Below are 56484 nucleotides of genomic sequence, written 5' to 3'. Positions count from 1 at the left end.
GTCAGGTCTCCCCTCCACTGCCGTCGTCAACGCCGGAGGCGGCAAGATACGCTCCTTGAAGCGTGCATCCTCATGATAGCGCGCCTTTTTGGCGCGGATCGGCGGCGCACCCGAGAGCATGACAATCTCGTCGGTGGCCGGCAGTTGCATCACTTCACCAGGCGTGAGCAGCGGGCGAGCCGTCTCGGAGCGGGAGACCATGAGATGACCGAGCCACGGCGACAGCCGGTGGCCGGCATAGTTCCTCATGGCCCTCATCTCGGTCGCTGTTCCGAGCGCATCGGACACGCGCTTGGCGGTGCGCTCATCATTGGTGGCAAAGCTTACCCGGACGTGGCAGTTATCGAGGATCGAGTTGTTGGCACCGTACGCCCTCTCGATCTGATTGAGGGATTGAGCGATCAGGAAGCTTTTGAGCCCGTAGCCGGCCATGAAGGCGAGCGCGGACTCGAAGAAGTCGAGGCGGCCAAGCGCCGGGAACTCGTCGAGCATCAGGAGCAGCCGGTGCCCTTTCGCCCTCACCTGCAGATCTTCGGTCAGGCGGCGACCAATCTGATTGAGGATCAGGCGAATGAGCGGCTTGGTCCGGTTGATGTCGGACGGCGGCACGACGAGGTAGAGCGTCGTCGGATGCTTGTCGTCGACAAGATCGGTGATGCGCCAGTCGCAGCGGCGCGTGACCTCGGCCACGACAGGATCGCGATAGAGGCCAAGGAACGACATGGCAGTGGAGAGCACGCCAGAGCGCTCGTTGTCGGATTTGTTCAAGAGCTCTCGTGCGGCGCTGGCAATGACCGGGTGCGGACCGCCCTCACCCAGATGCGCCGTTTTCATCATCGCCGACAGCGTCGATTCGATCGGACGCTTCGGATCGGAGAGGAAGCCGGCGACGCCGGCAAGCGTCTTGTCCGGCTCGGCGTAGAGGACATGCAGGATCGCGCCGACCAGAAGGGCATGGCTGGTTTTCTCCCAATGGTTTCGCCTCTCGAGCGAGCCTTCGGGATCGACCAGGATGTCGGCGATGTTTTGAACGTCGCGGACTTCCCATTCGCCGCGGCGCACCTCGAGCAGCGGATTGTAGGATGAGGATTTCGGATTGGTGGGGTCGAACAGCAGGACGCGGCCATGCCTGGCGCGGAAGCCCGCGGTGAGTTGCCAATTCTCGCCCTTGATGTCGTGAACGACGGCTGAGCTCGGCCAGGTCAGCAGCGACGGGACGACGAGGCCCACACCCTTGCCCGAACGTGTGGGCGCGAAGCACAGCACGTGCTCCGGTCCATCGTGGCGCAGATAGGCCCCGTCATATCGCCCAAGCACCACGCCATCGGAGCCGAGAAGGCCAGTTGCCTTGACCTCCTGCTTGTCGGCCCAGCGGGCGGAGCCGTAGGTCTCGACCTTCTTGGCCTCGCGAGCCCGCCAGACCGACATGCTTATGGCGACGGCGACGCAGGCGAAACCGCCGGAAGCCGCGATAAAGGCTCCTTCCACGAAGACCGACGGCGCGTAAGCGTCGAAGCCATACCACCACCAGAAGAAGGACGGCGGAAGGTAAAACGGAAAACCCAGGACATGGAACCATGGCCTGCCGAGCTCGGGCTGGAACGCCAGGCGCCAGGCCACCCACTCCGTCGCGCCCCAGGTCGTGAACAGTACGATCGCTACGACCGCGAGGATCTGGCCCCAAAGTATCTTGGTGGCGGACATAGAAGCTGCCCTTTCTTCATGAGGTTAGAGGCCGAGGCCTCGCTTGCGGCCAAAACTCCAGTCGATGCCGTCGTCATTGCGAGCGACGCCAGAGACGTGGCGGCCAAGATGTTTTTCCAGGGACGGCGTCCAGGGCACCAGTTGGAAACCGAGGCCGTCATCGATCATGGCGAAGCGGCCGGACGCGAGCGTGAAACGTCGCCGGTAGGAGCCGGTCACAAACTCGCCGCCGCGGGCGCGGTTGAAGGGCTGGCCGGTTTCGGCCGAGACCTTTTCGCCGAGCGCCTCCAACTCGCGTCGACGCAGCGTGTCGATCAGGTTGCGGGTGAAGCTGATGCGTTGGCCTTGCCGCTCGCCGAGGCCCTGTTCGACAAGATGGTCGGCACGGCGCTGCATCGCCTGCCGCACCTCGGCGCCGAAGCCGCCTTCCGACAGCGCAATCGGTTCGCGGGCGATATTTTGGCGGTCAAGCCAGGTTGCGCCGGCGGCGGTAACCTGCTGCCCAATATCGAGATCGGAACGGACAGCGAGCGCCGCGCGCCCATGTCCCTGCGCGTCATGGAACTTGCGCAGCTCGACGATCGAACCCGGAGCGCTGTCGCCGGCGGCATCGAGGTCGGACAGCTTGATGTGATGTGTGCGGCCGTCGGTGCCATCGACCACGACGTACGCACTGCCCTTCAGTTCATCGTCGAGACCGCGGTCGATCAGCCGACCCACGATCGGCGTGTCGAGGCGCTCTGCCGCCAGCACATAGCTCGCCGCGCCGCGCTCGATGCCCTGCTCTGTCAGGGCGCGATGCATCCGCTTGATGATGTCACCGCGCTCGCCAAGCTCGCGCAGCGTCGCCTCGGCCTTGTCGTCGATCATCCATTGGCCCGGGCCGACCTGTACGGCAAGTCCAAGGGTTTCGAGCTTGCGCACCCGCCCGACCTTCAGCACGTGATATTCGTCGGGCTGGGGGCTCGCGGTGGAAGCAAGGTCGATGATGCCTGTCTCGCGGCCGTCGCGAACAAGCTGGCGGTCAAGCTGGGTCCAGCGCTCGGCTTCGACCTGGCGCTGCAGATTGCGACGTATGTCGAGATCGGTGCGCGGGCCGAGTTCCTGGGTAACAAGATCGGCCGCGCGCGCGCGCATCCCCTCCTTGATGTAGTCGCGGGAGATGACGAGATCCTGACCGTCATCGGTACGACCGCGCAGGATGATGTGGAGGTGTGGATTGTCGGTGTTCCAGTGATCGACTCCGGCCCAATCGAGCTTCGTGCCGAGGTCCTTTTCCATCTGCCCCATCAGATCACGGGCGAAGGATTTGAGGTCCGCCATGTCGATGGCATCTTCCGGCGACACGATGAAGCGGAAGTGGTGCCGATCATCGCCGCACAGCCCGGCGAAAGCACCGCCATCCACCTCCCCGCCTTCCGGCCCGAACAGCCTTGCCTTCTCCCCGTCCCGGGAGACGCCCTCGCGGCGAAGATAGGTGAGATGGGCGGCAAGCGGCGCTGCTCGCGCGTGATGGCGCACGAGCCGCGTCTTGATGATCACGGCTCGTGAGCGGCCGGTGAGGAGACGATTGGCGCGCACGCTCGCCGTGCGGCCACGCCCGAAGGCCGAGCGATTGCCCGGACTGATCCGGCCGGTTAGAGAAATACGAGCGCCGGCCTTCTGGGCGGCGGCAAGCGCCTGCGCGATGAAGGGCCTGGCGCGCTGGGCGCTGGGCGAGCGGATGCGGCCGGGCCGGATTCGGAAACCATCCTCACCGTTCATGGCGAAGATCCGCACATCGTATCAAGGCATGGAAATCACAGCGAAAACACTGTTCCGGCGCGGTGCGCCAAATCTTCGCACCTCGCGCAAATCTTGCATAACCTATTGAAACAACACAACCGATCGACGCCGCACCTCGCGGCCTTTTATCTCGCCATCTTCCGGTTGTTCTGCCCACCTTCCGCCTCCATCCAGGCCACGGTGCGCTGGAGCTTGCGGTTGCGCGAAGACGCCCATACGCGCTCATGGCTGGATCCCCTCGGCTGATCGCGCCACGAAGAGGCCCTCGGACAGCGGCACGATGGCGGAGACATCGCGCACGCTGGGTGCAGAGTTCGCGTCATTTGGTGGTCGCTCGGTCGGCACGAGAGCGACAGCTTGGGTGCGCTCCGGCTGACCTACGAAGAGCGAGCCGTGCCTCCAGGGAATGGCTTCGACAGACGGGACTGCGAAAGGGCGCATACCCTCGCTTTCACCGATCAGCGGGGCAAGTGCTGCAACATAGGCGCGGGTCTCGGCCGGTAACGGACGCCCAGTGAGGTAGGCTTCGTAGCGTGCAGGTCCCGCGTTGTAGGCGGCCAGAAACCCCGGCGAGCCGAAGCGATCGCGCAGTTCGCGCAGGTACGCTGTTCCTGCCAGGATGTTGTCCCGGGGATCGAACGGATCGCGGCCAAGCGACCACCGGGCGCGCAGATCATCCCATGTGCCGGGCATGATCTGCATCAAGCCGCGGGCACCTGCGCTGGAGACGGCGCGCACATCGCTCGCACTTTCCTTCCGCATGACGGCGCGTATCCACGCGGTCGGAACGCCGAAGCGATGCGAGGCTTCTGCGATGTGCGCGCCGAACGGATCGCGCTGCGACGATCGCGCGACGGCCAAGTCCTGCGCCAATGTCGCCATCGGCATAATGGTCGCGACGGACAGGCCGCAAAGGAGGAGAAGAGCCATGCGCCGGGCAGCGCGAAGCGGCCCGGGCGCACCGGAATGGCTCGTCGAGGGACGGCGAGCGCGCATCGTTCACTCCTTCTCGGTGCGGTCGCGCGGGCGCGCCCAGTGCAGCGACCAGGACGTCTTGTCGTCGCCATTGCGAAAGAGGTTCGCGCGTATCGGCTGCGCGAGCGTCGGGTCGTCGAGCTGGATCGAGACATAGTCTCCGGCCTTTTCGCTGGAGCGCTTCCAGCCGGCGCCGATCTCTGGGCCGTCCTCGCTTCCGGCGTGAACGCGGTAGTCAGGCGCATTCTCCGTTTCGCTCGCCTCTGCCGCCACGATAGCGATATCCAGGTTGAGGATGAGCGTGTGGATGCGCCCGCTATACCCAGTCTTCTGGCGCGTGAATTCCCCGATCTGTTGCATGTCAGGCTCCTGTTTTCAGTGGTGCGGTGATGAAGGCTGGCGGCACGACGCGCGCCGCCGGTCGCGCGCTCACCGCGTTGGCGCGCGCCATTCGAAGCGGCCGTTGCCGCCCTCGTCCGTCCACAGCGGGACGGCGCGGCCGATGATCCGGTCGGTGGAGAGAAGGCCGAAGTAGCGTCCGTCGAGACTGTCGCGGACCTGCCGGTTCATCAGGAAGACTTCGCCGGTCGCGATGCGGCGGCAGCCCTGCCAGACAGGCAGGTCACGGCCGGCCCGATCACGCTCGAGCGCCACGCCCGCCTCGACGCCATCGACAGTGATGGTGAGGTTCGAGCGACAGACACGCTGCCCGGCAACGCCAAGGATGCGCTTCAAGAGTGGCACGCCCCTCGGCAGATAGCCGCGATCAGCGAGGAACGCGGCGAGTGGCTCAGGCGCGGCGACGGCCACAAGATCGGTGACCTCGAACGGTCCATAGAAGTCGATCGTGTAGAGACCGATCGGTGCGCTGGCCGACGCATTCCAGATGAGCTTCGTGGGCATCGAAGTGAGGCCGGGATAGCCGACGCCCATGGTTGCGAGAACGCTAGCGAGGATGATCCCGGCGCGCGTCACGGCTCGTTCCTCTTGCGCAGCAGGAACGCGCGATGTTGGTCGAGTGTGTAGCTGCGCGGCGCGTGGCCGGCGGTAATCCGGTTGTGGATGTGCCGCCAATGATCGGGCGACACCAACTCAGGCTCGATGTCGAGGCGCTGTATAGCGTCGATCGCCTGCAGCACGCGTTCCACCTTGGGCCAGCTCTCGACCTTCAGCAGGATGTCGCCGCCGGGGCGCACGAAGGGCAGTGTCTGATAGGCTTCGCCACGTCTGACCGCACGCACGATATCGATGCGTGAGATGATCGTTCCGAAGTCGTTCGCGGCCCACCGAACGAACGCGAAGACCGTGCCGGGCCGATAGGACAGAATGCGCCGGCGACGATCGACGATCTGTTCCTGGGCGTGCGTGCCGAACCGTATCCAGTTCTCGATCCTCTTCTCCACCCAGGTCAGTTCGACATGGACGAGTTCGTCGCGAGCGTAGTGCGTGGCGGCGATCATCGGGTGGCTCCCGAGCGCGGATCAAGAGGCGGATTCGGGGCTTCGGAGACGCCGGTTGCCGTGCTGCTGCCGTCAGAAACCGATGGAGCATTCGAGGTCTTGTCGGTGTCTATGCTGAGTGCGTCGCTGGTTCGTCGGAGCCTTTGCACATCACGCGCGCGCTCTTCTTCAAGGTTAGAATCTGGGTTAGAGTCTAAGTTAAGGGCGCGATTTCGGTTTTGCTTTCCTAGGGTTAGGCCCCGTTTGGGTTCCTGATAGCACGAGCCTGCGGTTCCCGATGGCACGATAGGTCCGGTTCCCGATAGCACGAGGCCGTCCACAGGCCTTCCACAGGAGCCGATGCGCTCGAAGGCGAGCAGCGCCCGGCCCCCAATCTCCACTTCCAGCGCAAGGGTATAGCCGGGCAGCGGCTGGCGGCGGATGATGTCGCGCAGTTCGAAGGCAAAGCGCTTGTACGGCGACAGGCCGCCGGATTTTAGGTGAAGGTGACGGAAGTCGAAGCGCCAGCCGTCGCGCTGGCGCCCGCCATGCTTGCGCACCAGCCGATAGAGCCAGCGCTCCAGCCCGCCAGTCAGGTCGAAATAGGCGCGATCGATCGTCAGCACGAGCGCGTCATCGAGGACTGCCTGGTAGAACCAGTCGGGGACGATCAACTCGATCCCCGCGGGTTTACCATGGCGATCGATGCGCTCCTGCCACTCGTTGATCCATGAGAAGCGGTGACGCCTGCCCTCGGCGGCCTGACGGATGGTCGTCGAGACGGTGGTCGACTGCAGCCGGTCAAGTGCCGCCTTCAGGCGTTGATAGTCGCGCAGGCTCTTGCCGCGGCCGACGAAGGTGAGAATCTCGTAGGGCGTGGCGGCCATCAGGCGCGAGGTTCGAAGCCCGGTGTCGCGCGCCTCGACGATCTGGCTCGCGGCCCAGATCAGGATGTCAGCGTCCCAGATGGTCGCCATCCCATGATCGGGTACGGCTTCGACCCGGATCGTGACGTTGCCCGCGGCAAAGTCGATCGGGGTGACGCGATGGGTCTTGGAAAGGGAGAAGAACGGATAGGCCATGAGATCCTGCGTGTCCCGTGGGGCGAAGTCGCCAGGCAGCGCCCGGAACAGGTCGAGCTGCCCGCGCTCCGATAGGGATTGGTTTCGTGCCACCATTTGAAATCCGCGCGCGGTCAGCGTGCGTATCGTCCGCCATGCGCCGGCGGCATCGGTGTGTGACGCTTGGCCGGCAGGACCGACCCACGCGGATCGGATGTAGAGGTGACAGCGCCGCGTTCGGCCCAAGCCTGAAGATCGTCGACGGCATAGACGACGCGGCCGCCGAGCTTGCGGTAGGAAGGACCGGTACCATAGGTACGGTGCTTTTCGAGCGTGCGGGCGGACAGGCTGAGAAAATCCGCGGCTTCCTTGGTGCGCAGGAAGCGCGGCGGCAAAACGGCGATATCGGGTCGCATGGGTCGGACCTCCGTGGGGTTTGGGCAGCCGCTGGCGTTCAGCGGTGGACGGCGACCACGGTGGCGGAGAATGGGCTTCGCAAGGGATGGGGAAGTTGAGGGAGGCTAAAATCCCACCCCCTGTCCAGTGTCACAACCGCTACGATCGGCGGCGATGACGCAGGATTTGCAAATAGCCGCCGCCGATCATGGCGGTGGCGCCTTCGACGAGGCCGATCACCGCATCGCGCAACGCCGAGGTCTTCCAAGGATCGGCGGCGATGCGCTTGTGTCCGTAGAACACAACCGCAATGTCGCGGTAGCTCGCGCCGTTCGCACGGCCGTCAGCGGCCTGCATCATCAGACGAAACCGGCGGCGCTGCTGTGGGGTCATACGCGTGTCCGAAGCTGTTGGGCGCCCCTGCAAGGAACGCCAGAAACGGGTGAGTGCTTCGATCCGTCCCAACGTTTCTGCATCCAAGGGGATCAGCGCCGCCAGGTGGCCGTGCGGGTCACTGCCGGGCAGAAGGAGAAGTTGGGTGGCGACACCTGTACCGTGGACACTATGACGTCCTTCAGGACTGTCGTGGACCACCCCCAGGCCGGTCAAAGGCACCGATCGCAAGGACGACAGGAATTCCGGCGCCGGCACGAGAGAAACGACAGCTGGATCGACGTCAGGCGACCACAGAACGTCTTGCGCCAAGGCGGACAAATCCGGCCTGGCCGGGAAATCGTAACCCCCAAAGCCGCTGTGTCTCAGGGTGGAAGGGTGCTTTTTCGGCTCTTGTGGTCAGGAGCGCTTGATAGTGCCGTTGATAGGGTTCGTGACGCCGCAGACACTCCCAGGCGAGCCCTTCGATGGGCGATGTATCGAAATAATCATAGCTGGCATTGTCTCGCCAATGCGACGTATCCGGCCTCATCCAAGAGCTCCTCACGCTAGAAACGCGTAGACCCCGCCTCAAAACCATTCCGGGTTGTAGCGATTGGCGGAAGACCCTCGCCGGGCATCGGGTGATGCCGTTTCGGCATCACCCGGGAACGACAGGAGCGGCGGTGCTAGCTGCCGGGTTGACGCAAGAGATGGCGATAGCCAGCACGGGCCATCCAGCGCGCTCGCGCCAGATGGCTGTCATGGATGCGCCGGGCGCGTTTTGGCTCCTTCGTCAGATCAATGCCGAAGAGAATTTCGACCACCTCGCGCCAGTCCGCGCCGTCGTCGGCGGCGTCAAGCAGGCGCATATAGAGCTTGACGTGTTCCCGATCGTATTCGGTGAGTTCGTCACTGGTCGGCGCGGTTTCGTCAAACGGCTCGATCATCGCTTGCCTCGCCTTCACAGAGTGAAAGCCTGCATTTTATAGAAACAATAGCGCCGACGGAGGATGGTTGATCAGCATCAGGCGATGCGATTTCAGCATCGCTCTCGGCTTGAGTGAACCGAACCGGACGTCCGCGCAAGAAGGCCCCGGCCTTCCGGCCGGGGCCTGCGCGGGTCCTTAGTCACCCCGCCGCGCGTTCGGGCGGGACCAGATGAGCGAGAAACCCTCACCTTCCTCGTCGTCGAAAAGGTTGGCGTAAATCGGGGCGTTGAAGCTCGGATCGTCAAGCTTGAGACCCAGATAGTCGCGGCCTTCGTTGGAGGTCTTCGACCAGGCGGCGCCGATCTCGGCGCGACCGACCAGCACCCGGTGGCTGGGAGCGTTCTCGCCGGTGGCGCGGGTGTCTGGGACGATGCGCACGTTCTTGGCTTGGACGCTGAGAGTGACGATTTCACCGGTGAACTCGTTCGAGGCGGACTTCTTGAAGGTGCCGATGGTAGCCATTGTAAGTCTCCATTTCCTGTTCCCGAGCCCGCACCATGCGGCCTCGATGGCGATCACTTGGCCGGAGGCGAGCGACGACGCATCGCTTGCGACCGGAGCAACGCGGAGGACGGCGCAGGAACGACTTTCTTGTCTCGCGAGGAACGGCGGCGCCCGGGGTCCCCATGCGCTTGCCACATGGGGTGGGCGCCGGCAGGGGAAGAAAGTCGAGATGCGTCGTTGCGGCTTTGGCGGTCGAGGTTCAGCCGTCCTTCGGGCAGATCAGCCCATTGAAGAGGCCGTTTGGAGCGCTCTTGGGACGGATTGGCAACGGAGACGTTGGCGTCCAACGCGCCGCCAGCAGATCGCTACAAGCTTCACCGGCATCGCCCACCCATTCCAGGCTCCAGATCCCGCGCACCTCCAACGCCCTCGTCACCGGCCGCGCTGCCGTCCTGCCACCGGCTGGTCGGCCTGCCTTGCGGCGTCGACCGAACAAAGTCCAAGCCTCCAAACAAGGCCGCGCCGCCACGTGGCCGTTGCCCTATTCTTGGCCTGTAGCCCGATTGCTCCAACCACCGATGATGAGGAGGCGGCCCTGGTCGCTCTGGTCCGCCCGCCTCCCTCGCGTGGGTTTAAGCTTTACCGTGCCCCTACCGGATTGGTCGGCGGCGGCCATGCCCGCGACCCGCAGATATGCCGCGACGCCGACGGCGAACGCGCCAATGACGGAAAAGATGATCTGCCAGATTTCCGAAGGCATCATGAGCTTCGCGATGCCATGGGTGGCATGGTAGCCGGCAACGATAGCGGGAGCGAGGAAGACCATCGCGATCGCCAGCTTCGCCCACATGGAGCTGATAACGCCGAGGAGGATTTGGCCGACGCCGAGTGTCAACCCGGCTGCGAGGATGCCGACGAGGATCGCGCCAAGCCAGCCGGCGCCGGTGTTGAATGCCCACGTACCTGCGCTGACGCCGACGAACAACGGAAGCGCGAAGACCGCAAGGGTGAAGAGCAACCAGCACAAGATGCCGATGGCCGCGATACAAAGGAAAATGCCGAGGATGATCATGGTGGTGTCTCCGAGAGAATAGCTCTGGCGATTGCGCCTTCCACCACCACCTGGCGCAGCGCACAGCATAGCAAAGGAAAAGCGCGGGCGAAACCCGCCGGTGTTCTTGCTGGGCGCGATGTCCGCCCTGTTATGGGGCGAACGGGTCGATTTCGCCGATGATGGCGGTGTCTTCGCCGTCATACTCGTTCGCCGGCACGACCGAGAGAGTGCCGTCGCCGGCACGAAAGATGACGATGGTGACCATGAGGGTGGCGGCAAGGCTGAAGGCGAAGGCATGTGCGTCGGCGAAGGACATCGATCCGGCTCCTGTTTGAAGCGGAGGACCCTCCCCCGCTGACAGGCGCCCGATGTGTTCGGCCGATGGCCGCAATCACCGCGAAGGTGAAGCCGGAGCGGCGGCACGCTTCGCGTAGTCCGCCCCCTTGCGGGTTGATGGCTTTAGGCCGTCGGCTGGACCAAGGATCAGCGCAATGGATCGCGTGGTGCGGTCATCTTCAAGTCAGGAGCTGCGGGCGTGGTTGGCGCGACGCTCTTCAGGAGAGTCTGAGCAAGCTGCCGCGCGATGTGGCGGGCGTCGGCCGAGAAACCGGACGGCCATGATCGCGATGGGTCCCGTTGGAAGCCGCCACGCTGAAAATGAGGATGAAGCTGGGCGATGACGCTGTGCAATCGCGGTGGCAGGCCCAACCCAGCTCTCTCGGCGTAAAGAGCCGCCTTGCCGAGATCGTGCCCGATATGGCGGCGGTTCCAGTGATCGTCGATAGCTACTCTGAGAAGATGCGACTTCAGGAGCAATTCAATGGCGATGGCGATGGCGTGAAGGGCCGCATTGTGCCTGCCTGGATCCGCCGCCCGGTCAGCGCCATCGAGGTGGGCGGCGGCATTGCGTAAGAAGGTGTCGGCAAGCGCGATGTCCGGTGTGAAGTTTTTGGGAAAGGATACGAGCCACATGGCTTAAAGGATGCCATGCCTACCCGGCATTCGTTAGGCCGGTAGGTTCCGGCGGCGCTTACGCGCCGCCGTTGCCGAGCCGATAGACCGGGATGCCGAGCTTGCGGGCCTTGTCCGCGAGGTTCTCCTGAATGCCGGTGCCGGGAAAGATGATGACACCGATCGGCATGACCGCCAGCATCTGGTCATTGCGTCTGAAGGGAGCGGCCTTGGCGTGTTTGGTCCAGTCGGGCTTGAAGGCGACCTGCGGCACCTTGCGATGATCGGCCCAGCGGGCGGCGATCTTTTCGGCGCCTTTCGGTGATCCGCCGTGCATCAGCACCATGTCGGGGTGTTTGGCGCGGATTTGGTCTAGCTTTGCCCAGATCAGCTCGTGATCGGCGGTATCGCCGCCGGAGAAGGCGATCTTTGGGCCGGCGGGTAACATGACCTCGGTTTCCGCGCGCCGCCTGGCCGCGAGGAAGTCGCGGCTATCGATCATTGCGGCGGTGAGATGGTGATGGTTGACCATCGACCCCGTGCGCGGTCGCCAGGCCGAGCCAGTGTACTGATCGTAGTGGTCGGCGGCCTGGTCACGCATGAGCTCGAAGGCGTCGCGCCGTTCGATCATGGTCTGGCCCTGGGCGGTGAGTGTCTCGAGTTCAACCGCCTTGATCTCGCTTCCGTCCTGTTCGCGCTGCAGGCGGCGCTGGGCCTGCTCGTTGTCGTCCTGTTGCCGCTCGATCCGTTGTACAGCTCGGTGGAAGACATTGGTGACGGACCAGAGCAGATCATCGAGGTCGGGTTCGAGGCGCGTGTCGGCCAAGGTGGCGATGAGGGCGTCAAAAATGTCGGCCACGGCTCCGGCCACGTGGTCGCCACCGGGGAGCGGTCGCGGATCGGGCTCGTCCGTAAATGGGCGCCAGCCATAAAGCTGGAGTTCGGTGAGGATGTGATCGGTCGGAGAAGCGGCGTGGTGCGGTTCGGTGTCGTCGTGCTCGCTCATGGGGGTGCTCCGTCGGTTTGTCCGCGACCCTCGCGGCCTTCATGGCGACGAGAGCCCACGGGCGGGACGGTCCGACACCCGCAGCGAAGCGGAGGGCCGAAGCGTAGCGGAGGATGGCGGCGGCCGGCTATTTTGCCTCGCGATGGAAAGGCGTCGCATCCAATCGCTGGCTTTCACCAGCAATCGCGCGCCGCCGGAAAATAGTCGGCCGCCGCCATTGCCTGGCCGGCCAATTCGTGGGTCGATCGCCCTCTCGAAGGCCGGGTCGCGGTTCTCTGCCGGCGAGCCACGCATCCATGCGCCGCACCGGCACCGTGCGCCGCGAGCTTCCCCCTCACGGCTCATGCCGCCTGTGTCAGATAGCGGAGGCGGTCCTTGAACATGAGCTGGTCCGCAATCGAGGCGCGGAGGGCGGTTAGTCCGAAATGGCGGAGGTCCTCGTTGAAGTCCTCCGTCTGCGGCGACAGCACGATTGCCTCGATTCCGGCGTCCGTCGCGCGCTCGAGCAGGCTGTCTCGGGCACCGCCACCGGCCGGATCGTTGTCGCGGATGACATAGAGCCGCCGCAGGTTCGGTGGGAACAGGATGGCTGCGAGATGAGCCGCCGAGAGGGCCGCCGCCATCGCCATGTCGGGCAAGGCGCATCTGAGCGATAGCGTCGTCTCGATGCCTTCGCCTGCCGCCATGACGCTGCAGGGTGCGCCGAAGCGGACGGCGTGACCGAGAAGGTCACCCATTGCCCGACGCGGTGTGTCGACGAGTGCCTTGCCGGTGCCGTCCGGTGCGAGCCAGGTGCGGTGCGCGCCGGTCAGACGTCCATCGAGGTCGGTGACAGCGGCGATCATCGCCGGCAAGGTCTTGGTCGGTCCATGATCGTCTGGCCGGTAGTAGCAGTATGGATGGAACTGCAAGGCTGCGGTTCCGTGCAAAGTCGTAATGCAACGTCCACGCAAATACGTTTCCACGAGGGTTCCGATAATGGGCTTCGACATGGCGACCAGTCGGCGAGCCGCTTCCGGAGATCCAATGGGGACGTGCGTGATCGGCTTGGCCGGTCGGGGTGGCATGGCATCTGGCATAGCGAGAAACACGCGCGCCTGGTCGGCGACGTCCCGGAAGTTGACCAGTCCGAGGGATTCGCGGATGACATCGAGCAGGTCGCCATGCTCGCCGGTAGCGGCGTCGATCCATTTGCCTGGCGGTCCCTTCGGGGATGGCTGCAGACGTACGAACATCGAGCGGCCCGGCGCATTGCGGACGTCGCCGACGGTCCAATAGTTGCCCTGGCGACGGCCATTGGAGAGGTAGTGGCGGCACACCTCCTCGGCATGTTCGCCGAGTCGATGTGCGAGGTCGGATGCATCGTGAGGCGGCATCATGCAGCCCCCCGCTCGCTCACGCGCTCGATTGGGAAGCGGTCGAGCACGCGCTCGATCACGGGCAGGCCGTTGGCGTCGATCGGCACGAACATCCTGAGCTTCCACGAAATGATCTCGTGGAAGAGACCGTAGGCGGTGAGGCGCTCGCGCATCGTGTCGGTGAAGCCAGACAATTCGATGCGCCATGCGCCCATGACGCGGCGGCGGCGAAGCTGGAGATCCTCGGCAAGATCGAGGATGGTCCGGCCGTCCATCAGAGCCGCAAACGCCTGCTCCGGCGATAGCGCAACCATGTTCGTCGCAGAGGCGTTGGCGGCCCATGCCGGCGAGACGCGGCGGCCGATGAGGCGCTCACCGTCGTCGGTCTGAAGTCGATAAACGCGGGTCGACTCGTTGGGCAGGTGCTTCCAAATCGGCAGCAGCAGGCCGGTGACCATGTGCACGACCGAGTCCGAAAACTCCGGCACCCCAGCGATTTCGGCCGCCCAGGCATTTATGAACGCCTCGCGATCTGCCTCGACCCAGCGTGTTTCGCCCATGGCCTTGAGCGGCATGTTCTGGCCTTCCATTGGGCGGATCAGGCGAACGCGTCGCTCGACCTCGCCATCGTCGAGCATGACGCTGGGGGGCTGGATCTGCACGGCTGCGCGGCCCGATTGCTCGTTGATGAGCGGCAAGGCACGCGGATCGCGGAGATGATCGAGCGCCGCATTGAGCGTCACGGGCCGATTGCGCTTGCGTTCGGTGATCGTGAGCAGGCGGCTTTCGGCGCCGGTGCGCGGATGGGTGTAGATCACCTGCCGATCGATGACGACGAAGTTTTCGGCCTGCAGCGTCTCCAGCCCGGCATCGTAGGTGCCGGACGCGATCGCGCCCTCGATGCGCGCCGCCAGCAGTTGCTCGAAGGCACCGAACAGTACGCACTGCAGTGCAATGGTCAGTGCGAGCAGGCGATTGAGGAAGGTGGTTATCGGCGGCAACTCGTCCTTGATGCCATTGGCATCCATCAGCTTGAGACCGGTCGCCGCCTCGAAACGCTCGAGCGAGCAGCCCTCGATCTTGCCGCGTACGATCAGCAGATAGAGTTGCCGTAGCGCATCACGGGCATAGTGGCTTTCCAGATTGTCCTCTGGCCGGAACAGGCCCTGGCCGCCGGTCTGGCGCTGGCCGCGCGTGATTGCGCCGAGCGTATCGAGCCTTCGCGCGATCGTCGAGAGGAAGCGCTTTTCCGCCTTCACATTGGTCGAGATCGGCCGGAACAGCGGCGGCTGCGCCTGATTGGTGCGATGCGTGCGGCCCAGGCCCTGAATCGCGGTGTCGGCCTTCCAGCCGGCTTCGAGCAGATAATGCACACGCAGCCGCGTGTTCCGGGCCGACAGTTCGGCGTGGTAGCTCCTCCCCGTTCCGCCCGCATCCGAAAAAACCAGAACGCGCTTCTGGTCATCCATGAAGGCCTGCGTCTCGGCGAGGTTGGCTGACCCGGCACGGTTTTCAACGACAAGGCGCTCGCCCTTGCGGACAATGCGGCGCGAGCGACCGGTGACCTCGGCCACGATGTCCACCCCGAAATGCTGGACGATCTGGTCGAGGGCGCCGGGGACAGGCGTCAAGCTGGCGAGTTTGGCGATCAGCTCGTGGCGCCGGGCGACCGCCTCGCGGCTCTCGACGGGCTGGCCATCGCGGTAGACCGGGCGCGACGACAGATTGCCTTCGGAGTCGGTGAAGGGCTCATAGAGCTGCACCGGGAAGGAATGGGCGAGATAGTCGAGGACGTACTCGCGCGGCGTGATGTCGACTCGGACGTCGTTCCATTCCTCAGTCGGCAGCTCGGCCAGCCGCCGTTCCATGAGCGCCTCGCCCGTCGAGACGATCTGGACAACGGCCGCATGGCCCTCCTCCAGATCGCGGGTGATGGAGCGGATCAGGGTAGGCGTCTTCATGCTGGTCAACAAATGACCGAAGAAGCGCTGCTTGGCGCTTTCAAAGGCGCTGCGCGCGGCCGACTTGGCCTGGGCATTGAGCGTGCCGGTGCTGCCGGTGATGTTGGCCGCCTGCATCGCCGCATCGAGATTGTTATGGATGACGCCGAAGGCCCCAGCGTACGCATCATAGATGCGGACCTGTTCGGGCGTCAGCTCATGCTCGAGCAGTTCGTATTCGACGCCGTTGAAAGAGAGCGAGCGGGCCGTATAGAGGCCGAGTGCCCTGAGGTCGCGTGCCAGCACTTCCATCGCCGCGACGCCGCCGGCTTCGATCGCCTCGACGAACTCGGCACGGGTCGAGAACGGAAAATGCTCGCCGCCCCAAAGGCCGAGCCGCTGGGCATAGGCGAGATTGTGCACGGTGGTGGCGCCAGTCGCCGACACATAGACGATGCGGGCATTCGGCAGGGCGTGCTGTAGCCTCAGGCCGGCACGGCCTTGCTGGGAGGGGGCGGCGTCGCCGCGTTGGCCCTTGCCGCCACCGGCGTTTTGCATGGCGTGCGCCTCGTCGAAAATGATGGCCCCATCGAAATCCGGACCCAACCATTCGACGATTTGTTTGACCCGCGAAACCTTCTCCCCACGATCTTCGGACCGCAGCGTGGCATAGGTGGTGAATAGGATGCCTTCCGCCAGCGTGACCGGGTTGCCCTGCGGGAAGCGGGAGAGCGGGGTGATCAGCAAGCGCTCCATGCCGAGCGCGGACCAGTCGCGCTGCGCATCCTCGATGAGCTTGTCGGACTTGGAGATCCAGACCGCCTTACGACGGCCCTGCATCCAATTGTCTAGGATTACGGCGGCGGACTCGCGGCCCTTGCCTACACCGGTGCCGTCGCCGATCATGAAGCCTTGCCGGAAGCGCACGGCCCCCGCGGTGGCATCGGCTGCGGCGTTAACCACGTCAAAGGTATCGTCGAGCGTCCAGGCGCCGGCGAGATATTCGGCGTGAGCCTCGCCGGCATAGATGACGGTCTCGAGCTGCGCGTCCGAGAGCAGGTCAAGGACATTCTTCGGCAGGCGCGGCTGGTAGCTCGGCTTGGGGGGCGCTACCGAGGCCATGGCCGCCGATTGAACGAGCTGTGTGGGGTGGGCCCGAGAGCCGGGAATGCGGATCGCCTGAAGCCCGTAGACCTCATAGATGGCGTCGCTGATCTGGCCGCCCTCGGCCGCCCGCCAGTCGACAGCCTCATAGGCGAGGTCGATGGCTTCCGGTTCGGCGATCGACTTGCGTGGCGTGGTTCTCGCCGCGCGTTTGAGATAGCCGTGCACGGTGCGGGGCGCGGCGACCGCCGATGCCGCGCTCGAAACGGCGGCCATGACGACCGGCGGCCGCGCAGGAAGGCGCTCCTCAATCCAAGCGAGGAGCGTCGCCGCATCCGGAGCGATGCCGGGAGCATCCGCGAAGACGGTGGGATCGTCCGCCGGGAGCTTGTCGATGACGGTGAGGCGTGTCGGAAAGGTCGTGCCATGCTTGGCGTAGGCCGAGCCGTCGATGGCAGCGGAGAAGACGACGCGGCCACGTTCCTGCAGGCGAGTAAATGCGGCGGTCCAGGCCTGATGGTCGGGCGCGAAGTTCGCACCGGTGATCGTCACCAGCCGCCCCCCGGGCGAAAGACGCGCCAGCGCCGAGGAGATGTGCCGCAAGGCCGCGTCGCCCATGCGGCCCTCGACATTGGCCATGACCGAAAAGGGCGGGTTCATCAGTACCACGCTCGGCACGGCGCTGACTTCGAGATGGTCGTCGATCTGGGCGGCGTCGAAGCGGGTGACGGAGACGGCCGGAAAGAGGCAGGAAAGAAGTGCCGCGCGCGTCTCGGCAAGCTCGTTGAGGATGAGCGAGGCGCCGGCTATCTCGGCCAGGATGGCGAGCAGCCCGGTGCCGGCGGAAGGCTCCAGCACACGGTCGGCGGGCGTGATGACGGCGGCCGTTGCCGCGACCAGGCCGAGCGGAATCGGCGTCGAGAACTGCTGGAGGGTCTGCGCCTCTTCGGATCGGCGGGTATGCGTCGGCATGAGCCCGGCGATCTTCGACAATGAGGAAAGCCGGAGAGCCGGCGACGCGGCTTTGCGGAACAGCGCCTTTCCGTACTTGCGCAGGAAGAGAACCGTCGCGGTCTCGCAGGCATCGTAGGCCTGCTTCCAGTCCCAGGCGCCGGCGGCGTCGGAGGCGCCGAATGCGGCTTCCATCGCCGAGCGCAGCTTTGGCGCGTCGATGCACTCGCCGCGTTCGAGACGGGGAAGCAGCAGGCCGGCGGCGGCGAAGATAGCGCCGGCTGGACGGGTTTGTGCGAGCGGGAGCGGCGCGGCAGCGGGAACCGTCGCAGCGGGCGAGATCATGTACATGGTGTGAACCTCGGGAGAGCGGAGACAGGATCGAGCCGCGCGGCGCTCTCTCTGGACCGCACGGGTTCAAACCCATCCCGGCCCGCCTCTCCCTCTCAGGAACCGACCAAAGCTAAAATGATACAAGCGCCCCGCCATGAGGTGGAGCGCCCGCCGGTATCAACCAGATGTCGGTCATATTCCGCCGTCAGGCTCCGACTTCTGTAGGAAACCATTGGCGTCGTCGGGATCGGGCGGCAGGTAGGCATCATAGGGATTGCCGTCGGCAAGATGACCGAACGGCGTGAACACTAGTCCGCGCCCGACCGCGCAGATTGCATAACGCCGCTGCCCGGTCGCCGCGTCGGCGCATTTCATCAGCGCGAGGTTGCCGTCGCTGGCGGCACGAAGCAGCGTCTGGAAGTTGCTGCGGGCATGGTCGGGAATACTCATGGCAAGTCCTTCGCATCTCCGGGTTCAACTGGATGGCGGGCGCCTGCGAGGATCGTTTCGCCGCGCGAGATCGCCCACTCGGCCTTGCCAAGCCACCCCGGCGGCGTCGGTCGGCGGGACTTAGCATCGCCGACGATGAGCTTGAGCAAGCCCAACATGAGTTCGAATTGTGCGGCCTTGCGCTGCACCGCTTCCCCGAAATGTGCAGGAACCGGAGTACCGGATCAGTGAGCCGAGCGGCGCGTTGTCATAGACGATGTGGGCAGACATGGATGTCTCCTGAAACGAAAAGGCCCGACAGGGCGTCGGCGATGAGGGTGAGGTGAAGGGAAACGGGGAGGCCGGAGCCACCCCGTCGATGAGTGCTATTCGGCAGCGACCGCGTGAGCGATGACCTCATCGGCTGCCGCCGAGTTGTCTTCGTCATCGCCGGCGAGGAATTCGGGCAGGTCAGGTTCCTCGCCCTCGCCCGGCTGCGCGGGCGGTGCGTCCTGATCGATCAGACGGAGCGGTTCGGGTAGCCAGCCACTATCGGCAAGGAGGCGTTCGGCCTCCTTGGCCATGTCGCCCTTCTTGAGGTGGTCGATGAGTTGAGCGGCTTGCTCGCCGATGCCCTCACGCACGGCTTCGAGGATGCGGGACTTGGTAACGCGACCGAGATAGTTCTCTACCGTCGGACGCCAACCCGCATCCACCATGTCGAGCCCGGTGGCGTGGGAGAGCCGGTCGGCTTCGCGCAAGCGCTGCTCCAGCCCGTGCTGGGAAACGCCGCTGCCATAGGGGTTGGGCCGTTCGAACAGCGCGTTGATCCCATAGCTGACGCAATGCGCCAGCAGTGCGTTCTGACTGGCTTCATCGAGACTGTCGAGCCAGGCCCACAGAGTCTGGTCGTCACCGAGCGGGATGTCGCCCTTCCACGCCTCATGGCGTTCGTCGATCGCCTTGGCCGCGGGGCTGTCTTTCAGCTCAGCGTCTTGCGTCGGCAAGTGGACATGTCGGACGAACGCCTCGAGGCAGCCGGTCGCGGAGCGATGACCGAAGGTGTCGAGGACGAGCCGATGCAACAGCGCCGTGATCGCCACATGCTGGTTCTCGGCCACGGCATTGCGCAGCGCCAACGTGCGATGCGCGGTGAGCTCGATCACCAGGCGTTCGGGCAGCGGTTTGATGGCGTCGCCGTCATCCTGATCGGGCTCGGACGTTTGCGCGCCGATGGTGATGGTGGCCCGGCGAACCGAAGGATCGTCCCTGCCCTCCTCGCTCTCGGTCGCACCGTCGGGCTCGGCGGCGTCATCGACGACCGTCTGCATCGCTTCGTCCTCGGGGCGCACATATCCGCGATCGACGACCAGGTCACCGTCACGGTCGATGCTGATGAAGGCACCGGCGCGGCCGATATCGGCCCGATCGTAGTTCATCGGGCGGCTCTCCAAGGCCTCAAGCGCAGTTTCGATCTGGCCGAGGCGCCGATCGACCTCGTCGGGGAGTTCGTCGGATTCGCCATACTCGGCTTCCAGCCGATCGTACTCCGCGCGCAGGGCTTCGCGCTCCGCCCGCTCCGCGTCGGTCAGATCGACGGGGGTGCCGGCCAGTGCCCGCAGACCGTGATTGTGGCCATAAGGCAGATCGACATCGACCACGATCCACTTCCAGCCCTCCGCCGCGATCTCGTCGGCGATCGACTTCAGTTTGTCGCGGACCAAGCGGTCAAGCAGCACAGGGTCCTGCAGCCAGCCGCCATTGTCGGCCTCGAACAGGTCGCGCAGCACGACGCCGGCAGCAGCGACATAGGCCTCGACACCGATGAATAGCGCCCGGCGATCGCTTGCCCGAACCGTGGTTTCGGTCAGCATGCGCCGGATTTGATGCGGCTCGTTCGACCACGAATGCTCGAGCGCCTCCCAGATCTGTTCCTGACGAGCGTGATCGTCGGTCACGGTAAAGGCCATGAGTTGATCGAGCTTCATGCCGTCCTGCTCGTAAATATCGTGCAGCTTGGGCGAGACCTTCGCGAGCCGCAGGCGTTGCTGCACGAACGTTGCGGATACGAAGAAGCGTGCCGCGATCTCCTCATGGCTGGCGCCCTGGTCATGCAAGGTCTGGAAGGCGCGAAACATGTCGAGCGGATGTAAATCCTCGCGCTGAAAATTCTCGGCGAGCGAATCCTCCTCGATCGGCACCGCGCTGTGGGCGTCGGTGACGACGCACGGCACGGGCTCGGTCTTGGCCAAGCGCTTCTGCTTGACCAGCAGTTCCAGCGCGCGATAGCGGCGCCCGCCGGCGGGCACTTCAAACATCCCGGTCTCATTGCCCTCGCCGTCCAGCACCGGCCGGACGTTGAGGCTCTGGAGCAGGCCGCGCCGCCCGATCGAGGCGGCGAGGTCCTCAATCGTTTCCCCGCGCTTGATGCGCCGGACATTGGACTGGCTCAGCATCAGTTTGTTGAAGGGGATGTCGCGCGAGGCGTTGAGGGTGATCTTCTGCTTGGGCGTAGCCATGTGGACTATCTCCGCGACGGGCGGCCGAGACTCTCTCGACCTCCAAACCCGTCACAAAGAAAGGCGCAGCCCTCTCACTCTGAGGACTACGCCGCACACGTAAGATCGGGGGGGCACAGGGCCGCCGACATGACTTTGCGCATCTGCAACTTTGTGGATTTCAAGCTGAGATCTCACGCGCCATTCCGACCAGACTGGGCGGCCTGGTAGAGGACGCGTTCGGCGTCGCGAATGCTTCCAGCCCGGCGGGCGGCCTCTGCCCAGGCCGAAATCGGCAGGTCCGTGGCAAAGAGCATGTCGCGCTCGATGCCCATGCCGAAGGGCTGCCGGACCGACGTTATCTCGAGGAGTGAGAAACTGCCCAACTCGGGATAGCCGAGATCGGCGAGACCGAACATGGCGTCGCCATTGGCATCGAGCTCAGTCGCGAGCCCAGGTTCCTTCGCCGAGCGGATTGAAGAACCTCACGACAGGTGCGTGATCGGCATTGCGCTTGCGGCCATTGGCGAGCAGGCGCTCGCGCAGTTCGTCGGTGAGGAGGATCATGCCCTCCTATCCATCGCGGCCTCATTGACCTGGGCCGGGCCTGCCTTGGCTGCACCGTCAGGTTGCGGTAGCAAGGCGAGCAGCCAGTCGGCCGCCTTGCTGGCCTGGGAGGCGGCACGCACGATGGCGCGGTTGTCTTCGCGCAGGACCTCGAGCCAGGAGGCCAGGTAGTCGGCGTGGCGCACGGTCGGAACGACGCCAAGCGAGGCGCAGCAGAAGGCCGCATTCATCTCGGCAACCAGTTCCTCGAAAGCATATCTCTTGGTGCCGAAGGCGCCGCCAAGGTCGCGGCCGACGCGGGAGGCATGGCCGGTCGCATGCCCAAGCTCGTGCAGGGCTGTGCGGTGCCAGTCGATGGTCTCGAAATAGGCCTGCGGGGGCGGCACCCGCACATAGTCGTGCGCCGGCACATAATAGGCGTTGTTGCCACCGATGCGGAAATCGATCCCGGTCGCCTTGATCAGCGCCTCGACCGCAGGCTCGATCAGTCCGGGTTCCGGTGCAGGCGGAGCCACGACCAGATCGTCGGGCAGATTTTCACATTGCGCCACGTTGAACACGATGAAGCGCTTAAGGAACGATATGGCCTGTGCTGCCTCGCCGGTTTCCCGCGCACGTCTCTTCTCGTCGTCGGGGATGAAGCGGTCAGCATAGACGACGGTGGTCCCATGTTCGCCCTTGCGGACATGGCCGCCCAGCGATAGCGCCTGGCGAAAGGTCAGCCAGCTCTGGATGGGAAAGCCATGCTCGATGACCGCACCCCACAGGATCAGCACATTGATCCCGGAATAGGCGCGGCCGGTCGCGGCGTTGGCTGGCATGGCGAGAGGAGCTTTCGTCGCCGCCGTGCCCCAAGGCTGCACCCAGGGAAAGCGCCCACCCTCCAGCTCGGCGATGATCTTGTTGGTGATATCGTCATAGAGACTTGCCCGGTCGGCGCCGGCGTGAGCGTAATGTCTGGACATCGCGGTTCTCCGCGACGGGCGCCGGAGGCCCTCCTCCAGCTCTCAACCCGTCACGGCAACCGGTCCGTACCCTCACTCTAGACGGCGTTGCGGGGGCCTCCCGCAAAGGCAGGATGCTCTCGAATTTGGGCGAAGGCGGTCCGCGCCAAATCGGCAAATGTCGCTGACCATCTAGTATGGTTATTGCTACCGGACTGCGTGGCGGATGCGGTCGGTAAGCGTTTGTTCGACGTCGAAATAACCCTCCCAGGCTTCAGGCAATTGAGCCCGCGCGGCGGCGGCGAAAACATCGAAACCGTTGGCGCTTTCGCAGGTGGGCAACTCCTCCCAACTGACGGGCACCGCGAACGACGCCCCCGCGCGTGCCCGAGTCGACCAGGGACAGATTGCAGTGGAGCCCTGGCCATTGCGCAGATAATCGACAAACATTCGGCCCTTGCGCTTCACCTTGCTCATGTTGGCGACGAAGCGTGACGGATCTGTACGGGCCAGTAGTTCGGCGAAGTCTTGGCAGAAGCTCTTGACCTCGTCCCAGTCTGCCTCCGGGACGAGCGGCAGCAACGGCCACGACTGCAGTCCAAGCGCTTCCAGAACGCCCGTATGTCGAGGGCTGCCTGCTTGACGGCAGCGAAGCCCAGGCCTTCGTCGGGCTCGATGTCGAAGATCATGCGGCCAGGCAGATGCGGCTGCTGGCGCAGGCTTCCCCAAATGTGGAATTCGAGCACGTTCATCTGGACGCCTGCGATCAGCCCAGCCACGTCATCGACCCACAAGATGCGGCTTTCCTTACCGAACATCTTCTCCAACTTGCCATCATGGATGGCCTTGGGCATGCCTGGCAGTCTGTGCTTCTAAAAGGTCTGTTGCAGGTCGCCGTCGGTATCGCGCACCAACGAAAGCGGCCGATGCTGGATGTGGGGCAGCATCTTCTCGGCGACAACGGCGTAGTAGGTGGCGAGTGTGGCCTTGGTCACCTTGGTTCCGGGATACATGACCTTGTCCGGATGCGTCAGTTTGATGCCGACAGCAGCGGCGATCTCCTTGCCGACTCCCGGATCGAGATTGGCGGAGCCAAAAGTTGCCGGCGTCTTCGGCATTTCCATCACCACCTGGTCGGCTCGCTTGTCTTCGCGCATGCCCTTAAAGCTTGGATGCCGCAAACTGCCGTCCGGTGTCATTTCGGCATAGGTAACCTCGGCGGCAAGCTCGGGCTGCACCCACCTGGCACGTCGGGCGATGCCTCTCGGAACGGAGGCGAAAGCCGGTCTGTCAACATGGCGCTTCTCGAGCTTAGCGTGGATGCCCTTGCGCATCGCCGCGGTGAACCCGGTTCCGACGCGGCCGCGGTAGATGAGCTCGCCATTGTCGTACGTGCCGAGGATTAGCGAGGCCATGCCATGTCCTGTGTCACTTGGGCGATAGCCGCCGACGACGAATTCCTGTCGCTTCGTGCACTTGATTTTGAGCCAACTTTCGGTGCGGTCGCCGACGTAGGAGCTGTCGGCGCGCTTGGTGATGACGCCTTCGTGGCCGCCCTCGCACATGGCGTCGAACACCCTTTTGCCCTGGTCGACGATGTGGCTGGAGAGTTGCAGGCTGTCGTCAGGACGGCGCGCGCCCAGCAGGGACTCAAGTCGCGCCTTGCGTTCGAGGAGCGGCTGGTTCGACAGATCTTCGCCATCGAATTCAAGCAGATCGAAGGCGTAGAACTTGAGGGGCATACCCGCGGCAATGCCGGTTTTCAGCATGGAGAAGTTCGTGCGGCGCTGGCTGTCTATGGCGACGATCTCACCATCGATCAGCGCCGAGCCAATCCCCGCCCCCCGGTATGTGGTCTGTCAATGTTCAAAGCTGGAACGACCGAAACACCGGCAGCGGATACCCGGGGATTGATTCTGACTCTCTGCGCCGTATGCGCCTTTTGCTGATGCTGAGGGCGCCATCTACAGCCGACATGCGGAACTCCGATACACGGTCCCATTCAATACCCTGCCTGGGTTCGGTTCCATGCCGAAGCAGCTGCGCCGGCGACTGTCGGCGCTCAAAGAAAAAACGGCGTATAAGCCGCAGTCCTGCGCGCGGCTGCAACAGCGGATCATTGTCGCGCGTAGGACGGAGGAAATTCGCCCCCGCCGCGGGCGGTGAACGGGACAGCCGTAGGAGCGTCAGCATAGCGCCGGCCGCAGGCCGGGACGCGGGACCGACTGTCCCCGTCCGCGGTGGTCCGCATGTTTTGCGTCGAAGCCGACCGACAACGCATGCATTTCCGGCTCTCGTCAGTCCGGCCGAGGCAACGTAGACCGTGCCTCAGGCAGCCTCCCTTTAGCTTGCCCTACCCCCGAAACCTCTGTGTGTGCCACACGATCTTCCCATCGATCTTCATCGGCTTGTGGACCATCAGGCTCTTCGGCAGATGCTCGGGGTGGGTGATTTTAATCTGCGGCCTGCAGCGGTTGCAGTCCAACTTCAACTTCAGGGGATCGGCACCGCCGCCATATACCATCATCAGCTCGGCTTATCGGCAGCAGCGGACGTTGCCGCAGCTGCACTCAGCTTTGACGAGCATGTTGTGGCGGGTCGCCTTGCCCAGCGTGTCGATCAGGTCGTGCGCCGTGAGAACGAATGGAGAACATTTTTCTTGCCCGTCAAGCCGATTTGTGGAATCTCTTCAACGTGAGCGATGAACCTTTCCCGACTTGCCGAAGGCAAGACAGCGCCCCGCGCGATCGATGCCGCCTTGACAACCATTCGTGCGAACATGCCGGCTGCGGCAAAGATGGCGGGTTCGGCTTTGCGAAGCCACGTGCGCCTCAAGATTGTGATTGTGGTGCGCGATGAGGGCGGCGATTTGGTCTTTAGGGCAAGCATCGTTTTCAATGTCGAGGCGGAGCAGGGCCTCGTCTGCTTCGCGATCCTCGCCAGACAGTCACGCCTAATTCAAGAACCTGCACTTGACCGTGTGGCCCTCTTCCTCTCTTGTCGGCGCGCGGCGGACGTGTAGGTCCCCTGGCCGGTAGCCCTCCGGCCCATGTTTCTATGCCGGGCGGCGTCTTGGCTCATATGATATTGCTAGGCTGTGCAGGCAGCGTAAGGTGCCTTGTCGCCCGCCAGTTCCGGCATTCGGATACGCGAAGTATCCGGCCCGGGCCTTCGGCCGCTTTGAGGTCTCGTTGCTCGCGAGGTAGACTGCTCGCATGACCTTCAGGCTCATCTTCCTCGGCACCTCGGCCAGCGTGCCGTCGGCCGCGCGCAATCACCCGGCGCTGCTCGTCGAAGCCGCCGGTCAACGGGTGCTGGTCGATTGCGGGGAAGGCACCCAGCGTCAGCTTCTGCGCGGTGGCGCCGGGTTCAGGCGACTTGATCGCCTGCTCCTCACCCACGCGCATTTCGACCACGTGCTCGGGATTCCGGGCTTGTTCTCGACGCTTCGGCTCCGGCAGAGCGAGGAACCTGTAACCGTTCATGGCAGCGCAGACACGCTCGACGTCGTCGCCCGCATGCTCGCTGGCCTTTGGGGTGAAGGACGCGCGCCGATCCCGCTGCAACTCGTGCCGCTTGTCCCCGGACGCGTGTTCGAGGTGGATGAGTTCACGGTCGATTGCTTTCAAGTTCGCCATCGCGACACCGACAGCTATGGCTTCGTCTTCGAGACGCCGGCGCGTCGTCACCTCCGTTCGGACCGCTTGGTAGCTCTCGGTGTGCCAGACGGTCCGATACGGAGGGACTTGGCCGAAGGACGTTCAATTTCTCTCCCAGACGGCAGGACGATTGCTCCCGAAGCAGTCCTCGGACCACACGAAGCCGGCAAGAAGCTGGTCATTGTAGGCGACACCGAAACCACCGATGGATTGGCCGACAAGGTGGGCGGCGCCGACCTGCTTGTCATCGAAGCCACATTCCTGGAACGAGATGCGACCATGGCGCGCGACTACGGACATCTGACGGCTGCGGAGGCGGCATCGCTGGCAGCGACCAGCGATGTAAAGCAACTCGTTCTTACGCACATCTCCGGCCGCTATTCCGACGAAGAAATTCTCGCGGAAGCCGTCCGGACGTTTACGAACAGCCTTATCGCAACGGATTCGTCCACCCTCACCGTCTGATGGCAGAGCTATGACATTCAGGATTGGCGTCATCTCGGACACGCACGGCTTGCTGAGGCCGGAGGCAGTGCGCTGCCTGGCCGGGGTCGACCACATCATTCATGGAGGAGATATCGGTCGCCCCGAGATCATCGCAGCGCTTCGCGGTATCGCACCGGTTACCGCAATCAGAGGAAACGTGGACACCGGTGGGTGGGCAGTGGAATACGCGGAAGCCGAGCTCGTCCGCCTCGCTGGACGAGCAATCTACGTGCTTCATGATCTCAAGACCCTGCAGATCAACCCGGTTCAAGGTATCGATTTGATCGTGTCCGGTCACTCGCACGTGCCAAGGATGGAGACAGTGGATGGCGTGCTCTATTTGAATCCGGGCAGCGCTGGCCCACGACGGTTTAAGCTGCCTGTCACCCTTGCGACCATCGAGATCACTCGCGACAGCATGCAGCCCTCGATGTGGAGTTTGGTAGGCGGCTGAACCAATTCAGCGCACGCTTAACAAATGTCGAGCCTATTCCCACTATCTCCTCTAATGGCTGTTCTGCGCGCAGGTGGCGAGTTACAGATCGGCAAGGTGCGCAAGTCGCGGTCCTCATCGGTGGCGAGTTTTTCGTAGGAGCGTTGTCCGTCTGATCAGATCTTCAATGTCTCCACAATTTCGTTTGCGGGTCCTTGCACCTGAGAGCTATCCGGCGAAAAGAAGCCTAGCTGGGCCGATCGCCCATGTGCCCCATACTTTCCCGGCGAGATGACGCTGCCCGGCGATAGGCACGTCCGACGAGGCCGGCCTTGCGCGACGATCAGATCGGGACGCCAGCGGGCCAGTTCTGCTGCTTTTCTATGATCGGCCATGTCTTTGCTGAGTGCGACAAAGCGGCGCCAGCCGCCGAATGAGGAGATGTCAGAGGCACCGTCAAGCCCGGGGTTTCAACCAGAAAACCCTTGGCAAGGATTTCCCGGGCGTCGGTCGCGCGCCAGGCCCTCTTTCCATGGCCCAAGCGATGGAACATTCCGAAGTTCCAGTGGTTAATCTTTTTCACGCCTAAAATGTCAGCGTAGCGAATGCCACAGATTTTCAGGCCAGGCGCAAACGGGCTTGCACGGTTTGTCCTTTGGGGTGGACTGGCGGGCCTGGCGGCGCTGGTTCTGCTCGCCTCTATTGCGCCGCGTGTCAACTGGTCGACGTTTGTTGCACGCGCCGATGCGCAGCCGGTTCCGTTCAGCCACAAGCATCACGTCGGCCAGCTCGGAATCGATTGCCGCTATTGCCATAATAGCGTGGAGGTGTCGTCGTCAGCCGGGCTTCCGGCGACGGAAGTTTGCATGACCTGCCACTCGCAGCTGTGGACAAATGCCGACATGCTGGCTCCCGTTCGGCAGAGCTTGGCAAACGGCGACCCGCTGCGTTGGCACCGGGTGAACCGGGTGGCCGATTTCGTCTTCTTCAACCATTCGATACACGTCAACAAGGGCGTTGCCTGCGTGACCTGTCACGGCCATGTCGAGGAGATGCCCCTGATGCGCAAGAGCGAGCCCCTCGACATGGAATGGTGCCTGGGTTGCCACCGCGACCCCAAAAACAACTTGCGTCCTCCCAACGCCGTTTTCAGCACCGATTGGACGCCGCGCCCCGACGTCGAGGAAATGCGCGCCAAGTTGATAAAACTGCTGAACATCCAACCCCACACGATGACTGATTGCTATGTATGCCACCGCTGACGAACCCCGGCTCTGGAGAAGCCTGAACGAACTCTCCGATGCGCCAGAGTTCCGCAAATATGTCGAAGCGGAATTCCCCTCATTGCGCGACGAAGGCTGGGAGACATTTCGACCGGGCCTCGACCGGCGCAAGCTCCTCAAGCTTCTCGGCGCCGCCGTTTCATTCGGCGGGCTCACGGCATGCGCTCCGGCCGGCGATATCGTCCCCTATGTCCGTCAGCCCGAAAACGTCGTCCCTGGCAGGCCCGAATATTACGCGACGACCTTTTCCAAGGAAGGGTACGGCGTCGGCGCCCTCGTCGAGACGCATGAGGGGCGACCGACCAAGATCGAGGGCAATCCCAACCATCCCGCGTCCTTGGGCGCCACAGACGCAATCATGCAGGCGGCGGTGCTTTCGCTCTACGATCCGGACAGGTCACGGACCCCACTACTGGAAGGCGCTCCCGCCGATTATGGGTCATTCCTCGGCGCAGTGACTGCGTTTCGCAAGCGATTTGCTGAGGTGCGGGGCAAAGGGCTTGCCGTCCTGTCCGGACCATCGACCTCGCCGACCCTCGCCGCCCAGTTCCGCGACTTGCGCGGGATTTTTCCGGAGATGCGGTTCTATCGTCATGATGCTCTTGCGGGAAACGCCATGACTGAAGCCACAAAGGCGGCATTTGGCCGTCCACTGTCGCCGACCTACAACATGCAGCATGCCAGTGTCATCGTCAGCCTCGATGATGATTTTCTGGGTGATGGCCCGGGCAACCTCGCCTATGCACGCGGATTTGTTCTCGGTCGACGCATGCCGAAGCCCGGCAGCAGCATGAACCGGCTATACGTCATTGAGACGACTCCGACCATTACGGGTGCCTCGGCCGATCATCGTTTGGCTGTCAGGCCCAGCGAATTGGACGGGCTCGGCAGGCGGCTTGCGGGCCTGATTTCAGGCGACCGCGCCGCCAGCGAGGACGCACCGCAATGGCTCCGGGCTGCCGCGGACGATCTGAGGTCGGCGGGATCGGGGGCATTGCTCGCCGTGGGCAACGGCGTGAGCGTTGATGTTGCCCATCAGGCACTTTTGGCCAACCAGTCGCTCGGCGCAGTCGGGGCCACCCTTCGTCTGATCGAGCCCCCCGGAATACTTGCCGACGCGGCTGCATTGCCGGATTTCGTGGAGGATGCATACGCCGGTCGCATCGACACGGCCATCGTCTTGGACTGCAATCCGGTCCATACCGCGCCGGGCGACCTGGAAATGGCCAAGGCGTTCGGCAAGATTGCCAATGTCGTCCATCACGGCCTTTATGTCGACGAGACCGCACGGCTAGCCCGCTGGCACGTTCCCGCCACTCACGACCTCGAGAGCTGGTCAGATCTGCGTGCCTTTGACGGCACGTCCTCGATCATGCAGCCGACGATTGCTCCGATATTCGGCGGTCGAACTGTGCACGAGATGTTGGCCGCCCTTCTCCAGCAACAGGATCTGTCTGCGCTGGATCTCGTTCGGCGAACCTGGCGCTCGTCCGGCATGGATGAGGATGCTTGGCGTCAGACGTTGAAAGCTGGCTCTGTGGCTGGCAGTGCCGAACCGGACGCAGAAACGCAGGCGCCGAGAACTCCGACCGCAACCGCGCCCCCGCAAGTCAGTCACTCCCGGAGCATGGAAATTCGCTTCGTCCCGGACCCGTGGCTGCGCGACGGGCGTTTTGCCAACAATGCCTGGCTGCAGGAGCTGCCGCGTCCCCTTACCAAGCTGGTGTGGAGCAACGCCGTGCTGGTCGCGCCCTCGGATGCCGAGTTGCACAAGCTGGGCAACGGAGATGTCATCCGCATTTCCGCCGATAAAGCCGCCATCGAGGCGCCGGTCTGGCTGACGCCAGGCCATCCCACGGGAAGTCTGACGCTAACCTTCGGATTCGGCCGGCGTTTCGCGGGGCCAGTGGCCGAGCTCGCAAGCGGCTACGACGCGTTCCTGCTGCGCAAGGCCGGTTCACCGTGGGCGCTGACTGGCGCAACTATCGAACGGCTCGACAGCGCCAGACAACTTACGACAACGCAAGAACATCAGGCGATGGAGGGACGTCCGATAGCGCGGCACGCGACCTGGGCCCAGTATCGTGACCACCCCGATTTCGTGAATGCGGGCGCGCCACCTGCCCCGACGGAGTCGCTCTATCCCGAGTACCGCTACGATGAGGAAGCCTGGGCGATGGCGATCGACGAGAACGCCTGCATCGGCTGCATGGCCTGCGTGGCCGCCTGTCAATCGGAAAACAACATTCCGACAGTCGGTCCGCAAGAGTGCGCGCGCGGCCACGAGATGCACTGGCTGCGCGTGGACCGCTACTACGAAGGTCCGCCGGACGACCCGGAGACCTTGTTCCAGCCGGTGCCCTGCATGCAATGTGAGAAGGCACCCTGCGAGGTGGTGTGCCCCGTTAACGCCACCGTCCATACCCATGACGGCATCAACGCGCAGGTTTACAACCGCTGCATCGGCACCCGCTACTGCTCCCAGAACTGCCCTTACAAGGTGCGCCGTTTCAATTTTCTGGAATACCAGGAGTTCGACAAGGAAAAGGCGGGATTCCTCCAGGCCGTCAACAATCCAGACGTATCGGTCCGCTCTCGTGGCGTGATGGAGAAATGTACCTACTGCGTGCAACGCATCGCGGCCGCCCGGATCCATGCGCAAATCGCGAACCGCCCGATAGCCGACGGCGAGGTGGTCACGGCCTGCCAGCAGGCCTGCCCAACGCAGGCGATCTGGTTCGGAGACCTCAACGACAGACACGCTGTCGTGAACCGGGTCAAAGCATCGCCGCTCAATTACTCATTGCTGGCTGAACTCAACACGCGGCCGCGCACGACCTACCTTGGCAAGGTCAGGAACCCAAACCCGGCGCTTGCCGAAAGGGAGAAGAACGGAGACGGCCATGGCACAGGCTGACGCCGCTCCAAGGGACGGCTCCCTCACCGTCCTGGAAGGTCGGCACACCAAACAGGAGATCACCAGGCGCATCGGCTCGATCGTGCTGCAAGGCCGATTGCCGCGATATTTCTGGCTCGCCTTTGCAGGCTTTTTCACGCTGGTGATGCTGTTCCTGTACTCGATCGTCTACCTGATCGCTGTCGGTGTCGGGAAATATGGCATCAACATCCCCGTCGCCTGGGGCACGATGATCTCTAACTTCGTGTGGTGGATCGGAATAGGTCACGCTGGAACGCTGATCTCGGCCGTGCTGCTTCTGCTGCGTCAGAGCTGGCGGGATTCCATCAACCGCTTTGCCGAGGCCATGACGCTGTTCGCAGTTGCCATGGCTGGGCTGTTCCCCATTCTGCATCTTGGCAGGCCTTGGTTTTTCTACTGGCTGCTGCCTCTGCCCAACACACATATGCATTGGCCACAATGGCGCAGCCCCTTGGTCTGGGACTTTGCGGCAATCTCGACCTACGCCACGGTATCACTGCTGTTCTGGTACATGGGTCTGATACCCGACCTCGCAATCCTGCGCGACCGCGCCGAAACACGTCGGGGGCAGCTGTTCTACGGCATTCTTGCGCTTGGCTGGCGCGGGTCAGCTTACCATTGGATGCGCTTCCAGAGCGTCTACTATCTGTTGGCGGCCCTCGCGACGCCGCTTGTCGTGTCTGTGCACTCGATCGTGTCGCTCGATTTCGCCTATGCGCTGGTGCCCGGCTATCATTCAACGATATTCCCACCCTATTTCGTTGCTGGCGCGCTGTATTCCGGCCTCGCGATGGTGGTCACCATTGCCGCCCCGCTTCGCACTCTGTTCAAGCTGGAAGATATCATCACGAAACGGCACATGGAAAATGCGGCCAAGCTGATGATCGCCTCCGGCATGATCGTTGTTTACGGCTACGTCTCGGAGATATTCTTCTCCTGGTATTCGGGCGAGGATTTCGAGCGGGTGATGATGTTCCGCCGCGCCTTCGGACCGTACGCCTGGTTCTTCTGGCTGATGATGTTCTGCAATGTGGGCGTCCTGCAGCTTTTGTGGTTCCGCTGCGTCAGGTTGTGGATGCCGGGCCTTTGGGTCATCTCGCTGCTGATAAACGTCGGTATGTGGACGGAGCGGTACGTCATCGTGGTCAGCAGTCTGGCCAATGGCTATCTGCCGTCTTCCTGGGGCTCGCAGTCGCTGACCTGGCTCGACTTCGGCATCCTGTTCGGTTCGCTCGGCACATTCTTCGCTCTGGTGTTTCTGTTCATCAGAATCCTGCCTGCGGTGACCATCTTCGAAGTCGAGGAGCTGGCGCATGAGCAAGCGGTGGGGAAAGCATGAGCGCCTCTCAGCCGTATGGAATGATGGCGACGTTTCCGACGCCAGAAAGCCTGAGCAACGCGGTCCAGTCCCTGCGCGAGTTCGGCTACACCAAGTTGGATGCCTTCTCGCCCTATCCGATCGAGGGTTTGCCCGAGAAGCTGGGAGCGCGTCCTACGAGATTGCCCTATGTTGTGCTGGCCGGCGGACTGTTCGGGGCCGCGGCCGTTTATTTGCTTATCCTCTACTCGGTCGAGATCGACTACCCGATCAACGTCGGCGGCCGGCCGTTGAACGCATGGCCGGCCTATCTCGTCCTTGCCTTCGAAGCCGGCGTTCTCGGCGCGGCCATGGCGGGGTTTATCGGGATGCTCGCCGCCAACGGCCTGCCTCGCTACCACCATCCCGTCTTCGGCGTCTCTGATTTCAGCTATGGTTCTGGCGGTCGTTTCCACCTGCTGCTCGAGGCCTCGGATCCGCTGTTCAGACCGACGGCCAGCCGAAACCTGCTCAAGCGCCTGGGCGCGCGGCACATCGAACTGGTGAAGCCATGACAGCCGACACGCGAATTCGCCGCTGTGTTGGCGGACTGCGACTTGCCATCGCAGCGGCCCTCGTATGCTCGAGCCTGCTTGTAGGATGCCAAAAGCAAGCGATGTCGGACCAGCCACGCTTCGATCCGCTCGCAGCGGCGGCAACATTCCCCGACGGCGCATCGGCCAGGCAGCCGGTTCCCGGAACGGTGCGGCGCGACGCCGACATATCCCCAACCCCAAGCGATATCCCGCAGAAGATAGACATGGCTCTGCTTCAACGCGGCAGGGAACGCTTCGAGATATTCTGTTCGCCCTGCCACGGGCTCTCGGGGGACGGGCAAGGGATGATTGTGCAACGCGGCTTCCCGTCACCGCCCACCTATCATCAGGATGCCCTGCGGCAAGTCTCGAACCGACATATCTACGACGTCATAACCCATGGGTACGGCGTGATGTACTCCTATGCCGATCGCGTTCCCCCGGCCGACCGCTGGGCGATCGTGGCCTATGTGCGGGCGCTCCAGCTCTCCCAGCATGCCAAGCTAGCGGATTTGCCGATGTCGCTACGCGAAAAGATGGAGGGGAGCGCGACGCAATGAACGAGGTCATCCTGCAGCGCGCCGCGCCTGTCGCAGGCATCGTCGGCTTTGCTGGCCTGGCGGGCTGCGGGTTCGGCTTGCTCCTGGCTCCGATGCAGGTCGCCGCCGCATGGTGGACGGCCGCTCTCTTCATCCTTGGTTTGCCACTCGGAGCTGTTGCGCTGCTGATGATCCATGCACTCACCGGCGGCGACTGGGGACGAGCGCTGCGGCCTTGGCTGCGCACTATCGCCGCCACGTTGCCAGTCGCCCTGGCCATGATGCTGCCGTTGCTTTTGGCGTTGCACCCCGTGTTCGCCTGGGCACACCTGCCCCCAGAAGAATTGCCCGAAAAGGTGCAACTCAAGCTGGCTTATCTCAACGTGCCATTCTTCCTGGTGCGTGCTGCCAGTTGCGCGGTTGCCTGGCTATGGCTGTGGTCGCTGGCTATGTCGATCAGCTCCGATGAGACGACAAGCCGATACTCCGCCCGACGTGGCCGCTGGGCAGCTGTCGGCCTCGTCATCTATGGCTTGAGCGTCCTGATGTTCTCCGTGGACTGGATGCTGGCGCTGGAACCGCAGTTCGTCTCGACTGTGTACGGAATGATCGAGGCCTCCGGCCAGATGTCTGGTGCTTTGGCACTGGCAACACTCCTGATATGCCTCGGGCTGACAGGAGGCGTTCCGGAAGGAGGTAAGAAGGGCGTGCTCATCACCGAGGATGCGTCCAACATGCTGTTCGGCTTCGTTCTCGGCTGGGTCTACCTTGTCTATATGCAGTACCTCATCGTCTGGGCGGCGGACCTGCCCGACGAGATCCATTGGTACGTCGCCCGCAGCGTGAACGGTTGGCAAATCGTGACATGGGTTATGGTCGCTTGCCACGCCGTTGCTGTCACGGCATTCCTGTCGCGAAGCCTCAAACGCAGTCGAAACGCCGTTGCGATCCTTGCGGCAACTGTTCTCGTCGGCCATGCCCTCGACGTTGTCTGGCGCGTACGGCCGGCCTTTGCAGACACCTCCTTGCGATATGCCTGGATCGATGTTGTCGCCTTTGCTGCTCTGGGCGGCCTGCTTCTGGCCGCTGCGGGATCGCCACGCCTTATTGACCGCCTCGCATCAAGAGCCCCGATCAATGGCTGAAACGAACAGGCGCCAACCCGAAAGCCGCGACGTATCGGCGCGAATTCTGCTTTGGTTTTCAGCCGGGTTCGTCGTCTTCCTGGGTGTAACGCTCGGCGTGCTCGCCCTCCTTTTCGACACCACTCCGCGACAGCCACCCCTCGGTCGCGCTTTCGAGGACAATGATCGTTCCCCTACTCTGCAGCGAGACGGCGAAGATGCGCTGCGGAAGCTCTTGGCGCGTGAGACGGCGCAACTGGAAAAGACCGGATGGGTCGATGAAACGGCCGGCATAGCCCGCATTCCGATAGAGGATGCCATGCAAATGATCGCGGACAAGGGCTTACCGGAATGGATGGGGCGCGGTTCCGCAAAAAGCGGCGAGTGCGGCCTGCTCAATGCAAACGTCCCACGGGCACCGCAGGCCGGAGACTGCAGGAATACGGGCGAGACACCCGGCGGATCCACGCCGGCCGCGGGAGTTGGCAGCGGGGCGGCAATTGGAGGAGCCAGGTGAAGTCTTTGGCGCTTGTGGTGCTGTTGACTGCCGGCTTGCTGTCGGCGGTCCAGGCAAAGGCTACTGTCGGTCGGCCGGCGCTTTTGCCGCCTCCGAATGCGGGGGTCGATCCCGACCTCGCCTTCTTGGAAGCATCGGGCGCGCGCAAGTCCTTCAAGGACGTGCTCGGCGGCAAACCTGCTGTCCTGTTGATTGGCTACAACAAATGCCCAAACCTGTGCGGCCTCACGCAGAACATAGTGGCGAACGCCCTTGACCAGAGCGGACTCGACGCGGACGGCTACCGGGCAGTCTTCGTGTCGATCGATCCGCGCGAGACGGCGGCCGATGCAAAAGCCGGCAAGGCGAAGCTGGCGAGGATCATGAACCGCACCGACATGCCGGCCTGGCGTTTTCTCACCGGCGATGACGCCTCGATCGGCAGCCTGGCGCGTGGACTGGGCTACACCTACCAGAGCCGCGAGCGTATAAACCAGTTCGTCCACCCCGTCTCGGTAGCCGTGCTCACGCCGCAAGCCAGACTCTCGCGCCTGCTCTCGTCCACCACGCTGAAGCCGCGCGATCTCCGGCTGGCGCTGGTCGAGGCGTCCAGCGGCACAATAGGGACCTACTCAGACCAGGTCGTGCTGCTTTGTTCAGGCTTTGATACGTCGCGTGGCCAATACACGCCGCTGATTGGCCGGGTGCTGTCGGTCTCAGGTGGCCTGACCTTGGCACTGCTGGGCGCATTGATCTTTATCCTGTCGCGCAAGCCCGGGGGAAGCGTGAAACGCCGGAGGGAGGAGACGCCGTGAGCGGTGGCATTCAATTTCTCCCGCCCGAGGCCTCGAGCCTGGCGCCACAGGTCGACTGGTTGTTCTACACGCTCTTGGCCTTTTCGGGCGGCCTCGGGCTGTTTCTGACCGCACTTGTTCTTGGATACGCGGTGAAATACCGGGCGGGCTCATCCGCCGATCGCTCCGGACGCGTGGCGCGTAACACCCCGCTGGAGATCGGGTGGACGACTGCCACGCTCGTCATAGCCTTCGCGCTTTTCGGCTGGGGAGCCTATATATTCGTACAGCGCGACCATCCGCCCGCGGATGCGATCGAGATCGCTGGGCTCGGCAAGCAGTGGATGTGGCAGTTCCGGCATGCCGGTGGCCAGCGCGAAATCGACGCATTGCACATTCCAGTTGGTCGCCCTATCCTCGTCACGCTCGGCTCCCAGGATGTCATCCACTCCTTCTTCGTTCCTGCCTTTCGCGTAAAGCAGGACGCGGTTCCCGGCCGATCAACGCGGGTCTGGTTCACCGCCACCAAGCCAGGCAAGTACCGGCTGTTCTGCGCAGAGTATTGCGGCACAGCTCACTCGCAAATGCTGGGAACCGTCTATGCGATGGAGCCGCAAGACTTCGCGGCTTGGCTGAAGGAAGAAGGCGGGGGGCAATCGCTTGCCGGCTCCGGCGAGCGCCTTTTCAGTTCACTTGGATGTTCGGGATGCCACGATGGAGGCGGCACGGTGCGGGCGCCCAACCTGCGAGGTGTTTTCGGGCGCCCGGTGGCGCTCTCCAACAGCACGACCGTCATGGCCGACGAGCGCTATATCCGCGATTCCATTCTGCAGCCGAACAAGCAGATTGCCGCCGGCTACGATCCCGTGATGCCCAGTTTCGACGGCTTGATCGAGGAGAGCGAGCTTCAAGAGGTCGTGGCGTACGTGAAATCATTGTCCATACAGGAGGGTTCACAATGAATGCTCCGGCCACCCCGGTCCCACAGAGCTATCTCAGCGAAGGCACTACACCTGCTTCCTGGTTACTGACCACGGACCACAAACGCATCGCCTGGCTTTACCTGAGCTCGCTCACTGGCTTCTTTTTTCTCGGCGGCGCCATGGCCACGCTGATGCGCATCGAGCTTGCGACGCCCGCCGGAGACCTTGTCTCGGACGACACTTATAACCGTCTGTTCACGATCCACGGGATCGTGATGGTCTGGTTCTTCCTGGTCCCGTCAATCCCGGCCACGCTCGGCAACTTCCTGCTGCCGCTGATGATTGGTGCGCGCGACCTGGCCTTTCCAAAACTGAACCTCGCAAGCTGGTACGTGTTTATCCTCGGCAGCTTGTTTACGCTGTCTGCCGTGGTTGCCGGCGGTGTCGATACCGGATGGACCTTCTACACTCCGTTCTCATCCATTTACTCGAACAGTCATGTGAGCGCGGCCGCTTTTGGCGTTTTCGTAGTCGGCTTCTCGACAATCATGACCGGCATCAATTTTATCGTTACGGTCCACAAGCTGCGCGCACCGGGGCTCACCTGGTTCAGGCTGCCGATATTTGTCTGGACGATATATGCGACGAGCCTTGTCATGGTGCTGTCGACGCCGGTCCTGGCGCTGACGCTCATCCTGATCGTGTTCGATCGGCTGTTTGGCATCGGCATCTTCGACCCCAGTCAAGGCGGAGACCCGCTGCTGTTTCAGCATCTTTTCTGGTTCTACTCCCATCCCGCCGTCTACATCATGATCCTGCCCGGCATGGGTGTGGTGTCTGAAATCATACCGTGCTTCTGTCGGAAGCCGCTGTTTGGATACACCGCCGTCGCGCTTGCCACCATGGCCATCGCACTGTTCGGGTTTCTGGTGTGGGGCCATCACATGTTCGTCTCCGGCCAATCAACATACGCAGGCGTCGTGTTCTCCTTTCTCTCGTTTTGCGTTGCCATTCCCTCAGCGATCAAGGTGTTCAACTGGAGCCTCACTCTGCGCAAAGGCTCCATCACCTTCGAGGCGTCGATGATATATGCGCTAGGTTTTCTGGCGCTGTTTACCTTCGGCGGACTCGCTGGCCTTTTCCTGGCTTCGCTCGCGGTCGATGTCGATCTCCATGACACCTACTTCGTGGTAGCGCACTTCCACTACATCATGGTGGGCGGCATGGTGACCGCATTCATGGCAGGTATCCATTTCTGGTGGCCCAAGATGACGGGGCGCATGTACCCCGAGATGTGGGCCCGGGTGGCCGCTGCTACGATATTCATTGGGTTCAATCTCACCTTTTTTCCTCAGTTCGTGCTCGGCTATTTGGGGATGCCCCGTCGCTATCACGCCTATCCGCCCGAATTCGCCTTCTGGCATGAACTGTCTTCCGCGGGCGCTGTGATCCTCGCCATCGGCTATCTGATGCCGCTCTTCTATCTTGGGTGGTCGCTGTTCTACGGCCGCTTGGCTCCACCCAACCCATGGCGCGCCACCGGCCTGGAGTGGCAGACGAGTTCGCCGCCGCCACCGCACAATTTTGAACAGATGCCGCAGGTGACCAGCAAGCCGTATCAATACGAGCTCAAGGACCAGCAGTCATGACAGCGACCGAAAGCATCGCTTTTCGTGATGCCGAGCGCGAGCGCGTGGCTGACGCCCTTGGGATGTGGGTTTTTCTGATCTCCGAGGCCATGCTTTTCGGTGGCCTCATCCTGATCTACACGGCCGCGCGCATCCACAGCTCCGAAACGTTCGGCGAAGCGTCCAAGCACCTTTCCGTCCTGCTTGGCACCGCCAACACAGCAATCCTGATCACCTCAAGCCTGACGATGGCGCTGGCGCACTGGGCTTTGCAAGATGATCGCCCGAAGGCTTCGGTCTTGTCACTGCTGGCGACAGCCGTTCTTGGTACTGCCTTCCTCTCCATCAAAGGCTATGAATATTTTGAGGAGGCGCAGGAAAACGTGGCTCCGGTGCTCGGGCTGTATTTCCATTGGCAGGGAGCGCACGAACTGGCCGCGCGCCACTTCTTCCAGCTGTACTTTGCCATGACGGGGTTACATGCTTTGCACCTCTTCAGCGGGGTCGTGGTGGTGCTCGGGATCGCTGCGAGCTGGAAATGGGCGAACCCATCAAACCACCTGCGCCGAGTTCGGGCTGTCGGCTTCTATTGGCACTTCATCGACATCGTTTGGGTGATCCTGTTTCCCCTTCTGTACTTGGTCAGCCGAGCATGACCCTATCTCGGCTCATCCTCGCGTATATTGGTCTGCTCGTCCTGCTGGCGCTCACTGTCGCCTCGTCGTTCGTCGATTTGTCCGGTTTCAACACGTTGACCAACCTTGCGATCGCAGCGGCAAAGACGGCCATCATCGCACTGGCATTCATGGGATTCGCCCGCATGGACATCTTGGTCCGGCTGAGTGTTGTTGCGGGCGCGCTTTGGCTTCTGATCCTGTTTGTGCTGACACTGATCGACCAGCCAATGGCCTGATCGCTCCACGTTACGACCAGCAACGCGCTACACTTTTTCGCGATGCGCTCCGGATCCGATGCGGCAGCAGAGCGACCGCGACGAGCAAAGTCGCACGTAAACCCAGCTATCACTTAGCCGTCGTCGTCCTGCGTGTGGCGTCCGGTCGGTCTGGGGAAAGCCGAGGCTCCGATGGAACATTCCACGACGCCTAAAGTTCGCCAGAACAATCAGCAGTTCTGGCCAGCGGCGATTTTTGGGACGAAAATGGGATGACAGGGTCGACCAAGAAAGGGAAAGGGCGCAACAAGCCGGGGTGGAACACCGCTGCTGCCGTCGATACCGGGTCGTTTGGCGACAAGACCCCTGGCTTCGATTCCGCCGCCGCCCCAATGGAGACGGATGCAGAAGCAGGCGGCTTCCCCCAGCCGGGCGGAGCGGGCAAACCGCCACGCGCAGAGGTGCTGGCCAACAACACCGACCATCATTACACGAAGCGCGAGCACGGGGATACGAACCGGTGGCTTCCACTCGCCCTCCTCGCGGTGATCGTGGTGGCGGTGGTCCTGTGGGCGATCTGGCGCGCCTGACGGCGTGACGGCTGCCAGCCTGGACTGCGCCGGGGGCAAGGCGAGCCACGATGGATGCGATCTGCGACAGGACGAGTGTTGCAGGGCCCGTCTCGGCACGCGGCAGCAGCAAGAGCGAAAACCGACCTTGCTCAGTGAGCGCTCGGCTGCTACCGGCAGAATATTCGATCGCACCGTGCTGCAATTGCCGCATTGCTCAAAAACAACAACTGGGACCAAAGCCTGCATGTCGGCAAAAACTAGGACCAGCGGCTGTATACGGCTGGCCATAAAGCATCATCACGCTCGGGCAACTTCACCGGCACGAAGGGCTTGGTAGGTCGGGTCACGGCCTCGCAGCTCAGCGGGCAAGCTCCTAATGGAGCCGCGCTCCGCCCTTTTGCGATGAGCAGCAACAGCCGATAGCCGCAGACCGCGACACCGATCGGCGGCCAAGATGCTTGCGCAGGTTGACAACCCTTCGATTGCTGCAACATCCTGTCGATCTTTTACCGGGAGGTAGTTATGACTATTTCGATCAACCGCCGCACCTTTTCCGTAGGCGCAGGAGCTTTGGCATTGGCCGCCGCCGGCCTTTCGCCGGCGCGCGCGCAGCAGGCATTTTTCCGGATCGGCACGGGTGGAACGTCCGGCACTTACTATCCGGTGGGTGGCCTGATCGCCAACGCCATCTCGGCAACGGGGCCGGCCGGCGTCGAAGGCTTGGTCGCCACGGCCACGTCGTCCAACGGATCGGTCGCCAACATCAGCGCCATCCAGTCGGGCGCTTCCGAATCGGGCTTTACGCAATCCGATGTCGCCTACTGGGCATACTCGGGCACTGGACTGTATCAGAGCAAGCCCAAGGTCGATGACCTGCGCCTCATCGCAACACTCTATCCCGAAACGATCCATCTGGTCGCCCGCGCGGATGCCGGCATCAAGACGGTGGCAGACTTGAAGGGCAAGCGCGTTTCCCTGGACGAGCCGGGCTCGGGCACCATCGTCGACGCACGCCTTGTGCTCGCCGCATATGGGCTGACGGAGAAGGATGTGCAGCCCGAATACCTCAAGCCCGGCCCGGCCGGCGAGCGGCTCCAGGACGGCGCCATGGACGCCTATTTCTTCGTCGGCGGCTATCCGACCGGCGCCATCGTCGAGCTTGCCAGCACCAACAACATCACGCTGGTGCCGATCACCGGCCCCGAAGCCGACAAGCTCCTTTCCGAGCAGAAGTTCTTTTCCGCCGACACCGTGCCGGCAGGCACCTACAATAATGTCGGCGAAACCAAGACCATATCTGTCGCCGCGCAATGGGTGACCAGCGCCAAGCAGACCGACGACCTCATCTACAATATCGTCAAATCGCTCTACAGCGACGCGACCCAGAAGGCGCTGCAGGCCGGCCACGCCAAGGGCAAGCTGATCACGCTGCAGAATGCGGTCACCAGCGCAGGCATTCCGTTTCATCCCGGTGCGGAGAAATTCTACAAGGAAGTCGACGCCCTGAAATAGTAGCCACAAGCACGTCGCGCTGAAACGGAACCACGCGACGTCCTTCCAGCTTCCTGTTGTGCATGGGTTCGACCAAAAACGCTTGCGTCAGCGATATGCATCAGGACCGACGGAGAACCGCGAGGCGGGAGGCGTGCTTTCCGCCTCTTTTGTCTGGAACTCAGGACACGGAACCGGCCATGAGCGACGACGACAAAATCACGCTTTCCGCAATGGAGTTCGACGAGGAGAAGGCTCGCGAACTGGAGGAGAAATTCGACTCCGAAATCCGATTCCGGCCATTGACCAAGGCCGCGGGCTGGCTGGTCGGCTTCCTCCTGGTGGCACTGTCGCTGTTTCACTACTACACTGCGGGCTTCGGCCTGCTGCAGGAGATGCTGCACCGGGGCATTCATCTATCGATGGTGCTGGCGCTGATCTTCCTCGTCTTCCCGCTGGTGAAGACGGGTTACGACCAGCCCGCGCAATCCAGCCTCCTGCGGCCGCTTGGCATACCGCTTTTCGACTGGCTGCTGGCGCTCGCGGCCGTGGTGGCTGTCCTGCACGTGCCGATGATCCCGCTCGACGATCTTGCCTTCCGCGTCGGCAATCCCACGACGCTCGACGTGGTGCTAGGCGTTGTCCTGATCCTGCTCCTCCTGGAGGCAACGCGCCGCTCCGTCGGAATCCCTCTGCCCATCATCGCGGTCATCTTCATGGCCTACGCTCTGTTTGGGCGGTACATGCCGAGCATTCTGGTGCACCCCGGCGCGTCCGTTTCCCAGCTTGTCGATCACCTTTATCTGACAACGCAGGGAATCTACGGTATCGCGCTCGGCGTCGTCGCCACTTACGTCTTCCATTTCGTGCTGTTCGGCGTCTTTGCAACCCGCATCGGCCTCGGCCAGCTCTTCCTCGACTGTGCGGCCTGGGTCGCCGGCCGCTACGCCGGCGGTCCCGCCAAGGTATCGATCTTCGGCTCGGCATTGTTCGGCATGATATCCGGCTCGTCGGTCGCCAACACCGTCACCGTCGGCTCGCTGACCATTCCGGCGATGATCAAGCTCGGCTACAAGAAACATTTCGCCGCGGCGGTGGAAGCGGCGTCCTCTACCGGCGGTCAGGTCACGCCGCCGATCATGGGCGCGGCCGCCTTCTTGATGATCGAATTCCTCGAATTGCCCTACACGACAATCATCCTGGCGGCCATCGTGCCAGCTTTCATGCATTTCTTCGGTGTGTTCATGCAGGTGCATTTCGAGGCCAAGCGCACCGGCCTCAGAGGGCTCAGGCCGGACGAGATGCCCGATGTCGTCGAGGCGCTGAAGCGGGACTGGCCGACGATCATCCCGCTCGTCGTGCTCATCGGCGTCCTGCTCTCGGGCTACACGCCCTACATGGCCGCCTTCTGGGGCATCACGCTCTGCATCGCCGTCGGCCTGCTCAATCCTCGCCATCGCATGTCGGTGGCCGACATCGTAGTTTCCCTGCGCGACGGCGCGAAATATGCGCTCGCCGTAGGTGCCGCAGCCGCCACCGTGGGCATCGTCGTCGGCGTCGTCACCCTGACCGGCGTCGGCTTCAAGCTATCCTACATCGTCACATCAACGGCGGGCCAGTTGTCGCTACTGTTCGGCACCTTCATCCCCGAGTCGATCTTCTCAGCCCAAGGCCTGACGCTGCTGTTCACCCTGCTCATGACCGGCGTGGTCTGCATCCTGATGGGCTGCGGCATCCCGACGACGGCCAACTACATCATCATGGTAACTATAGCAGCACCCGCGCTGGTCATGCTGGGCACCGAACCGATCGTCGCCCACTTCTTCGTCTTCTATTACGGCCTACTGGCTGACATCACGCCGCCGGTAGCGTTGGCCGCCTATGCGGCCGCCGGCATGGCGGGAGCGGACCCGTTCAGGACAGGCAACACCGCCTTCCGGTTGGGGTTGGGCAAGGCGCTGGTTCCTTTCGTGTTCGTCTTCTCGCCGTCCCTGCTGCTGGTGACAAAGGACTTCACCTGGCCGAATTTTTTCCTGGCCTTTGGCGGCTGTGTCCTTGGCATCACCTGCCTGGGGGCCGCCCTGTCGCGATACCTGCTGGTGCGAACGAGGCCTTGGGAGAACGCCCTCCTCGTGCTTGCCGCCTTCCTGCTGGTGGCGCCCGAGCTCTATTCCTCGCTGCTCGGCCTGGCCCTTGTCGTGCCCGTCGTGCTGCGCCACTGGAAAGTGCGCCATACCGACGAAGCGGAACCGGCCTGACCAACGCCGCTCCAACGCGTTCCTTGTCGAAATTTCAAACGAACCTGCAACGTCGAGGAGCCTCGCGAGTTGTGCGGGCTTTTGCCTTATCAGCGGTTGTCGAGAAGCCCGGCGCAGCAACGGATCCAACAACGTCCTTCTGGCAGCCCGCGAGTCGCTCGAACCGTCCGCTGCAATGCCGCGGCGGGCGAGCGAGCGGAGCTGCCAACCTCCGATGGCGGCGAAGCTGCGGCCGTCCGCAAAAACAAAAACGCGGTCTTTGGTTGTGCAGTCGGCTTGGTCACGACGCACCTCCCCAATTGTGGGATCGCGGCGCCTGCCGCGATCCAACGCTCCAGCTACGGCGCCACCGCGATGTTGCCCTTCATGTTGGGGTGGAAGCGGCAGAATAGTCGACCGCGCCCGCGGCCTTCAATGTCAGGCTTGCGGACTTCTTCGGCGGGATCATCACCTCCCAACCGCCCTTGACGGTGGCCATGGGGGCGAACATGTCCTAGTTCACCCACTCGATCGTGTCGCCTACCTTTGCCTCGACCGTCACTGGCGAGAACACCAGCTTGTCAATGGCGACCTGAATGGTTTCGGCCTTCACCGGCGCTGCAATGAACGTCAGCGCCAATGGAAATCAAAAGATGCCGTATCGCCGCCGGCCTCATTTCAGCATACTGGCGACATGTTCGGCATGCTGCTCATGGCCTTGGAAAATCTTCAAGCCGGTCTCCAGCAGGCTCTTCAGTTCGGCATTGCTGACGGAAGGGATGAGCAGCATTTCGAGAGTGCCGTCGACCTGCTTGTGGTAGGCGACTTCATTGTCGACATAGGCCTTGTCGACGGCGGCACCATCGAGCTTGGCGAGCTTGGCCCGGTCCTCCGTCGCGGCATTGGTCAGCGCCTTGCTGGTGGCGTTGTCTTCCGGCGTCACCTTGAGCTTCTTGACGAGATCGAGCGCCTGCACGTTCACGGCTTCGTGGTCGCGCACCATGTCGTTGGCGAAATCGACGACCTCCTTGTTCTTCGATTTCTCGATCGCCAGCTTGGCCGTTTCGACGTCGATGACCCCGGCCGTATAGGCGATGTGGGCGATCTGCGGGTCGGTCGGCTTGTCGGCGGCTTGTGCGAACGGGGACGCGCCAAGCAGCAGCAGGGCGGCGAGCGCGGCAGTGTGTCGGATAGACATGGCATCTCCTTCGTCCGAACGCTGAAAATCGCCCCGGGCAGTGTTTTCAGTTGACGGTCATTGGATGCTGGGTAGCGGCAAACGTTCCGCCAGCTGAATTCGAGGGTCCGCCTCACAGGTCGAGCCGCCTCATTACGGCAGCGGTCAGCCGTTCGCAGCGCCCGCGGCGAAGGGGAAGGTCGAAACAGTCCGTGAAAACCGACCGCCATCGCTGATCCGGCGGCATCTCCTTCGATCGTTCGATCATTCATCCCCGAAATCTCTCCGTGTACCAGGTGATCTTGTCTCCCACCTTCATCGGTTTGTGGATCATCAGCCGTTTCGGAAGGTGTTCTGGATGGACCTCCAGGAGCGTGATCTTCACCTGCGGCTTGCACCGGTTGCAGTCGAATTTCAGCCTGAGCGGGTCGACACCGCCGCCGTAGACCATCATGAGATCGGCGGATCGGCAGTAGCGGACATTTCCGCAACTGCATTCCACCTTCACAAGCATGTTGTGCCGGGTCGCCTTGCCCAGCGTGTCTATCGGATCGTGCGCCATGAGAACAGAAAAGGAACAAATTCCTTGCCCGTCAAGACGGATTATGGAATCTTTGTTGCATGAGTGACGAACCTGCCAGGCTCGCCGACGGCATGACGCCGGCGCCGCGAGAGCGTGCCAGAGTGCTGGGCCACGTGTGCGAGCACGCAGGCTGCGTGAAGCACGGCGGCTTCGGCTTTGCCCGGCCGCGCCAGGAACCGCACTGGTTCTGTTTTGAGCACCGGGATGACGGCGAGCGTTATCTCTGAAGGAGAAAGCCCATGGCAGATAGACCACCATACATGCCCACAGGAATCGGCATGGGCATGCTGGAGGACGACAAAGCAAAGGTTGGCGTCCTGATTTTCGAGACGGCGGAAGGAAATTTCGACTTCGCCATCAACCAGCAGGCAATCGAAGTCATCAGGAAGGCGCTCAGCAAGATCGAGACGCATCTCGCCGGCGGCAAAATCTCGGGCATGAATTAGCTTCAAACTACACGTCGAACAGGTCGCTAGGCCCTCTGCCGATCTCGTCAATGATGTCGGGCGTGTTGTTGCGCGGCGAACCGACCTTGCTGTCTATCGGCCACATCTTCATCAGATCGGACGGATACGGCTTCATCAGGTCGCGAGGATCCTGCTCTGGCCCGAGCCAGCGCATGTAGTCGGACGGCGCCAGGATGACCGGCATGCGGTCATGGATCGTCGCCATCAGATCATTCGGCTCGCAGGTGGCGATTGCAAAGGTTCGGATGAGTTCGCCGGTCCCCTTGTCGGCATATTCTTCCCATATGCCGGCCATGGCGAATGGCTCGTCTGACTTCATGGCGATGGCGTAGGGCTGCTTCTTCTTGCCCGAGGCATCGAGCTTCTGCCATTCGAAATAGCCGTCGACGGGCACCAGGCAGCGGCGGGACGCATAGGCCTTTTTGAACATGCCGTTGCTGGCAATCGTCTCGCATCGCGCATTGACCGGCGGCGGACGTCCGCTCCCATCCCGCGCCCAACCGGGGACCAAGCCCCAGCGCGCCGACACAAAGCCGGCCATGCTCGTCGACAGTTCCTCTCGGATGATGATCGGATAGGTTAGGCTGGGCGCGCCGTTCCAAAGGGGGAAGCTGTTGCCCAGCCGCTCGACCTCGCCCGGATGGGCGAATTCGAACCGACGAACCATGTCGGGAATTGTGGTCTTTACAAAAACGCGTCCGCACATTTGAGCGCCATCTCATGTGACGTGAGGGAAGCCGAAAATGGGAACACCTCATGAACAAGTCAAGTCATGACACAGCCGCGCTATTGTTTGGCCGCAGGGGCACGATGCCGTCGTCCTATGATCTCCACCAAGTGTCGATGAAGCTCGTCCCAACTTCTGGTTATGTCGCCTTCGCTAATTCCCACAGCCTCGGCATCCACAAACAGGCGCCCGGCGCAGTCAGAAATCTCATCGTCGTCGATCTTACGCCCATCGAGGAGATCGTTCTTTTCCAACCACAGATACAAGAACTTTATGACGTGCTCGCTCATTCGGGAACGCCAGGATCGAAATGCACGATTGCATCGATGATCGTGCGGTAAAGACGGTCGACCTCCTCGTCGATCTCGATTCGCTTGATGCCGAGCGCCTTGGCGGCGGCGATAAGTTTGTGAGTGAGTTCGTCGACCGAGATGACATCCGCCTTCGCCGTCTCGGGGACGTTGTTGGCGATCCACTGGTCAAGGAAGTTGATGCCTCGTGTGCTCATTTGGCGATAAGCTCACGTTGCCGATTATGTTCCGCCTTTCGCCTTCGAATAGAGGTTCTGACCCATGCCGGAAACCTTGTTCGAGTCCGGCGTGTAGATCAGGCCGACATCCTTCGAACCGCAGACTTCGCATTTGAGCTTGGGCCTCAAATCCCATTCCATCGCTGGGGTGTCCGGGCCGAACCGGTCGCGCAGTTCCTCAAGCGGAAGGGTCTTGCTGTGGTTGCAGCTCGCCTTGTGACAGAAAGCGGTCACGGCCATCCTGCCGTCGATCAGCGATTGCAACGTCCAGTTCTTGCCGATCATTCTTGATCTCGGTCGACAGCCGAGGCGTCAAGCTCCGCCTCCATCTGGTCGCTGATGGGCTTGGGTTTGGCTTCACCGGCCAAGGGAACGCCGTCATAGCCCTGTAGCCAGGCGTCAGCGTGTTCGTGCCAGTACTCGGGCACCGCGCGCTCCTTGCCGTCCTTGCGGGCCTGACTGCCGTACATCCAGGCATAGGCGATGCGCTCCTGATCCTTCTTGGCAACCGCCATTATTCCTCCTCCCGGTAATCCAGCAGCTTCGCGTGACGTAGCTGCTCCTCACCTTTCAGGAACTTCACGCGGCCGACAAGACCCGGTTTCAGCCATTCCGCCTTGTCTTTCTTCAAGCCCTTCGGCACCGGTCCGCCGACTTTACCCTGCACCCGGTCCCACAGGTGCTTGCGTTTGTCGAATCTGAAATTGACGTTGGCGGCGCCGACATAGCGGCCGTTGTCGGCCATCAGCACCCTTGCAGCTTGCCCCGAATCACGCTGGACACCGATGATGACCATCTCCTTTTCTTCGTAGCACTTGATTTTGCGCCAGTTCTTCGTCGGGCCGCTGCGATAGAGACTGTCCCGGCGCTTCGAGACGATGCCTTCCTGTCCAGTCTGGTCGGCAAGGTAGTAAACCGCGTCTCCCGTGCCGGGCATGGCCTCACTGAACTGAATTCGGCCGCCACCCTGGATTATTCCCTGCAGGATTTCGCGGCGGTCCTCCAGCGGCACGTTGCGCAGGTCGTGGCCGTTCATGTGGAGCAGGTCGAAGGCTACGAGATAGTATTCCTGCGAATGATCGCGACGGCTGACGGCCGACTGCAGCGCATGAAAATCGGAACGTCCAGCCGCGTCGACCACAATGGCCTCACCTTCGATGATGAAGTCGTCGGCCTCGATCGCCGCGGCTTGGTCGGCAAGAACCTTGTACCGTGCAGTCCAGTCGTACCCTCTCCTGGTCAACACGCGGATGCCGCTTTCATCCTTGATGAGCTGGGAGCGGTAGCCGTCAAATTTGATCTCGTGAATCCATTCCTCACCCTCGGGCGGGCTGTCGAAAAGCTCCGGCTCCATCGGCGGGATGAACTTCAAACGCATGCACGGAACTCACACAGGCCGCGATTCAATCAGCATGCGCTAAAATGGTTCCGGAACATTTTAGACGAATTGAATGTTTGATAGCCATGACGAAGCTATCCGACCTTGGACCACCGATCCCTGGTAAGGCGCACGATGGTGAGCCGGCCGACGAGTATGACAATTTCTACACCTGCCCGAATTGCGGTCAGCAGGTCGACATGCGCGACTTACGCCAGGTCATTTGGCACGAACAGCCCAAGCACAAGCCACTGCTATTGGTGGTAGGGTAGACGCGGCCTCCAGCAGCGAACGTGGCTGCCAAGTAGACGCATCTGTCCGAGTCCTTGACTCAGATGATCAGCAAGAGTTGAATGGTTAACAGTCTAGGTTCCAACTGCGTTACGAGCGAAATGGCTCTTTCTAGCGATCTACATTCGGTCGAGATGACATTCCGCTGCTCGGAATGTGGTTTGGGATTTGTAAAGCCTGGGCGCTGGTTCAAGTCTGCCGCTCAACATCGTTGCTCCGGCTGCCAGCACCTGACTTACATAACTTATCCGAAGAAACTGGCTTTGTTTAACAAATACGCCAAGCTTGCGGATGCAGGTCTGGTTTCTGACCGGCAATGATGTCGTCGAATTCGTGACCTTCTTTGGCAAGCGACCAATGCTCAAATCAAATTTGGTGGGCAGGTCAGGTCCCGTATGGTTGATGGCGGAGGGTTGGTCGATGGCGCCCCGCCAACCCGGCATTGAGCGTCATTCAGGAAGCCCGGCGTCATCGTGCACTATGGCATCGAACACCGTTTCATAGACGCTGCCGGTGTCCTCTTCGATTTCAGTGCTGCTGATCCCGATTGCCTTCGCGTCAGCGAAAAGCTTTTGAATTGCCTCGGCTACCGAAATCACGTCTGAACTGGCCAGGCCAGACACATTGCTGTTCAGCCACTTGTCGAGAAAATTGACGCCGCGCGTGCTCATCCCGACACAAGTCACTGAGGGATATTAGGTTCCTCTGATGGTGGTCCTGGGGTGGTCGGCGACAGCGCGTAGGAGGCCTTTTTACTCCCATTAACATAGGTGATTCCGCTGGTGCCGATTTTGGTCTTTCCTTTGGAGATGGGAACGACCGGGGGAGGCTCAAAATGGCGGGTCGCGTAGGGAACGGCGGAGGGCCGTTCGAGGTCGCCATGATCGTCGTCATGGCTTCGGCAGTCATCGGGATCATCGTGCTTGCCGCTACGACATTTGCCTGACCTCGTGCCTAGGGCTAAGTGCTCTTTTTCAGCAAGACAGCTTCGCGCAATAGCGAGGGCAGACTGGCTAGCCCTAGCAACTCGATAAGCTCTCGTGCTTGGCTGAGGGTGATCCCGGTTTTGTCCACAAGCCAGTTGGCGTGCCTTTCCTTGGCGGACTGAAGCTCGCTGGCGCGGTCGGTGGACAATGGCCTTCCTTCCCGTTGGGGCGAAAGCCTGATGTTCTCTTTCAAGCGTCCGATTGCCGGCGTTTTGTGCACAGACGACCAGAACACCCTACGCCTTCTTAGGGCCGTTGGCTATATGGGGCGCCTGTGCCGAAGCATCGGTATGTGACCGTGCCGACCATAGCTGGGCACGAGGGTGGGCCTAATGACCAGACTCCATAGGATACCAGACAATGGCATGGCTACAATTACGCCTGATGGCCTAGGCGGAAAGCGGAGGTCGCATGCTCTTGCCGCTGCTCACTAAACTGCCCGCTGCCAAAATCTATGGAACTGGCCTCCAAGTGGCTCATTAGCCCTATGAGCGGTCGATTCCCAAGGATGTAGCCGCTTGGACAGGTCCGCCGCCGGCGCCCCAATAGGCGGCGGACTTCAATGAGGTTTCAAAAACCGAGCTTCGCGCAACAGCGAATTCCAGTCCGTGCCGATAAGCTTGATCAGACCGCGCGCATCAGGTTCTGAAATGCCGACCTCTTCAGACAAACGTCGGGCAAGCAGTTGCTGATTGCCCTCGTCCACACGTCGTCCATCGCCATCCTTTTTCATTGGCTCCTCCTTTGAACCAACTTACAGAATGATCTTTGGTTTCACGGAAAAGCCCGCCGCCCCATTCCCGGCAAAGGCGGCCGCCCCTAAGGATATAAGGGCGGCCGAGCCTTGGAACCCGGCAAGGCAACCAATACGGGGAGCGGGATCCTTGTTCCTCTAAAAGCAGCGAAAGCGGTGCTTTGAGACTTTTGCCGTTCCAAGACCTTAGCACAAAGAGCCCGCCGGCCGGAGCCAGCGGGCTTTTGGTGAAGGCAAATCTTTTGATTAGTCGAGCGGGCCTGTGACGGTGATCGACGAAGGAGGGGCGGCCGTCACAGCCGACAAACGTTCGCGCCTGGTTAGAACAGGCTTCTCATAGGTTTCTTCAAAATGGTGCTCCTCGCTTTACCCAAACTGCCCTGCACATGCCAGTCTTGTCAATCGCCTGCGGTCAGATTGCACTCGCGTCGAGTAGCCATCAAGCTGATCGCATCACGAGCTCGGCGGTGAGCCAAAAGCCGGCCGCCATAAACACCAGGATCACTGCCGCGAAGATAAATATGCGCATGCCCGCCCCCACTTTAGGCGGCCATTACCACACATCAAAAAAGCCCGCCACCTTTCGGCAGCGGGCCAGGGTCATGGCGTGCTGGATCAACCAGCATAGGTTAACGGGTGGCGAGTAGGTCGGTTGCTCGCATTATGCTATGATTCGAGCCGTGGGTAAGAAGCAAAAAACCAATCACCGAACCTGTCGCCGATCTTAAGATTGCGACCGAGGCGGATTACTTTGCCCGCAAGTGCGGCCTTACCCGAGAAGAGGCCCAGCGCATCCTCAATGAAGCCAACTACCGACCCAGCCCCCCACCTGACTCCCGCAAAAAATAGCCCGCCACCGGAGAGGTCTTGGTAGCGGGCAAGTTTGGCGGGACAAGAGGTCAACGACCGGTGGGGGTGGTTGCGTAATCCGCCAGACGAAGGCTCCTGACAAGTCCCTCCGGGCGTGACTGCCTTTGGACGGAGCGATTGTGCTTGTGGCTTGTTGCGTATCACGCTTAGTATCACCGTGAATCGATTGGGGGATACTTAAGTGACTGCAGAAATAGCGATATTAAACAAGTCTGCTGTAGCTTTAGCGGCAGACAGTAAGGTTACGTTTAGCCGGGGAGGGAAGCAAAAAACATTCGACACGGTAAATAAGTTGTTCAATCTGTCTAAAACGGAGCCCGTCGGGGCGATGATTTACGGAAACGCAGAGTTCGTTGGCTTTCCTTGGGAAACCATCATCAAGGAATATCGCAGGCAGCGGCAACAAGCCAAATTTGCCACTGTCTTTGACTGGGCCGACGACCTTCTCAAATTTCTTCTGACCTTTTTCAATTTCACGGCAGCAGACGAAGATGCGACTGCAATATCGATCGCTCAATCCTGGATCGACCAGATAGTGTCGCAAGCGTATAGGAGCTCGCGCAGCCCTGACGAATTCAGCTCGTCGCTCGACGAGCTCATCCGCGAGTATACCGAAACGCTGGAGAATGCGCCGGTCTTCCTCTCAGATGACGAATGGGGTCAAATTGACGGACGCATCGGCGATCAAATCGGTCAACATTGCTCCCGTGGTATGATGAAGAACTTCGCGGCTGACCAACCCAAGCTGAAGCCGATTGCCGAATTGGCAATTCGCCGCAACCTTGCATCCCCTGGATGCACTGGCCTGGTCGTTGCTGGCTTCGGAGATAAGGAGCTGCTGCCGTCAATCATCTCGTTCGATATCGACGGCATCCTGGCGCGACGTCTGAAGTACCTAGAAATCCAACGAGAGGATATGACGAGGAAAAGTTCTGGTGTGATCATCCCCTTCGCACAAACCGACATGGTTGATCGATTCATGCAGGGGATTGATCCGTCATATGCAATGCTCCTGCACGGCAGCATCGGCCAACTGGTATTTGACAGCGCATTGAATGCGGCAAGGGCACTTGGTCACACCGACGATCAAATCGACGCCCTTGCCCCTGCATTTGCATCTGCTCGGGACGCGGCAATCCAAACTTTTTGGGAGTCGCACGAACGCCACCGTCGCGATCGATTCGCAAATCCGATCATAGAGATGGTCGAAGGCCTCCCAAAGGACGAACTGGCCAACGTCGCTGAGGCGTTGGTCAGCTTGACTTCTCTTCAACGAAAAGTGTCCCGCGAACTTGAAACAGTTGGCGGCGCCATTGATGTTGCAGTGATTTCCAAAGGTGACGGGTTTATATGGATTAAGCGGAAACATTATTTTAGCGCTGATCGCAACCTTCGCTTTGTCAACGCGTATTTTCATGACCATAATGGCGTTGCAACGTCGGAGGAAGCGAAATGACCACAATGCTTGAGCGCAGACAGGCCGCTACAGGTGGGAGCGGCCGGCCGCAGTCGAGTGTGTCGCTTGTTGAGCAGAAGCGTTCCCTTGAGCAGGCCACCAGGAAGACCGCAGGACTTGCCTCGCGCGTATTCAAACGGACGCTTGAGGCAGAGGTCAAAAAAATTCGCGAAAAATGATTCGCTACGCCAACACAGAAAGCTCTTAGAGCCCGCTTCGGCGGGCTTTTTGTTGCGCACCTTGACCGTTTCATTGCCCCGTCGACCTCTCTCGCCGCAGTTGCTCGATCTCCTTTATGTCCTGGATCACGTCACGCGTGCCGTACACGGCGCCGAAGTCCTGCCGAAGCTCGTCCAGCCGGCGGGTGAAATTCTGTGGCCTGATGGTCCGAAGCCCGGTTGCGCTCCATCCATTCGGCGCGCGCGACGATGTTGCCCCGCAGATCGGCGATAGCACTCGCCTGCCGCCTTCCAGCGCGCGAACGGTCGCGGTACGCTCCAGTTTCGCCGATTGCGTTCATAAAATTGAGATCCACGGCCGCCATCAGGCGCAGGCAGTTACTGCCTTCCCGCACGAATCGCTGGCAATTCGACATCGACTATAGCAGCCTCAACGATCAGGTCGCCAATGTCGAGCGCGAAGGCTCGACCGCCAAGCTGCTCAAGATGCTCCCGCACGTAGGCTGTGAACTCCGCACGCGTCATCACCTTGCGGGCGTCGGCCAGGCACCGAAACGCATGCCGGACGGCAGTTTCTGCCTGGGCAGTCGTCGGCCGTCGCCAAGTATGGTTCACGAAAACCACCACGAAAGCGGGATCAACAGGAGGGTAAACACGATGCTTGGCCAGAAGCAGGCAACAAACTCCAATACGGTTTCCCAGGCGTTGCTGGTTCGGTGTCGCTTGTACATTTCGCGATGATCCTTGCGGTGGAACACGGAACGCAGCTTTCGTTTCAACCCGGGCTTACCAACGCTGACGTTTCAAGAGCTTCGACGCGATGGTCATGGCTACTGCATCAGCGCGGCTGTCCTGTCGAGCGCGCCGGGAAAACCCTTGAGAGATAGCGCGAGGCTGGTCTCCTTGCCGCCGTCCGCGACCACCTTGACCTCGAGGCTCTTTCCGTTGCGCAATGCGGTCAAAGTGTCCTCCTCGAAGTTCAGATTGACCAGGCAGCCGCCGGGAAGACAGGTGCGGAAGCGAAGCGCCGGAAGCACGACCCCATCGTCGATCTGAAGCGTCACGCCTTGGTCGAGCGCCAAGCCGAACGGCAGCACCAATGTTCCCTGGACGGCCTGGCCATTGGGGCGCAATTCAATGGCCAGCACGCGCTGGCGCGACTGCGCGTCGCTCTGCTCCTGTGAAAGTGCGCATGCTTTGCTGGGGGCGCCGTTCTGCGTTGTGATATTGCAGGACACCGTCCAGTCGCCATGCCCTTCTCTCAGAGAAGTCGCCCCACCTGGCAGGCTGGCCTCTTGCGCAAACGCCGAGATGGCAAAGCCCATGACCAGCAGCGCGGTGGCCACCAACAGGACGCTTCTGCCCCAATTCTTCCGCTTCATGTTTTGTCCGTTTCTCTCAAGCATCGATCCAGAAGCGTGCATTGCTCCCGGATGGTCCGATATCTCTTTTGTGCAGCGCGGCTCGCACCTACCAGCGTACGCTGAAGCCGAGCTTGGCGCCGATGGAGTTGCTGTCGCCGAACTTCTCCAAACTGGTCTTTGCCGTCGCCTCGCCGAAGACGGCGTATTTGCCGTCGGCGAAGTCGAGCGAGCCGCCGATGCCGACACCACCCCACAGAGACTGGTTTTGGCTGACCAGCTTCACGCCTGAGACATCGACATCGGTTCCGTCGAGGAAGTCGTAATAGAGGTTGGCGATACCATAGACATGCGTGCGGCTGACCTGCCCCGCCGCATCCGCCCACTGGTCCTCATAGTCCGCCGACAGGCCGAGACGGCCGATCAGGCTGTCGCCGCTGCCGGGTGAAACGACCGTACCGAACTTATCGGTAAACGAGTCGAAGCGGACGTCGGAGTAAGCAAGCTGCGCCTGCGGTGTCAGCGACCACTTGCTGGACAGTGCGATCTTCTGGCCGCTCTCGATGCTGAGGGCATAGCCGAAGCCGTTATTGCCATCGGCAAGTGTGCCGAGCGTGGCGGAGCGGATATCGCTGTCGTACCAGGTCGCCTGCGCCTGGGTGTCGACATAGAAGCCGCTGTTGCCGAACCAGGTCAGCGTGCCGCCGACGCCGTAGCCGGTGGCTGCGATCGAGCCTGTGCCGAAGATCGAGGATATGTCCGCTGAAGCGGTGCCGTAGTGGGCCGTGATCCCGCCGATCAGCACGCCGGCCTCGTTCTCATGCAGCAGGCCGTCGACGCCGGCATAGAACTTCCAGGTCGTCACGTTGTAGTCGGTGCCGGTGGTCGATGTCTTCGGATCGAGCTTGGCGTGCGCCGCCTCGATGCGGGCCCAGATGGCCTTGCCGTCGACCGGACCCTGACCGGGGACATCAGCACCTTCCGGCGTCGCGCCCTCGCCCCACGACCTGTTGCCGATGCGCTGCTGCAAGGTCCCGAGTTCGTTGAAGGTCTGCAGCACGCCTTCATAGGCCTCGTAGAGGGGCGCGCTTGGAGCGTAGAGCGGGCTTGGCGGGTTGTCGGGGGTGGTGAGTGCCGAGCGCAGATACCAGTCGCCGTCATCGGGCGTGCTCACGCCATTCTTGTAGAGCCGGTAGGCATAAGCGCCGCCGATCACTGCCTGGTCGCCCTGGAAGACATAGTCGCCGGCAAGCGAGAAGGTGCCGGCCGACGTGCCGCCGACTTCGATGATCTTGATGCCTTCCACCGTCTGTGCGCCGCCGCCGCCGAGATTGGCCACCTTGAGCGTGGTGGTGCCGGCGGTGTTGCCGGTGACGACCAGCCGGTCGGTGGCTGAGGCATCGCCCCCGAGCACGGTCTCGATCTCCAGCGTGCCGCCATTGCCGGTATAGTTGCCCGCAATGGTGAGCGTGCCGGGCACACCCGGATTGCCGGCTGCGATCACGCCGCCCGCCGCATTGGTGGTATTGCAGACCGTGCCGGTGCCTTCGAGGCGCCCGCCGGAAAGTACGTTGACGTCGCCGCACAGACTGCCCGAGACGTTGAGCGTGCCGCCGCCAATCACCGCGGTACCTGTAAATCCGGACGAGTCGGCCGTCAGCGCCAGCGTGCCGGCGCCGCCCTTGGTCAACGCGCCCGCGCCGGAGAGCACCCCGTTGAGCGTCAGCGTGGTGCTGGCATCCGTCAAGAGCGTGCCCTGGCCAAGGACATCGACGGCGCGGCTGCTGGCAAAGCTTGTCGTGGTGTTGAGGGTGCCGCCATTGAAGGAGAGCCCGCCTGCCGCATCGCCGAGATTGGCGTCGGATGAGACCCGCAGCGTGCCGCCATTGATCGCCGTACCGCCCGTGTAGCTGTTGGTGCCGCTCAGCACCAGGGTGCCGAGATCGGTCTTGACCAGCTGCGAGCCGCCGGTGAGCGCGGAAGCGATCGTGGCCGTGTAGCCGGCGCCTGCACTGGTGCCGTCGCCGACCCGGAT

The 56484-nt window shown here is 62.2% G+C and carries 58 protein-coding genes and 4 pseudogenes (1 of these 62 only partly in view); 25 read left to right on the top strand and 37 right to left on the bottom strand.

The annotated features are described in order from the left end of the window. The 14 genes and pseudogenes from LB558_RS30645 to LB558_RS30580 all read right to left on the bottom strand — a co-directional run. Positions 1–1704: the 5' portion of a conjugal transfer protein TraG gene (locus LB558_RS30645; RefSeq protein ID WP_224700912.1), read on the bottom strand. 279 nt of this gene lie to the left of the window's left edge; 1704 of the gene's 1983 nt are visible here — the first part of the coding sequence; it begins with the start codon at positions 1702–1704; its stop codon lies beyond the left edge, outside the window. Between the two features lie 24 nt (positions 1705–1728). Then, positions 1729–3468 carry a relaxase/mobilization nuclease domain-containing protein gene (locus LB558_RS30640; RefSeq protein ID WP_224700911.1) on the bottom strand — a complete coding sequence of 580 codons (1740 nt, stop codon included), beginning with the start codon at positions 3466–3468 and terminating at the stop codon, positions 1729–1731. A gap of 243 nt (positions 3469–3711) precedes the next feature. After that, entirely contained in the window at positions 3712–4485 is a 774-nt protein-coding gene (locus LB558_RS30635; protein WP_224700910.1) for a lytic transglycosylase domain-containing protein, read from the bottom strand. 3 nt (positions 4486–4488) lie between these two features. Continuing rightward, positions 4489–4824 carry a DUF736 domain-containing protein gene (locus LB558_RS30630; protein ID WP_224700909.1) on the bottom strand — a complete coding sequence of 112 codons (336 nt, stop codon included), beginning with the start codon at positions 4822–4824 and terminating at the stop codon, positions 4489–4491. A 69-nt stretch (positions 4825–4893) separates the two neighbouring features. After that, positions 4894–5439, bottom strand: coding sequence for a S26 family signal peptidase (locus tag LB558_RS30625; RefSeq protein WP_224700908.1), 546 nt, complete (start codon positions 5437–5439; stop codon positions 4894–4896). Further along, complete coding sequence (locus tag LB558_RS30620) at positions 5436–5924, bottom strand: DUF2840 domain-containing protein (RefSeq protein WP_224700907.1); 489 nt, start codon at positions 5922–5924, stop codon at positions 5436–5438. Before LB558_RS30620 ends, LB558_RS30625 begins: the two co-directional genes overlap by 4 nt. Beyond that, the gene (locus LB558_RS30615; protein WP_224700906.1) at positions 5921–7081 is read right to left on the bottom strand and encodes a replication initiator protein A; all 1161 of its coding nucleotides are present in this window, start codon (positions 7079–7081) and stop codon (positions 5921–5923) included. The genes LB558_RS30620 and LB558_RS30615 overlap by 4 nt, the downstream gene beginning before the upstream one ends. Positions 7082–7098: 17 nt before the next feature. After that, the gene (locus LB558_RS30610; RefSeq protein WP_224700905.1) at positions 7099–7380 is read right to left on the bottom strand and encodes a helix-turn-helix transcriptional regulator; all 282 of its coding nucleotides are present in this window, start codon (positions 7378–7380) and stop codon (positions 7099–7101) included. Positions 7381–7519: 139 nt separating this feature from the next. Next, complete coding sequence (locus LB558_RS30605; RefSeq protein WP_224700904.1) at positions 7520–8065, bottom strand: DUF2285 domain-containing protein; 546 nt, start codon at positions 8063–8065, stop codon at positions 7520–7522. Further along, positions 8037–8285 carry a transcriptional regulator domain-containing protein gene (locus LB558_RS30600; RefSeq protein WP_224700903.1) on the bottom strand — a complete coding sequence of 83 codons (249 nt, stop codon included), beginning with the start codon at positions 8283–8285 and terminating at the stop codon, positions 8037–8039. Before LB558_RS30600 ends, LB558_RS30605 begins: the two co-directional genes overlap by 29 nt. Before the next feature lie 136 nt (positions 8286–8421). Continuing rightward, complete coding sequence (locus LB558_RS30595; protein ID WP_224700902.1) at positions 8422–8682, bottom strand: DNA -binding domain-containing protein; 261 nt, start codon at positions 8680–8682, stop codon at positions 8422–8424. Between the two features lie 177 nt (positions 8683–8859). Then, a complete protein-coding gene (locus LB558_RS30590; protein WP_023731557.1) occupies positions 8860–9186 on the bottom strand; it encodes a DUF736 domain-containing protein in 327 nt (108 codons plus the stop codon). Between the two features lie 631 nt (positions 9187–9817). After that, positions 9818–10240 (bottom strand): annotated as a pseudogene (locus LB558_RS30585) (hypothetical protein); the annotation flags it as partial. A gap of 130 nt (positions 10241–10370) precedes the next feature. Further along, complete coding sequence (locus tag LB558_RS30580; protein ID WP_023777343.1) at positions 10371–10538, bottom strand: hypothetical protein; 168 nt, start codon at positions 10536–10538, stop codon at positions 10371–10373. Between the two features lie 320 nt (positions 10539–10858). Here LB558_RS30580 and LB558_RS30575 point away from each other — a divergent pair, with 320 nt between their 5' ends. Next, the gene (locus tag LB558_RS30575) at positions 10859–11134 is read left to right on the top strand and encodes a hypothetical protein (RefSeq protein WP_224700901.1); all 276 of its coding nucleotides are present in this window, start codon (positions 10859–10861) and stop codon (positions 11132–11134) included. Between the two features lie 118 nt (positions 11135–11252). Here LB558_RS30575 and LB558_RS30570 read toward each other — a convergent pair whose 3' ends face one another. The 10 genes and pseudogenes from LB558_RS30570 to LB558_RS30525 all read right to left on the bottom strand — a co-directional run bounded on the left by LB558_RS30570 (position 11253) and on the right by LB558_RS30525 (position 24102). Then, positions 11253–12179, bottom strand: a complete 927-nt coding sequence (locus LB558_RS30570) for a DUF2493 domain-containing protein (RefSeq protein ID WP_224700900.1) — start codon at positions 12177–12179, stop codon at positions 11253–11255. Between the two features lie 341 nt (positions 12180–12520). Then, on the bottom strand, positions 12521–13558 hold the full coding sequence (locus LB558_RS30565; RefSeq protein ID WP_412033508.1) for a toprim domain-containing protein: 1038 nt from the start codon (positions 13556–13558) through the stop codon (positions 12521–12523). Next, positions 13555–17883, bottom strand: a complete 4329-nt coding sequence (locus tag LB558_RS30560; RefSeq protein ID WP_224700899.1) for a strawberry notch family protein — start codon at positions 17881–17883, stop codon at positions 13555–13557. The genes LB558_RS30565 and LB558_RS30560 overlap by 4 nt, the downstream gene beginning before the upstream one ends. Before the next feature lie 174 nt (positions 17884–18057). Next, a complete protein-coding gene (locus LB558_RS30555) occupies positions 18058–18315 on the bottom strand; it encodes a DUF6117 family protein (protein ID WP_224700898.1) in 258 nt (85 codons plus the stop codon). Then, positions 18312–18503: a hypothetical protein gene (locus LB558_RS30550; RefSeq protein ID WP_224700897.1), complete on the bottom strand. Its 192-nt coding sequence runs from the start codon at positions 18501–18503 to the stop codon at positions 18312–18314. Before LB558_RS30550 ends, LB558_RS30555 begins: the two co-directional genes overlap by 4 nt. A 177-nt stretch (positions 18504–18680) precedes the next feature. After that, entirely contained in the window at positions 18681–20813 is a 2133-nt protein-coding gene (locus LB558_RS30545) for a ParB/RepB/Spo0J family partition protein (protein ID WP_224700896.1), read from the bottom strand. A gap of 173 nt (positions 20814–20986) precedes the next feature. Further along, positions 20987–21359: pseudogene (locus LB558_RS30540) on the bottom strand (DUF2958 domain-containing protein). Beyond that, a complete protein-coding gene (locus LB558_RS30535) occupies positions 21356–22324 on the bottom strand; it encodes an ArdC family protein (RefSeq protein WP_224700895.1) in 969 nt (322 codons plus the stop codon). The pseudogene LB558_RS30540 and the gene LB558_RS30535 overlap by 4 nt, the downstream one beginning before the upstream one ends. Positions 22325–22510: 186 nt before the next feature. After that, positions 22511–22885, bottom strand: a complete 375-nt coding sequence (locus tag LB558_RS30530; protein ID WP_224700894.1) for a hypothetical protein — start codon at positions 22883–22885, stop codon at positions 22511–22513. Then, positions 22777–24102: pseudogene (locus tag LB558_RS30525) on the bottom strand (hypothetical protein). Before LB558_RS30525 ends, LB558_RS30530 begins: the two are co-directional and overlap by 109 nt. A gap of 575 nt (positions 24103–24677) precedes the next feature. On the opposite strand from LB558_RS30525, the gene LB558_RS30520 reads away from it, so the two are divergent. The 19 genes from LB558_RS30520 (at position 24678) to LB558_RS30430 (ending at position 43712) form a co-directional block, all read left to right on the top strand. After that, entirely contained in the window at positions 24678–25001 is a 324-nt protein-coding gene (locus LB558_RS30520) for a hypothetical protein (RefSeq protein ID WP_224700893.1), read from the top strand. Positions 25002–25004: 3 nt separating this feature from the next. Next, entirely contained in the window at positions 25005–25325 is a 321-nt protein-coding gene (locus LB558_RS30515; RefSeq protein ID WP_224700892.1) for a hypothetical protein, read from the top strand. Positions 25326–25518: 193 nt separating this feature from the next. Beyond that, entirely contained in the window at positions 25519–26427 is a 909-nt protein-coding gene (locus tag LB558_RS30510) for an MBL fold metallo-hydrolase (protein WP_224700891.1), read from the top strand. Between the two features lie 10 nt (positions 26428–26437). Then, complete coding sequence (locus tag LB558_RS30505) at positions 26438–26902, top strand: metallophosphoesterase family protein (RefSeq protein WP_224700890.1); 465 nt, start codon at positions 26438–26440, stop codon at positions 26900–26902. A gap of 584 nt (positions 26903–27486) precedes the next feature. Further along, the gene (locus tag LB558_RS30500; protein WP_224700889.1) at positions 27487–28143 is read left to right on the top strand and encodes a cytochrome c3 family protein; all 657 of its coding nucleotides are present in this window, start codon (positions 27487–27489) and stop codon (positions 28141–28143) included. Beyond that, complete coding sequence (locus LB558_RS30495) at positions 28127–31081, top strand: TAT-variant-translocated molybdopterin oxidoreductase (RefSeq protein WP_224700888.1); 2955 nt, start codon at positions 28127–28129, stop codon at positions 31079–31081. The genes LB558_RS30500 and LB558_RS30495 overlap by 17 nt, the downstream gene beginning before the upstream one ends. Next, the gene (gene nrfD / locus LB558_RS30490; protein ID WP_224700887.1) at positions 31068–32441 is read left to right on the top strand and encodes an NrfD/PsrC family molybdoenzyme membrane anchor subunit; all 1374 of its coding nucleotides are present in this window, start codon (positions 31068–31070) and stop codon (positions 32439–32441) included. Before LB558_RS30495 ends, nrfD begins: the two co-directional genes overlap by 14 nt. A gap of 20 nt (positions 32442–32461) precedes the next feature. Beyond that, positions 32462–32974 carry a DUF3341 domain-containing protein gene (locus LB558_RS30485; RefSeq protein WP_263495456.1) on the top strand — a complete coding sequence of 171 codons (513 nt, stop codon included), beginning with the start codon at positions 32462–32464 and terminating at the stop codon, positions 32972–32974. Positions 32975–33009: 35 nt separating this feature from the next. Next, positions 33010–33555: a c-type cytochrome gene (locus tag LB558_RS30480; protein ID WP_412033509.1), complete on the top strand. Its 546-nt coding sequence runs from the start codon at positions 33010–33012 to the stop codon at positions 33553–33555. Between the two features lie 92 nt (positions 33556–33647). After that, entirely contained in the window at positions 33648–34679 is a 1032-nt protein-coding gene (locus LB558_RS30475; RefSeq protein WP_224700884.1) for a hypothetical protein, read from the top strand. After that, on the top strand, positions 34672–35175 hold the full coding sequence (locus LB558_RS30470) for a hypothetical protein (RefSeq protein ID WP_224700883.1): 504 nt from the start codon (positions 34672–34674) through the stop codon (positions 35173–35175). The genes LB558_RS30475 and LB558_RS30470 overlap by 8 nt, the downstream gene beginning before the upstream one ends. Continuing rightward, positions 35172–35969, top strand: coding sequence for an SCO family protein (locus LB558_RS30465; protein WP_224700882.1), 798 nt, complete (start codon positions 35172–35174; stop codon positions 35967–35969). The genes LB558_RS30470 and LB558_RS30465 overlap by 4 nt, the downstream gene beginning before the upstream one ends. Further along, a complete protein-coding gene (gene coxB, locus LB558_RS30460) occupies positions 35966–36910 on the top strand; it encodes a cytochrome c oxidase subunit II (RefSeq protein WP_224700881.1) in 945 nt (314 codons plus the stop codon). Before LB558_RS30465 ends, coxB begins: the two co-directional genes overlap by 4 nt. After that, entirely contained in the window at positions 36907–38520 is a 1614-nt protein-coding gene (ctaD, locus tag LB558_RS30455; protein ID WP_224700880.1) for a cytochrome c oxidase subunit I, read from the top strand. Before coxB ends, ctaD begins: the two co-directional genes overlap by 4 nt. Next, complete coding sequence (locus LB558_RS30450; RefSeq protein ID WP_224700879.1) at positions 38517–39155, top strand: cytochrome c oxidase subunit 3; 639 nt, start codon at positions 38517–38519, stop codon at positions 39153–39155. Before ctaD ends, LB558_RS30450 begins: the two co-directional genes overlap by 4 nt. Continuing rightward, positions 39152–39412, top strand: a complete 261-nt coding sequence (locus LB558_RS30445; RefSeq protein ID WP_224700878.1) for a hypothetical protein — start codon at positions 39152–39154, stop codon at positions 39410–39412. Before LB558_RS30450 ends, LB558_RS30445 begins: the two co-directional genes overlap by 4 nt. 251 nt (positions 39413–39663) lie before the next feature. Next, positions 39664–39981, top strand: a complete 318-nt coding sequence (locus tag LB558_RS30440) for a hypothetical protein (RefSeq protein WP_224700877.1) — start codon at positions 39664–39666, stop codon at positions 39979–39981. 504 nt (positions 39982–40485) lie between these two features. Further along, entirely contained in the window at positions 40486–41475 is a 990-nt protein-coding gene (locus LB558_RS30435) for a TAXI family TRAP transporter solute-binding subunit (RefSeq protein ID WP_224700876.1), read from the top strand. A 179-nt stretch (positions 41476–41654) separates the two neighbouring features. Continuing rightward, positions 41655–43712: a TRAP transporter permease gene (locus LB558_RS30430; protein WP_224700875.1), complete on the top strand. Its 2058-nt coding sequence runs from the start codon at positions 41655–41657 to the stop codon at positions 43710–43712. Positions 43713–44050: 338 nt separating this feature from the next. On the opposite strand, the pseudogene LB558_RS30425 reads toward LB558_RS30430, so the two are convergent. After that, positions 44051–44331: pseudogene (locus LB558_RS30425) on the bottom strand (cupredoxin domain-containing protein). A 33-nt stretch (positions 44332–44364) separates the two neighbouring features. Next, positions 44365–44889 carry a DUF4142 domain-containing protein gene (locus tag LB558_RS30420; RefSeq protein WP_224700874.1) on the bottom strand — a complete coding sequence of 175 codons (525 nt, stop codon included), beginning with the start codon at positions 44887–44889 and terminating at the stop codon, positions 44365–44367. 337 nt (positions 44890–45226) lie between these two features. Between LB558_RS30420 and LB558_RS30415 the strand changes: the two genes are divergently transcribed. From LB558_RS30415 to LB558_RS30405, 3 genes are read left to right on the top strand one after another with little or no spacing between them, the layout of a single operon-like run. Then, the gene (locus tag LB558_RS30415) at positions 45227–45493 is read left to right on the top strand and encodes a hypothetical protein (protein ID WP_224700873.1); all 267 of its coding nucleotides are present in this window, start codon (positions 45227–45229) and stop codon (positions 45491–45493) included. Further along, positions 45490–45678: a hypothetical protein gene (locus LB558_RS30410; RefSeq protein ID WP_224700933.1), complete on the top strand. Its 189-nt coding sequence runs from the start codon at positions 45490–45492 to the stop codon at positions 45676–45678. The genes LB558_RS30415 and LB558_RS30410 overlap by 4 nt, the downstream gene beginning before the upstream one ends. A 12-nt stretch (positions 45679–45690) precedes the next feature. Continuing rightward, on the top strand, positions 45691–45897 hold the full coding sequence (locus LB558_RS30405) for a hypothetical protein (RefSeq protein WP_224700872.1): 207 nt from the start codon (positions 45691–45693) through the stop codon (positions 45895–45897). Between the two features lie 7 nt (positions 45898–45904). Here LB558_RS30405 and LB558_RS30400 read toward each other — a convergent pair whose 3' ends face one another. From LB558_RS30400 to LB558_RS30360, 9 genes are all read right to left on the bottom strand, one after another. Then, positions 45905–46624, bottom strand: a complete 720-nt coding sequence (locus LB558_RS30400; protein WP_224700871.1) for an SOS response-associated peptidase — start codon at positions 46622–46624, stop codon at positions 45905–45907. 80 nt (positions 46625–46704) lie between these two features. Continuing rightward, on the bottom strand, positions 46705–46935 hold the full coding sequence (locus LB558_RS30395) for a hypothetical protein (protein WP_224700870.1): 231 nt from the start codon (positions 46933–46935) through the stop codon (positions 46705–46707). Further along, positions 46932–47153: a hypothetical protein gene (locus tag LB558_RS30390; RefSeq protein ID WP_224700869.1), complete on the bottom strand. Its 222-nt coding sequence runs from the start codon at positions 47151–47153 to the stop codon at positions 46932–46934. Before LB558_RS30390 ends, LB558_RS30395 begins: the two co-directional genes overlap by 4 nt. 24 nt (positions 47154–47177) lie before the next feature. Beyond that, a complete protein-coding gene (locus tag LB558_RS30385) occupies positions 47178–47459 on the bottom strand; it encodes a hypothetical protein (RefSeq protein WP_224700868.1) in 282 nt (93 codons plus the stop codon). After that, positions 47456–47689, bottom strand: a complete 234-nt coding sequence (locus LB558_RS30380; RefSeq protein WP_224700867.1) for a hypothetical protein — start codon at positions 47687–47689, stop codon at positions 47456–47458. The genes LB558_RS30385 and LB558_RS30380 overlap by 4 nt, the downstream gene beginning before the upstream one ends. Then, a complete protein-coding gene (locus LB558_RS30375; RefSeq protein WP_224700866.1) occupies positions 47689–48552 on the bottom strand; it encodes an RNA ligase family protein in 864 nt (287 codons plus the stop codon). Before LB558_RS30375 ends, LB558_RS30380 begins: the two co-directional genes overlap by 1 nt. 740 nt (positions 48553–49292) lie before the next feature. After that, positions 49293–49514, bottom strand: a complete 222-nt coding sequence (locus LB558_RS30370; protein ID WP_224700865.1) for a hypothetical protein — start codon at positions 49512–49514, stop codon at positions 49293–49295. Between the two features lie 289 nt (positions 49515–49803). Continuing rightward, positions 49804–49977: a hypothetical protein gene (locus tag LB558_RS30365; RefSeq protein WP_224700864.1), complete on the bottom strand. Its 174-nt coding sequence runs from the start codon at positions 49975–49977 to the stop codon at positions 49804–49806. A 411-nt stretch (positions 49978–50388) separates the two neighbouring features. After that, positions 50389–50562: a hypothetical protein gene (locus LB558_RS30360; RefSeq protein ID WP_224700863.1), complete on the bottom strand. Its 174-nt coding sequence runs from the start codon at positions 50560–50562 to the stop codon at positions 50389–50391. 1072 nt (positions 50563–51634) lie between these two features. Here LB558_RS30360 and LB558_RS30355 point away from each other — a divergent pair. Together LB558_RS30355 and LB558_RS30350 are read left to right on the top strand one after the other, a co-directional pair. After that, complete coding sequence (locus tag LB558_RS30355) at positions 51635–52909, top strand: hypothetical protein (RefSeq protein WP_224700862.1); 1275 nt, start codon at positions 51635–51637, stop codon at positions 52907–52909. Beyond that, positions 52906–53088 carry a hypothetical protein gene (locus LB558_RS30350; protein WP_224700861.1) on the top strand — a complete coding sequence of 61 codons (183 nt, stop codon included), beginning with the start codon at positions 52906–52908 and terminating at the stop codon, positions 53086–53088. Before LB558_RS30355 ends, LB558_RS30350 begins: the two co-directional genes overlap by 4 nt. Before the next feature lie 830 nt (positions 53089–53918). On the opposite strand, the gene LB558_RS30345 is transcribed toward LB558_RS30350, so the two are convergent. Next, positions 53919–54434: an invasion associated locus B family protein gene (locus LB558_RS30345; RefSeq protein WP_224700860.1), complete on the bottom strand. Its 516-nt coding sequence runs from the start codon at positions 54432–54434 to the stop codon at positions 53919–53921. A 124-nt stretch (positions 54435–54558) separates the two neighbouring features. Next, positions 54559–56484, bottom strand: a 1926-nt coding sequence (locus LB558_RS30340; RefSeq protein WP_224700859.1) for an autotransporter outer membrane beta-barrel domain-containing protein, incomplete at its 5' end; no start/stop codon positions are given.

It is taken from the genome of Mesorhizobium sp. CO1-1-8 (assembly GCF_020164875.1).
GTDB lineage: Bacteria > Pseudomonadota > Alphaproteobacteria > Rhizobiales > Rhizobiaceae > Mesorhizobium.
Note: the sequence above shows the minus strand (reverse complement) of the source record. Positions and strands in the feature narration are given on the sequence as shown.

Excerpts from the sequence above, each read along its gene's own strand:
- nrfD (WP_224700887.1), top strand. The coding sequence starts at position 31,068 with ATGGCACAGGCTGACGCCGCTCCAAGGGACGGCTCCCTCACCGTCCTG.
- LB558_RS30400 (WP_224700871.1), bottom strand. The coding sequence starts at position 46,624 with ATGTGCGGACGCGTTTTTGTAAAGACCACAATTCCCGACATGGTTCGT.
- LB558_RS30620 (WP_224700907.1), bottom strand. The coding sequence starts at position 5,924 with ATGATCGCCGCCACGCACTACGCTCGCGACGAACTCGTCCATGTCGAA.
- LB558_RS30440 (WP_224700877.1), top strand. The coding sequence starts at position 39,664 with ATGACAGGGTCGACCAAGAAAGGGAAAGGGCGCAACAAGCCGGGGTGG.
- LB558_RS30565 (WP_412033508.1), bottom strand. The coding sequence starts at position 13,558 with ATGATGCCGCCTCACGATGCATCCGACCTCGCACATCGACTCGGCGAA.
- LB558_RS30475 (WP_224700884.1), top strand. The coding sequence starts at position 33,648 with ATGCAGGTCGCCGCCGCATGGTGGACGGCCGCTCTCTTCATCCTTGGT.
- LB558_RS30415 (WP_224700873.1), top strand. The coding sequence starts at position 45,227 with ATGGACCTCCAGGAGCGTGATCTTCACCTGCGGCTTGCACCGGTTGCA.
- LB558_RS30350 (WP_224700861.1), top strand. The coding sequence starts at position 52,906 with ATGACCACAATGCTTGAGCGCAGACAGGCCGCTACAGGTGGGAGCGGC.
- LB558_RS30390 (WP_224700869.1), bottom strand. The coding sequence starts at position 47,153 with ATGAGCACACGAGGCATCAACTTCCTTGACCAGTGGATCGCCAACAAC.
- LB558_RS30640 (WP_224700911.1), bottom strand. The coding sequence starts at position 3,468 with ATGAACGGTGAGGATGGTTTCCGAATCCGGCCCGGCCGCATCCGCTCG.
- LB558_RS30445 (WP_224700878.1), top strand. The coding sequence starts at position 39,152 with ATGACCCTATCTCGGCTCATCCTCGCGTATATTGGTCTGCTCGTCCTG.
- LB558_RS30595 (WP_224700902.1), bottom strand. The coding sequence starts at position 8,682 with ATGATCGAGCCGTTTGACGAAACCGCGCCGACCAGTGACGAACTCACC.
- LB558_RS30450 (WP_224700879.1), top strand. The coding sequence starts at position 38,517 with ATGACAGCGACCGAAAGCATCGCTTTTCGTGATGCCGAGCGCGAGCGC.
- LB558_RS30435 (WP_224700876.1), top strand. The coding sequence starts at position 40,486 with ATGACTATTTCGATCAACCGCCGCACCTTTTCCGTAGGCGCAGGAGCT.
- LB558_RS30405 (WP_224700872.1), top strand. The coding sequence starts at position 45,691 with ATGGCAGATAGACCACCATACATGCCCACAGGAATCGGCATGGGCATG.
- LB558_RS30410 (WP_224700933.1), top strand. The coding sequence starts at position 45,490 with ATGAGTGACGAACCTGCCAGGCTCGCCGACGGCATGACGCCGGCGCCG.
- LB558_RS30580 (WP_023777343.1), bottom strand. The coding sequence starts at position 10,538 with ATGTCCTTCGCCGACGCACATGCCTTCGCCTTCAGCCTTGCCGCCACC.
- LB558_RS30395 (WP_224700870.1), bottom strand. The coding sequence starts at position 46,935 with ATGAGCGAGCACGTCATAAAGTTCTTGTATCTGTGGTTGGAAAAGAAC.
- ctaD (WP_224700880.1), top strand. The coding sequence starts at position 36,907 with ATGAATGCTCCGGCCACCCCGGTCCCACAGAGCTATCTCAGCGAAGGC.
- LB558_RS30600 (WP_224700903.1), bottom strand. The coding sequence starts at position 8,285 with ATGAGGCCGGATACGTCGCATTGGCGAGACAATGCCAGCTATGATTAT.
- LB558_RS30380 (WP_224700867.1), bottom strand. The coding sequence starts at position 47,689 with ATGGCGGTTGCCAAGAAGGATCAGGAGCGCATCGCCTATGCCTGGATG.
- LB558_RS30430 (WP_224700875.1), top strand. The coding sequence starts at position 41,655 with ATGAGCGACGACGACAAAATCACGCTTTCCGCAATGGAGTTCGACGAG.
- LB558_RS30370 (WP_224700865.1), bottom strand. The coding sequence starts at position 49,514 with ATGAGCACGCGCGGCGTCAATTTTCTCGACAAGTGGCTGAACAGCAAT.
- LB558_RS30615 (WP_224700906.1), bottom strand. The coding sequence starts at position 7,081 with ATGGTGGCACGAAACCAATCCCTATCGGAGCGCGGGCAGCTCGACCTG.
- LB558_RS30560 (WP_224700899.1), bottom strand. The coding sequence starts at position 17,883 with ATGTACATGATCTCGCCCGCTGCGACGGTTCCCGCTGCCGCGCCGCTC.
- LB558_RS30635 (WP_224700910.1), bottom strand. The coding sequence starts at position 4,485 with ATGCGCGCTCGCCGTCCCTCGACGAGCCATTCCGGTGCGCCCGGGCCG.
- LB558_RS30485 (WP_263495456.1), top strand. The coding sequence starts at position 32,462 with ATGATGGCGACGTTTCCGACGCCAGAAAGCCTGAGCAACGCGGTCCAG.
- LB558_RS30570 (WP_224700900.1), bottom strand. The coding sequence starts at position 12,179 with ATGAGCGAGCACGACGACACCGAACCGCACCACGCCGCTTCTCCGACC.
- LB558_RS30610 (WP_224700905.1), bottom strand. The coding sequence starts at position 7,380 with ATGCGACCCGATATCGCCGTTTTGCCGCCGCGCTTCCTGCGCACCAAG.
- LB558_RS30515 (WP_224700892.1), top strand. The coding sequence starts at position 25,005 with ATGAACCTTTCCCGACTTGCCGAAGGCAAGACAGCGCCCCGCGCGATC.
- LB558_RS30360 (WP_224700863.1), bottom strand. The coding sequence starts at position 50,562 with ATGAAAAAGGATGGCGATGGACGACGTGTGGACGAGGGCAATCAGCAA.
- LB558_RS30505 (WP_224700890.1), top strand. The coding sequence starts at position 26,438 with ATGACATTCAGGATTGGCGTCATCTCGGACACGCACGGCTTGCTGAGG.
- LB558_RS30385 (WP_224700868.1), bottom strand. The coding sequence starts at position 47,459 with ATGATCGGCAAGAACTGGACGTTGCAATCGCTGATCGACGGCAGGATG.
- LB558_RS30555 (WP_224700898.1), bottom strand. The coding sequence starts at position 18,315 with ATGAGTATTCCCGACCATGCCCGCAGCAACTTCCAGACGCTGCTTCGT.
- LB558_RS30510 (WP_224700891.1), top strand. The coding sequence starts at position 25,519 with ATGACCTTCAGGCTCATCTTCCTCGGCACCTCGGCCAGCGTGCCGTCG.
- LB558_RS30420 (WP_224700874.1), bottom strand. The coding sequence starts at position 44,889 with ATGTCTATCCGACACACTGCCGCGCTCGCCGCCCTGCTGCTGCTTGGC.
- LB558_RS30375 (WP_224700866.1), bottom strand. The coding sequence starts at position 48,552 with ATGCGTTTGAAGTTCATCCCGCCGATGGAGCCGGAGCTTTTCGACAGC.
- LB558_RS30545 (WP_224700896.1), bottom strand. The coding sequence starts at position 20,813 with ATGGCTACGCCCAAGCAGAAGATCACCCTCAACGCCTCGCGCGACATC.
- LB558_RS30470 (WP_224700883.1), top strand. The coding sequence starts at position 34,672 with ATGGCTGAAACGAACAGGCGCCAACCCGAAAGCCGCGACGTATCGGCG.
- LB558_RS30535 (WP_224700895.1), bottom strand. The coding sequence starts at position 22,324 with ATGTCCAGACATTACGCTCACGCCGGCGCCGACCGGGCAAGTCTCTAT.
- LB558_RS30495 (WP_224700888.1), top strand. The coding sequence starts at position 28,127 with ATGTATGCCACCGCTGACGAACCCCGGCTCTGGAGAAGCCTGAACGAA.
- LB558_RS30590 (WP_023731557.1), bottom strand. The coding sequence starts at position 9,186 with ATGGCTACCATCGGCACCTTCAAGAAGTCCGCCTCGAACGAGTTCACC.
- LB558_RS30500 (WP_224700889.1), top strand. The coding sequence starts at position 27,487 with ATGCCACAGATTTTCAGGCCAGGCGCAAACGGGCTTGCACGGTTTGTC.
- LB558_RS30630 (WP_224700909.1), bottom strand. The coding sequence starts at position 4,824 with ATGCAACAGATCGGGGAATTCACGCGCCAGAAGACTGGGTATAGCGGG.